Origin of the sequence: Neisseria sp. HMSC068C04 (genome assembly GCF_001810105.1) — a bacterium.
GTDB lineage: Bacteria > Pseudomonadota > Gammaproteobacteria > Burkholderiales > Neisseriaceae > Neisseria > Neisseria flavescens_B.
In genome coordinates, this window is record NZ_KV799925.1 from 1 (window position 1) to 52,003 (window position 52,003).

The window sequence follows — 52,003 nt, forward strand, 5'->3', positions numbered from 1 at the left end:
GGGATTTTGGGGAATTTTGCAAAGGTCTCAGGCCATCTGAAAACCCTTTTTCAGACGGCCTTTCTTCATTCAAGCAAAAGGAATTAAACCAAGTTCTCCAGCATCCATTTAACGTAACGGCTGACGCCTTGTTTTACATCCAAGAATTCTTCTTTATACCCGGCTTTGCGCAGCTTGGTAATATCCGCTTGAGTAAAGCTCTGATATTTGCCTTTGAGTGCATCTGGGAATGGGATATAACGGATAAGCTCTTCTTCAACCAGCTCTTTCAAACTCATTTCAGGCTTGCCTGCGGCTGCACGGCAGGCGTTGACGGTTGCGGCGGCAAGTTCGTTAAATTGTTGGCTACGGCCCGTACCAAGATTGAAGATGCCTGAAAGCTCGGGATGGTCGAAGAAGTAAAGGTTAACTTTAGCAACGTCTTCTACACTGACAAAATCGCGTGTTTGCTCGCCGTTGCCGTAGCCGTCATTGGCGCCAAACAAGTTGACATAACCATGTTCGCGGTATTGGTGGAAATGATGGAAGGCGACGGATGCCATACGACCTTTGTGCTGTTCCTGTTGTCCGTAAACATTGAAGTAGCGGAAGCCGACAACTTGGGCTGTCAGACCTTCTTTCATACGACGACGCAATACTTGGTCAAACAAGAATTTAGAGTAGCCATATACATTGAGCGGTTTTTCCAATTCGCGCTCTTCGCGGAAGATTTCGCCCTTGCCGTACACTGCGGCGCTGGAAGCATAAAGGAACGGAATGCGTTCATCCTGACACCAGTCCAAGAGATCGAGCGTGTATTGGTAGTTGTTGTCCATCATGTAAAGGCCGTCATGATTCATGGTATCGGAACATGCACCTTGATGGAAAACGGCTTCAATATCGTCGTAAGGCAAAAGATGACCGCGCACTTGGCGGATAAATTCGTGTTTATCGAGATAATGGGCAATTTCACACTCGGCAAGGTTTTTAAATTTTTCGCCTTTGCTCAAATTATCGACGGCAACAATGTCGGTAATACCGCGTTGGTTCAGTGCTTTGACGATGTTGCTGCCGATAAAGCCGGCCGCACCTGTTACGATAATGGTCATAATGAGTTTCCTTTATTTTGATTTTTCAGACGGCCTTGAAGTAATCATGCCGTCTGAAAATAAAAACTTGTCTGTCTGGATTATTTTCCAACTCCATTTTCAGACGGCCTTTAGATTTTAAGGCCGTCTGAAACAGCAATTATTGTTCTTCCAATGCCTTGGTCAATTCGGTAAACAAGCAAACCGCCGTACCAAGTTTCGCTACGACAACCCCTGCCGCAGTATTAGCGAGATGCATCGCTTCGGGCATGGTATAACCAGCAGCCAAACCCAAGCCCACTCCGGCAATAACGGTATCGCCCGCACCGGATACATCATAGACTTCTTGGGCCCGTGTAGGCTGATAAATCGGCTCGCCCTCATTGAACAGGGTCATCCCCTCTTCGCTTCGAGTCAACAAAATCGCGGTCAAGTCGAGATGGCGGCGCAGATTTTGGGCTTTCTCGGTCAAATCGTTTTCGTTTTTCCAGCTTCCCACCACTTCTTTCAATTCTGCACGGTTAGGCGTAATCAGCGTAGCGCCGGCATATTTTTCGTAATCATCGCCTTTGGGGTCGATTAAAACGGGTTTACCAGCCTGCTTCGCCCAATCGATCATATCGGAAATATACGACAAACCGCCCTTACCGTAATCTGAAAAAATAATGGCATCATATTCGGGCAACACTTCACGATATTGATGTTTGATTTGTTCCAACACCTCACGATGAGGCGATTCTTCAAAATCAAGTCGGATAAGCTGCTGATTAAGGGCAACAACGCGCAATTTCACAGTAGTCGCAATTTGCTTGTCGCGCATCAGATAGGAAGCAACGCCGTCTTGCACCATCAATGCGTCTAGCGCATCTGCAGCTTCATCATCGCCGGTAACGGACAACAGCCCTACTTTACCGCCTAATGAGGCGATATTGCGCGCAACGTTCGCCGCTCCGCCCGCTCGTTGGTCGATACGGGCAATTTTCGCCACCGGCACGGGGGCTTCAGGAGAAATACGGGACACATCACCAAACCAATAGCGATCAAGCATTACATCGCCGACAACCAGGACTTTGGCTTGTGCGAAACGGGATTTGAGGGTTTCTTGTTGGAACTTGGTTACCATACTGGCTCCATTAAAATCTCTGTGTAAGGCTTGTTATCAGATTATTGATCTAACAGCCTAAAAATATCTTGAGGCTCATATATCTGCATATGGTTTTTCGAGTACGATGCCTGTTCATGAGATGACAACAACGCCGCTTTCAGCATGGCTTGTGCCAAATTTTCGACAGCAAGCGGACGTTGGCTTTTCATCAGCCCGATACGGTTGAATCCATGCAAAATCCGTTCGGCAATTTTCTCACCCAATCGATCGCTATTCGGACGAATCAGCAATGGTGGACGGAAAATGATGAGGCACGGAAAGTTCAAAGCAATTAATGCCTGCTCCAATTCGCCTTTCATCCTTTGATAAAACAGGCGCGAAGCGACATTGGCGCCGGACGCGGAAACCAAAACCAAGGTATGCACGCCGTTTTCTCGTGCGGCTTTGACAAATTCAAGATTCGCTTCATAATCGATAGCCCATTGCGCTTCTTTACTGCCAGCCGCTTTCAGAGTTGTTCCCAAGCAGGCAAACAATACATCGCCCTGCACTTCTTCGCGCCAATCATCAGGATGAGAAAAATCAATCTGACGGCTATTTAGCTTTTGGTGGGTAAAATCAGGATGTCTGAGACCAAAACAGTCAATAGGCTCAACCTCTGAACTGGCTGCAAGCAGAGGCAACAAGGCTTTTCCTGTTGCGCCTGTCGCGCCAATTACAATCGCCTTCATACTTCAGACGGCCTTAAGTGTTGGCTATTCGATTAACTTCACGCAATACGGCTACCGGATCTGCAGCTTTGGTTACCGGACGGCCCATGACCAAATAGGTTGAACCAGCAGCCAATGCTTCAGCCGGGGTCATAATACGGCGTTGGTCGTCATTATTGCCGGCAACGTCCAAACGGATGCCGGGCGTTACCAAGACAAAATCCTGTCCCAATTCACGGCGCAGCGGCGTGGCTTCTTGAGCGGAACATACCACGCCATCCAAGCCTGCACTTTGTGTCAGTTTTGCCAAGCGGATAACTTGCTCTTCGGGAGCAATATTCAAACCGATTTCTGCCAAGTCGCTTTGTTCCATGCTGGTCAACACGGTTACGCCGATTAGGAGAGGCTTGGTTTGATATCCGGCAACGGCTTCGGCGGCGGCTTCCATCATACGACGACCACCGGAGGCGTGCATATCGACCATCCAAACGCCCATATCGGCGGCAACTTTACAGGCCTGAGCAACTGTGTGGGGAATATCATGGTATTTCAAATCGAGGAAAAGTTTGAAACCTTGATTGATTAAGCTTTCCGCTAAATTACGGCCGGTTGCGGTAAACAGCTCTTTGCCGATTTTGATTTGACACAGTGTCGGGTCAAGATTGCGGACAAATCCGAGCGTATCTTTTTCGTTGGCAAAATCGAGGGCGACGATAACGGGGGTGCGTTGTTGCTGAGTTTGGAAGTCGGAGATCAAGGGATTCATAAGATGCCTGCGGATAAACGGTTATAGCTTCGATTTTAACAGCTTTTGTACACAAAAGGCCGTCTGAAAATATTTTTTCAGACGGCCTCATCACAACACACCTTAATTATTCTTATATAAATCTAAAATTTTTACAGAAAATTCATCATCACTGAAAAAAAAGGCTGGTGGAACTTCCAATACTTCAGCAATTTTCTGCAAAGTATTCAAATCAGGCTGATGATTTCCTTTCTCATAGCGATTAATACGCGTACTTGCCACAAACTCATCTAACCCTATCGCCAGTCCCAGTTTCTCCTGCGTCAAATTTTTTGCTTTTCTTGCTTCCTTAAATCGCCTTGTAAAAATTTCTTGTAAATTCATAACTTCTATCCTAAGAACCAAAGTTACGAATTTCGTATATTTTTCTTGATTATTTACTACGAATAACGTAGTATTGCGCCGTTTTATATCTTATCTGTTACGAGAAAACTATGACACCAGCTCAAGAATCAAAATGCCATAAAATTATTCATTCTCATGCAATTGCTGCTGCCGCAGGCAACGCCATACCCGTACCAGGACTTGGTATCGCTACAGATATGGTTACAATGACTACTATGTGCACAAGCCTTTGTGCTGTTTTTGGTGGTAATATGACCGAAGCAGCTGCCAAGGCAATGGCTATAGCTGCAATTAAAAATACCATGTTAAAACAACCCATAAAAACAATAGCAAAAGAATTGTCAAAATTAATTCCAGGCTTAGGCAGCGTTGTTGCACCAACTATTTCTGTTGCATTACTTGAAGCAGCAGGATGGACTCTAGCAAAAGAACTAGAACAAAAATTCAGTTGACCCACATACAATAATATGAAAAGGCCGTCTGAAAATATTTTTTCAGACGGCCTTATGATTTTACTTTGGCAAAACTTATTTGCCCAAACCTTTCAATACTTCGGCTTTCACGGCTTCTACTGCTTGGGTGCCGTCAACTTTGATGTATTTAGGCGCGTGTTCTCCTTCCAGTTTGCTGTAGAAATCAACCAAAACTTCGGTTTGCTCGTGGTAAACGGCAAGGCGTTTTTTCACGGTTTCTTCTTTATCGTCGTCGCGTTGAATCAAATCTTCGCCGGTTACGTCGTCTTTGCCTTCGACTTTAGGCGGATTGTAGGTAACGTGGTAAGTACGGCCGGAAGCCAAATGCACACGGCGGCCGCTCATGCGGTCGACAATCACGCTGTCAGGTACATCGATTTCAACCACGGCATCCAAATCCACACCAGCTTCAACCATGGCTTCGGCTTGTGCCAATGTACGTGGGAAACCGTCAAACAGGAAACCGTTTTTGCAGTCGTCTTGGGCAATGCGCTCTTTGACCATGCCGATAATGATGTCATCGCGTACCAAACCGCCTTCATCAATGATTTTTTTTGCTTCCAAACCCAGCGGAGTGCCTGCTTTGATAGCTGCGCGGAGCATGTCGCCGGTAGAGATTTGAGGAATGCCGAATGCAGCAGTGATGAATTGAGCCTGTGTGCCTTTGCCGGCGCCTGGCGCGCCCAACAATAATACTTTCATGATGAGTCCTTTTGGTTGACGGATTTAATGTTCAGATAATTTTACACGGCTTGTGTTTATCGTTCAAAACTTCAGACGGCCTCTTTCGGGCCGAAATGCTTCCATGCATCGTCGCGCATTTCGATAAACCAGGAGTCTTCAGGGAATCGCTCTATCGCGTCTTTCAAAGTGGAAAGCAAGTTTTGCGATAAGGCTTTCGCCAAATATTCTTCCTCATTGGCTTCGGCCGCTTTGTCAGGCTGCTGCGCCAAACCGATTGCACGGGTTTGATGACCATGAGCCAAATAGTTGAGCGCAATGATTTTTTGTGCCCAAAGCTGTGGAACATCCGGATTGTCTTGCAGCAATACGGACAAAATCGATACGGCAACGGTCAAGCGTCCGCCGTTCATACGCAAGTCCAACGACTGGTTAGGCGGCAAAGTGCTGAGCATTTCTGCCATACGGAACCAAAACTCGCCGCTGGCCTGCTCCGGCGCTTCTATTTTCAGCATGTCATAGTTGAATTCTTGTTCGTCATCTCTTACCAGCTTCTCCACGTCGGCAAGCAATTTTTGTTCTTCACGGCTTAAATGGCGGAAATCATTCATGTCTTTTCCTTTCAGACGGCCTTAAGCTTTAAACGCAACACGTACTCTGTCCAAATCTTCCTGCGTATCCACACCGGCAGCAGGCGCTTCTTGGGTGATTTCAACAGCAATCGGATAACCGTGCCACAGGACGCGCAACTGTTCCAGCGATTCGATGGTTTCCAAAGGAGAAACATCCATTTCCGAATAGCGTTGCAGGAAGCCTGCACGATAGGCATAAATACCAATGTGGCGTAAAACGGCTGTTTCGGAAGGCAATTCGCGTTTTTCGGCACGCATCACATCACGCGGATAAGGAATCGGGGCGCGGCTGAAATAGATGGCGTTGCGGTTTTTATCGAGGATGACTTTGACGACGTTAGGATTCATAAACTCGTCAAAATCGTGCAATTCGTGGGCGGCAGTTGCCATTTGTACATTGTTTTCAACCAAAACTTCGGCTGTACGGTTGATAAGTTCGGGATCGATTAAAGGCTCGTCGCCTTGTACGTTCACAACAATCATATGCTGCGGCAGTTTCAGCGTATTGGCCGCTTCGGCAAGGCGCGTTGTACCGCTTTCATGTTGATTTGAAGTCATGACCACTTCGACACCGTGCGCCTGACAGGCCGTCTGAATATCGGGATGGTCGGTGGCAACGACAACACGCGCGGCCTTGCTTTTCGCTGCCTGCTCGGCAACGCGTACAACCATCGGTTTACCGTGAATATCGGCCAAAGCCTTTCCCGGCAGACGTGAAGAATCCAACCGCGCCGGAATCAATACGACAAATTCGGTCATGCTTTCAGTTCCTCTTCGCTCAACGCTCGTGCTTCGTTTTCCAACATATAAGGGATGCCGTCACGAATCGGATAAGCCAGCTTCGCCTGACGGCTCCACAATTCCTGTTTGTCTTGATGGTATTCGAGTTTGCCTTTGGTAACAGGACAAACAAGGATGTCTAAGAATTTTTTTTCCATGGGGTTACTTTCGTTTGATAAATTGGAGGTCGTCTGAAATATTTTCAGACGACTATAATTTATTTCTTATGCTTTTTCCCAACCTATTTGGCTTGTTTACAGCTTGTATCAGGTTTTTTGCCGCCGCACATGATACCTTGCATCTCTTTCGCAAATTCAGGCATATGACGCTGTGCAACTTTCTCTGTTAATGCCAATCCAAAAGTCATTAGTTCGTTCATAGCTTGATTGAGCATAAGAGGAGTCTTAACAACAACAGCCTGCCCGACAGGTGAACTATTAAAGGCAATCATGCCGTCAACTTCTTCTTGAGTGTATGTTAATTTGGCATTCTTTAATAAATTATTGCGGATAGTCTGTTTCACTTCGGGCGTGATCAAATCTCTCAAAACATTTTCGCGATAACGATCAATAGCTTTTGCCATTTGCTCTTTTTTCGCTTCTGGTACTTTGGCAAGGGCTTTATCTGCATACGGTTTAAATCCAACATTGAAACCGTCAATCATATTTTTTTCTAATTCCCGGTCAAAAAACTGCGTATCCAACCAACGCTCCAGTGACTCATCGCTAGGTGTGGCGGCAAACGCATTGGCACACAATACCAGTACGGCGAAGGGCAATAATAAGGTTTTCAGCTTCATCTTTTTCTACCTTTCAACAAAAAATAAATATTTTCAGATAGTCGGAAAATTATTTGGCACACTTCGGCAAATGTTGGTTGCCTTTGCATAAAATACCATGTGTTTGCTCCTCAAAAGCAGGCGTATATTTATTGCTTGCATTGAGGTAGTTTTGACTCATGTTTTTTTGGATAATCTCATCACTTAGCTTATCGAAATGCTTGACTTTTTCGAGCGCAGACTTACCGGCACCATGCCCAAATGCTTCAGCCATCTTTTCTATATCCGATTGGCTCAATACATCCTCAAGATTTCCACCATGCTGTTGTAAACTTCTTATCTTTTTCAAAATATTTTTTCCCTGAGCCGAAGAGAAAAAACGGTTGGTTACATCGACTTCTTCTTGTGTAAATACTTTCTGTACGGCACGCTTTTCTTCATCCAACCATTGTTTTTTCAACTCAGGGCGGCTCAAATCGTCTTGCATGTTTTTCATATAACGACTGATGACCGCCTTCATCTGCGCTTTTTGAGCTTTGGGCGTCATCGTTAACAAGCGCTCATTGTCCTCTTTATTCACCATCTCCAAAGAACGTTGTACTTTCTCGCTATAATTATTGCTTATCCCTTGAATCTCCAACCATTTCATTGCAGATTCATCACTTGGTTTGGCAGCTAAGCTTTGAGTGGATACAAATAAAGCTGCGCAAGCGACCAACAAATATTTTAACTTCATGATTTACTCCTATCGCGTAGTTTGAAGATCATCTTAAAACATCTGTGAAACATCTATAAGCATTTAGATTGAAACATTCGCGGATACAAACGCCGCCAAATCCGGCTCAATTATCGCATAAACAGGCAAGACCCACACTTGATTCAGGCCATGGCCGTCTGAAAATTTGACCGCATCCTTTTCCGTGATAATCACCACATCTGCGTCCGGCAAATCCGCTGCCGTAATATCTGCATGATCAGGCAAGGCAACGGTTTGTTTCAAAGCGATATTCAGGCTTTGCAACGTATTGAAAAAACGCTCCGGCTTGGCGATACCGGCGACGGCAGCGACGGTTTGATTTCCCAAACCCGCCAAATCCAATTTTTCAGACGGCCTGTTCAAACGGTAAATCTGCCCTGTTTCAATATGGCTGGCAAACATATTTTCAGACGGCCTGAATGCCGTATCTGCTTTTCCGCCACTGACGACGACCGCATCAACGGAAGCCAACCGAGACAAAGGTTCGCGCAAGCTGCCGTTGGGCAGTAAATCTAAATTGGTGCGTCCAGTATCTGCCGCCGGGAATACGGCAATTTCCATATCGCGTTGCAAGGCATAATGTTGCAAGCCGTCGTCGGCCACAATCAATTCAAGCTCCGGATGTGCCGCAAGCAATGCCCTGCCTGCTTCTGCACGGCTGCTGCCTACCGCCGTTGGCGTACCGGTTTGGCGAAACAGCAATAAAGGTTCGTCGCCTGCATCTGCCGCGCTGCTGGCTGTATTCAATACATGAACCGCCTTGCTCTTGCGCCCGTAACCTCGGCTGATGATGCCGACCTTAACGCCCTTTTCCTGCAAACCCGACACCAGCGCGGCGACTATCGGCGTTTTCCCTGTTCCGCCGGCATGAATATTGCCGACCACCACCACAGGCACTGGCAATTTTTCGCTTTTCAGACGGCCTGAAACAAAATCATCGCGCCGTTTCACCGCAATTTTGGCAAACAGCTTGGACAATGGTTTCAGCAGCAAAGACAGAAACGGATTGGGGGATTGCCAATGGCGTTCGATAATTTGGTGGAGTTTGGGCATACGCATGGCTTTTGAAGCGGAAATCAAACGATAATATAACACAAGCCCACCCAGACAAGGCCGTCTGAACATGCGGCTTTGATAATATTAAAACAAAGGGCGCAAGTTTCATGAAAACGAATACAACGAATCGCTCTAAAACCCTTATAATTCAGCTTTCCCAAATTTTTTCCGTTTCGTAATGTCCGAACTTTTCGCGCCCTCCTCCATTTCCGTATCCGAGCTCAACGCCCTTGCCAAAGCCTTGCTGGAAGACCATCTCGCAGGCTTATGGATTGCCGGTGAAGTGTCCAATCTGACCCGTGCCGCCAGCGGACATTATTATTTCTCGCTCAAAGACAGCCGCGCGCAGGTACGTTGCGCGATGTTTAAGGGCGCGGCTATGCGTTTGGCGAAGCCTTTGAAAGAAGGCGACCATATCGAAGTATCAGGAAAAATCAGCATTTATGAAGCGCGGGGCGAATTTCAGATTACCGTAAACGAAGTACGGCTCAAAGGTTTGGGGCAGCTTTACGAAGCCTATGAACGATTGAAGGCGCAGTTGCAGGCGGAAGGCGCGTTTTCAGCGGAACGCAAAAAACCGTTACCTACCCATCCGCAATGTATCGGCATTGTCACCAGTCTGGCGGCGGCGGCTTTGCGCGATGTCGTGACCACCCTGAAACGCCGTGCGCCCGAAATTCCCGTTATCGTTTATCCGACACCCGTTCAAGGCACAGGCAGCGAGTTGCAAATTGCCCAAGCGATTAAAACCGCTTCGCAACGCGCCGAATGTGACGTACTGATTGTCTGTCGCGGCGGCGGCAGCATCGAAGACTTGTGGGCGTTTAATGAAGAGCCGGTCGTACGCGCCATCGAAGCCTGCTCGATTCCCGTCGTCAGCGGCGTAGGACACGAAACCGATTTCACGCTTGCCGATTTCGTCGCCGACGTACGCGCACCGACACCGACCGGTGCGGCAGAGCTGGTCAGCCCCAACCGCCAAGAATCGTTACACCGCCTCGCCCAAGCGCAAGGCCGTCTGAAAACCGTTTTGGAACAACGCTATTTCGATGCCAGCCAAAAACTCGACTGGCTGGCGCGGCAAATCCGTCATCCGCGCCAAAAACTTGACGAGCAGCGTGCCTCAATCAGCAAGCTGGCGCAAATGCTGTCTTATTCCATGACGCAAAACTTCCGCGCCCATACCGCCCGTTTTGAACGCCAAACCCAAACCCTGAAACATTGCCGTCCTGATGTTTCCGTTTACAAAAACAATATCGACCGCTTTCAGACGGCCTTGTCGCACTCCTTCCGCCAGCTGCTTGCCCACCGCCGTCAAAGCCTGACTGCCCAAGCTGCATTGCTCGAGGCCGTATCGCCGCAGCATATTCTGGAGCGCGGCTTTTCGGTCGTCAAAAATACACGCGGACAAGTCATTCGCAATGCCGAACTGTTGAAACAAGGGCAGAAACTGCACATCACTTTTGCCGACGGCGAAACCGACGTACGCGTGACCAAAGAGCAGGCACAGGGCGAGTTGTTTGACTGACGCAATAAAGGCCGTCTGAAACTTTATGCGATTGAAGTGAAACTATGTCTGCCTTTTAAAAATCCTTAACCAACCAATGCGGTATAATGCCTCATCTGCACACGCAGCATATACGGAAACATTATGGACAACGCACAAAATACAGAAAATCCGATTCCTCCACGCAACTCCATCCGCAAAAACAGCATTTACCTGCTGCCCAATTCCTTTACCATCGCCGCACTGTTTTGCGCGTTCTTTGCCATTACCCAGTCCATGCACGGACGTTATGAAACGGCGGCGATTGCAGTTTTCCTTTCCATGCTGCTCGACGGCATGGACGGACGCGTTGCCCGTTTGACCAACAGCCAGAGCGCATTCGGCGAACAGCTCGACAGCCTTGCCGATATGGTCAGCTTCGGCGTGGCGCCTGCCCTGATTGCCTATAAATGGCAACTTTGGCAGTTTGGAAAAATCGGTTATTCCGTCGCCTTTATCTACTGCGCTTGCGCCGCCCTGCGTTTGGCACTGTTCAACACGCTCATCGGCAAGGTCGATAAACGCTGGTTTATCGGCGTTCCAAGCCCGACCGCCGCTGCATTGATTGTCGGCCTGATTTGGGTCAATCACAGCTTTGAACGCTTCCCCGGCGTGCATTGGTGGGCATTGGGTATCACCCTGTTTGCCGGTATTTCCATGATTGTGCAGATTCCGTTTTGGAGCTTCAAAGAAATCAACATCCGCCGCCAAGTGCCGTTTATGGGCATGGTATTGGCCGTGTTGGTATTGCTGCTCATCAACTGGAAGCCTTCGCTCGTCCTCTTCTTGTTCTTCCTCGGTTACAGCCTGTCCGGTTATGTGATGGCAGTCATCCGTTGGTTTAAAAAACGCCATAAAGCACACAAACACGACAAGGCCGTCTGAAATGTGGTCTTGGGACATTATCCTTGCCCTGCTCACCGTCGGTAGCGCGGCAGGCTTTATTGCCGGACTGTTCGGCGTAGGCGGCGGCACGTTGATTGTTCCTGTTGTCTTATGGGCGTTGCAGCTGCAAGGCATAGGCGGCCACCCCTATGCCCAGCATCTTGCCATCGGCACTTCCTTTGCCGTCATGGTGTTTACCACCTTCTCCAGCATGTACGCCCAACATAAAAAGCATGCCATCGATTGGGCGACCGTCCGCCGGATGACGCCGGGCATGATACTCGGCGTACTCCTCGGCGCGGTGTCGGCAAAATATATGCCGACGCTGGCTTTGCAGGTTTTCTTTATTGCATTTCTTGCCTTTATCGCACTCAAAACCCTACGCGATTCCAAACCCAAACCTTCACGCACCCTGCCTGAACTCCCCGGCCTGACAGCCGTCGGCACGCTTTTTGGGGCGGCTTCAAGTTGGGTCGGTATCGGCGGCGGTTCGCTATCCGTTCCATTTCTGCTGTATTGCAACTTTCCGGCACACCGCGCCATCGGCACATCTTCAGGTTTGGCATGGCCGATTTCGATTGCCGGCACCATCGGCTATTTTGCCAACGGTTTGCATATTGCCAACCTGCCTGAAGGCGCGGCAGGCTTTATCTATCTTCCGGCCATGGCCATATTGAGCGTTGCCACCATCCTCTTTGCTCCGCTCGGCGTAAAAACGGCGCACAAGCTGCCCGCCCGAAAACTCAAAATCGCCTTCGGCATTATGTTGCTGCTGATTGCCGCCAAAATGGCTTGGAATTTGATACATTAAATCTTTCTTGTGAAAAGGCCGTCTGAAAATCTTTCAAACGGCCTTTTTGATGGCAATAAAAACAGACTAAATAAATCCCCTTTACCTTACCCGATTTGCCCCATTGCAAATACAGCCAAACGCCATATTGCCCATCCTGCCACCAACAATCCGGCGCACAAACGAACCATACGTTTCTGCAGAAAGGTTTTCAACTGCGCGGCAAATATGCCCATCGCGAGCAGGTTCGGCAAGGTTCCCAAGGCAAACGCCAGCATATACAGCCCGCCGTGCAAGGCATTGCCGCTGCCCAAGGCATACAAAGACGCGCTGTACACCAAACCGCAAGGCAGCCAGCCCCAAAGCACGCCCACGCCGAAACAGGCAGGCACCGATTTAATCGGCAGCAATTTGTTCAGCAAAGGATTCAGGCGTTTCCATATCGGTTTGCCGATGCCTTCGATTTTGGTTGCGGCGGTCGAAATACCGGCAAGATACAGACCGAGCAAAAGCAGCAAAACATTGGCGGCAATATACAAACCGTTTTGAACCGCACGCGTATCGTCTAAGGAAATGCCGACCTGCCCGACCAAACCGACCAACAGGCCAATGACGACATAGCTGCTGATGCGCCCCAAGTTCAACAATACAATCAGCCCGATTCGGTTTAAATGTGGCGGCAGCTGCAAAGCGAATGCGCTGCTCAATCCGCCGCACATGCCGACACAATGCGTTCCTCCAAAAAAGCCGAGCAGAAAAAGAGTAAGAAATGTGATTTCTTGATTCATGGTTTTTAATGATTCAAACGAATGGATGAGGCCGTCTGAAACTTTTCAGACGGCCCTGAGAATGCAGGATAAGCCTTTCCGCCCATCCTCTTCACGCTTTAGAAAAGCAATTAACTGCGTGCGCGTACGTCAAATGCCTGACGCAAACCTTCGCCGATCATCACCAGCAAAAGCAGCATCACCGTCAACGTAGCAACGGCAGACAGGCCGATCCACCACGCGTCCAAGTTGTCTTTGCCTTGCGCCAGCAACTCGCCCAAACTCGCCTGTGAGGCAGGTACGCCCAAGCCCAAGAAGTCCAAACTGGTCAGGGCGAGTACCGCACCTGAAATACGGAAAGGCAGGAAGGCCAATACCGGCGTCAAACTGTTGGGCAGGATATGGCGCCACATGATTTCACGGTTGCTCACGCCCATCGCACGCGCCGCCAAAACATAATCGGTCTGGCGGTTTTTCAAAAACTCGGCACGGACATAGTCGGACAAGCCCATCCAGCCGAAAAGCGACAGCAACACCAGCAAAATCAACAGCCCCGGATTAAAGAAAGAAGACAGGATAATCAAGAGGTACAGCTCCGGCATACCGCCCCAAACCTCGATAAAACGCTGCATCAGAAGGTCGGTTTTGCCGCCGAAATAACCCTGCACCGCACCTGCAACCACGCCGATTACGGTAGTTACCACGGTCAACACCAAGGCAAACAACAGCGAATCGCGGAAACCGTAAACCAAGCGCGCCAACAGGTCGCGGCCGCGGTCATCCGTTCCCAAGATATGCCGTTCGGACGGTTTGGCCGGATCGGGTGCCGTATCAAAATCGTTCAAGGTATCGGCATCGTAAGGATTGGGCAGGTAAAGGGCAAAATTGCCGTCTGAAGTAATGTTGTGGCGGATAAGCGGATCCAGATAATCCGCAGGCGTATCGAAATCGCCGCCAAATGCGGTTTCGTTGTATTCGTTTACCAAGGGGAAGAAATACTCGCCCTGATAGCGTATCCACAAAGGTTTGTCGTTGCTCCACAAAGGCGCAAGCAAAGTGACGACAAACAAAACGGCCAAAATCCGCAAAGCCAACCAACCGCGCTTATGCTGCTTAAAGGCTTGCCAAGTAGGGTTTGAAGTAGATTTTTTCTTTTTCATGGTTCGAAACATTCTTTAATAATGGATTGAAGATATTTTCAGACGGCCTTATTTCTGTCCGCCAAAGTGAATACGCGGATCGACCCATGAATAAGAAATATCCGACACCAATTTAGCCAACAACCCCATCAGCGTGAACACATACAGCGTACCCATTACGACAGGATAATCGCGTTTCATTACTGCCTCATAAGACAGCAAACCCAACCCATCCAGCGAGAACAGCGTTTCAATCAACAGGCTGCCGGTAAAGAATGCGCCGATAAATGCGGCCGGGAAACCGGTAATCAGAGGAATCATGGCGTTGCGGAAAATATGCTTCCACAAAATCTGTTTCTCAGGCAAGCCCTTGGCTCGCGCGGTATAAACATATTGACGGCGGATTTCTTCAAGGAACACATTTTTCGTCAATACGGTCATCACCGCCAAGTTGCCTGCCACCGAAGCGGTAATCGGCAAGGCCATATGCCATAAATAATCTTTGACTTTACCTGCCCAAGAGAGCGTATCGAAATCATCGCCGACCAAGCCGCCCTGCGGAAACCAGGCAAAAAAGCTGCCGCCGCCAAACAACACCAGCAACACCAAACCCAATACAAACGGCGGTACGGTATAGCCGACCAAAATGATCATACCCGTAATCGTATCGAAACGGCTGCCATCCCTGACCGCCTTGGCAATACCCAACGGAATACATATCAAATAAGTCAGGAAAAACGTCCACAAACCCAAACTCATCGATACCGGCATTTTCTCTTTTACCAACTCAAATACGGTTTGGTGGTGGAAAAAGCTCTCGCCCAAATCGAAACGGGCGAATTTCCATACCATATCGACAAAACGCGTCACTGGCGGCTTGTCGAAACCGTATAAAGCATTCAACGCGGCCAAATCTTCCGCACTGATGCGGTTGCCGTTTTTGGCCAAAGTTCCAGGCATGCTGTGTCCTGCTGTTTCACCGCCAACCGCGCCCTGCGTCAGCTGCTGAACCATCTGCTCCACCGGACCTCCGGGGACAAACTGAATCACGGCGAAAGTAATCGCCAAAATCCCCAACAACGTGGGAATCAAAAGGAGCATACGATGAAAGATATAACGCCACATGGTTAAGTGTTCCTCTATTTTTTTTGATTTAAAGGCTGTCTGAAACCGCTGACTTCAGACGGCATATAGTAACGGATTAATAAGCGTTTGGCCGATGATTTACTTCTCCAACGCCTCCTGCAATTGCTTCTCAATCAAATCCGCATCAAACGATTTGGCAATCAATTCAAAGCGGGAATCACGGCGCCATGAAACTTGGTTTGCGCCCCATTGACCGTCCACCCAGTTGAGCCACACCCATGTACCGAGTACTTGAAACACGCCTTTGGCGCGCACGAGGCCGTCTGTAAATTTAGGCAGGTCGTTGAAGAAATCGGTCAGCTTTTCGCCGTCGAAATCACGCCCGGCAGGGAAAGTGAAGCCTTGAGACTGGAAGCCCATGGTGTTGTCCGGCAAGGCTTTGAGGCGGTAGCGCGATTTTTCGACAACGGGAATATCAAGCCATTGGATGTCGAGTTGCGCATTTTGAACTTCAACCACTTTGGCTTTAGGCGGAAACAGCTTAGCCGCTTTATCGTGAAACTCGGCCAGCTGCTCGGGCGTACACAAGTCTGTTTTGCTGGCGACCAATACGTCGCAAATACCGATTTGGTCTTTGTACAATGCTTGTTGCGCATAATCGGGATTAATGAATTGGCGCGGATCGACGACGGTAAAAACGGCACCGATTTCCAACATGCTGTCGAGCGGTTTGGCTTTCAGTTCGTCGATCACGCTGGCGGCGTGCGCCAGGCCGCTGGCTTCAATCATCAAGCGGTCGGGTTGGGCATCGCGCAGCATTTTTTGTACGGTCGTACCCATTTGCGCGCCGGCAGTACAGCACAAACAGCCGCCGGCAATTTCTGCCACGGGAATACCGTTGTCGCTCAAGACGGCGCCGTCAATGCCGATTTCGCCAAATTCGTTGACGATAATGACCCATTTTTCATTCGGGTCTTTTTGCGCCATCAGACTTTTGAGGGCGGTGGTTTTGCCTGTTCCGAGAAAGCCTGAAATCAAATGGACTTTGGTCTTTTTTACTTCTGACATTTTTTACAAATTCCTGTTAAAACAACATGTTCTTCTTTTAATGAGAAACCGGTTTCGGCCACGCCTGCACGCAAGGCCGCCCATTCTTGGCTTAAGGTCTGCTCATCCGCCGTACCGCATTCGGTGCAAACCAAAATAAACGCGCTGTGGTGCGCCTCTGTTTCTTCGTGGTCGTGGCAATGGTCGTTGCACTCGTGCTGCGCGTGGCTGCACAAAATATAGCCGTTGACCGCTGCCACTTTGTGCAAAACGCCCTGTTCCGCCCAAAAATCAAGGGCGCGGTAGGCCGTCGGCGGCGCAACCACGCCCTCGCTTTGCTGCTGCATCTGCGACAGAACGTTGTAGGCTTTAATCACGCCGCTTTGTTTCAAAACAATATCAAGCACTTGCTCGCGCAATGCAGTTACCTGCACGCCATCGCGCTGCGCTTGTTCTAAGATTTTTTGTTTGATTGCGTTCATAACTGAAACAGCCTTTCAGACGGCCTTGTTAATAAAAAATTACATTATAGCGTGTTTACTCAATTTCAGATAACAAAGAGGCCGTCTGAAATGTTCAGACGGCCTGATGCCGATTATTTAAACCAAGATTTAATTTTTCCAAACAAAGACATACTTTGTTTTTCAAACGTTTCTTGTTTCACCGGAGCAGGCGCGTCACGGTAAACTTTCATGCCTGCAAAGGTCTGGGCAACCGGCATGATTTCGATAGAATTGACGTTCATCCGCGCCGGACGCTGATAGAGCCATAAAGCGGTATCGGCAATATCTTGCGGCTGGATAAACTCGACATTCTCATAAACCTCGGCCGCACGCTGGTCGTCGCCTTTGAAACGGACATTGGAAAACTCGGTATCGCCGCACAAACCCGGTTCGATATTGGTAATGCGGATATTTTTATCTGCCAATTCGGCGCGCAGGTTCATACTGAATTGGCGCACAAAAGCCTTAGTTGCACCATAGACATTACTGCCGGAATAAGCATAACTGCCGGCAATCGAACCCAAATTGATAATGTAGCCTTGTTTGCGCGCAACCATTTGCGGCAAAATCTGGCGGGTCAGAAAAGTCAGGCCGATGATATTGGTTTGAATCATGGTTTCCCAATCGCCAAAATCGGCTTTATCGGCTGTATCCAGACCTAAAGCCAAACCGGCGTTGTTGATCAGGCAATCGATTTCGGACAAATGCTCGGGCAGGCTGTTCAAAGCGTTTTGAATTGACTCCGTACGCGAAACATCCATTTCCAACGGGTAAAACTGCTCGCCCAATTCCTCTGCCAACTGCTGCAATTTGTCTTCGCGCCTTGCCGCGCCGATGACATGATAGCCTGCCGCAACAAAGGTGCGACACATTGCCGCGCCGAATCCTGCCGATGCCCCGGTAATCAAAATTGCCATATCGTTTCCTTTCTATACTCGTTTCAGACTTGGGTTTAAGGTATGATAACGCCTTATCAGACGGCCTGAGTGTTTGGCCGGCTGATTTTAAATTTAACGATAATCATATCATCACAATAGGACACACTCCATATGAAAACCCGTTTTCTCCCTGTTGCTTTGGCAGCAGTGGCGCTTACCCTTTCCGCCTGCGGCGGCAGCGGCGCGCCTTCCCAGCCTAAAGGCCCGATTTCCGAAGACCGTACGGCCGCGTTCAAATCCATGATGCCTGAGTTTACCCGCATGGGCAAAATGGTCAAAGACGAAGAGCCTTACGACGTTGAAAAATTCAAACAAGCTGCAGCCACTTTTGCCGAAAACAGCAAAAAACCGTTTACCCTGTTTGAATCCGACCCTCAAGGCAACGGCCGCGCCCTGCCTGCCATCTGGACAGACACAGCAAAATTCAAAGCCGAAGAAGAAAAATTCGTCGCTGCGGTTGAGAAACTCAACGCCGCCGCCCAAACCGGCAAACTGGAAGAAATCAAAGCCGCTTACGGCGAAACCGGTGCAACCTGTAAATCCTGCCACGACACATTCCGCGGTCCGGAATAAGGCTTAAAACAATAAAGGCCGTCTGAAATATCATTTTCAGACGGCCTTTTCTTCAACTGACTTCAAATCTTTCTATATTAACTTTATATTTTGCATTTCATGTTTTTTTACCGGTTTCATTTGAAACCGACGGCTCAATTCACATATCGCAATCAAATTTTCTTCTTCCAGTTGTTTAAATTCAATTAAATCTCCCTTCTTCTCGATCAACCAAATTCAAATTCAGACCTGCTTTATCTTTTCAGCTAGATGAATCATATGCGGGGGGATTATCTCCTGAAACAAGTATCTGCTTTATTTTTTAATAAATAGAAACCATTATCAAAATATTTGTAAAGTTTAATAATATGTTATAAAGTAGCGACTTCGTTTCTGAGGTAACTATCATGAATCCGAATTTCAAATTAAATCTACTAACATTATCTTTACTGGCTATAACAAGTATCGCACACGCAGAAGACGAGGTTTCAACTCAAGAGCTTGATGAAATTCAAGTCAAAGGCAAACACATTGCCAAAGAGAAAAAAGTTTTTACCGAAGGCCAAGCCAAAAGTTCGCGTGAACGCATTTATCAATCCAGCGAAAACATCGATACCATCGTTCGGAGCATGCCCGGCGTTTTTACCCAACAAGACAAGGGATCGGGAGTATTGGCGGTCAATATCCGTGGCGATAGCGGTTTGGGACGTGTCAATACGATGGTTGACGGCGTAACCCAAACCTTCTATTCCACTTCCGCCGATGCCGGGCGCAGCGGCAGCTCTTCGCAATTCGGTACGGCACTGGATCCCAATTTTATTGCCGGTGTGGATGTAACCAAAGGCAGTTTCTCGGGTGCCAACGGCATCAATACCTTATCCGGTACAGCCAATTTCCGTACTTTACGGGTAGATGATGTGGTACACGGAAACAATACCTTCGGCCTCTTGACCAAAGGATTGACCGGCACAAACAGCACCAAAAGCAACTTTATGGCAACCGGAGCGGTACAAAAATGGTTTGACAGCGGCGCGCGCCTTGGAGCGTTATATGGTTACAGCCACCGTAATGTCGAGCAAAACTATAAAGTGGGCGGCGGCGGTCAGCGTATCGGCAATTTTGGCGAAGAATATTTGGACCGTAAAAAACAAGAATATTTTGAAAGCAACTTATTGAAATTCGACCACGAACAAAATCTCTGGGTTCGTGACTTTTCCAAGCGCAATGCAGTCGGTAAAAGCTATTGGGATTACCCTTTCGCCAAAAAATATAACGATCCTGAAGTTTTACAAAGAGATTATGTTGATGACTTGGAAAGAAGCTGGAAAGAGAATTTGGCACCGCAATGGGACCTGACTCCAATCGACCCGACCAGCCTGCAACAACGCTCAAACAGCCATTTGGTCAAAGTGGAATACGAAAACGACAACAACAAGCTGGATCTTCAGCTTCGTACCATGAACAACCGTATCGGCAGCCGCAAAGTAGAAAACCGCAACTACCAAGCTAATTACAATTTAAACATTGGCGATTATGTCGATTTAAACGTGTTGGCCGCCCATAATCTGGGCAAACAAAAATATCCGAAAAACTCACGTTTTTCAGGATGGGGGCTGTTGGATTATTTGGAAACCAAAAACACAGCCAATCTTTTGGATATCAACAACCGCTTCTCTTTCAAACTTCCCAACAAAACAGATTTAAAAGCCACCGTCGGTTTCAATTTCTTTAAAAACCAATACAGTAAAAACCGCTTTCCGGAAGAGCTGAGCCTGTTTTACGACGGCCCCGATCAAGATGCCGGCCTGTACAGCTTTTTAGGCCGCTTCAAAGGCGACAAAGGAATATTTCCCCAAAAATCAACGATATTGCAACCTTCAGGCCAGCAAAAATTCAATACCTTCTATTTTGATACTTCCTTGAAAAAAGGCATTTATCAATTGAATTACAGCGCCAATATGGTCAACTACCGCTACAAAGGCGAATATACCGACTACTTCAATACCCAAGAAGACTTTAAAAAAGCATTTGGAGAAGATTCTGAAATTTATAAACAGCATTGCACGCCAAGCTGCGACCTTTACGAACCGGTGTATACCAAATCCGGTAAAAAGCATGCGGTAAACCATTCGGTAGCATTAAACATCAATGTCAACGACTACTTTATGCCGTTTATCAGCTATTCGCGTACGCATAGAATGCCGAATATTCAAGAAATGTATTTTTCACAAATCGGCGACTCAGGCGTCAATACCGCCCTTAAGCCGGAACAGGCCAATACTTACCAAATAGGCTTCAATACCTTCAAAAAAGGGATTTTCAAGCCGGACGATGTATTGGGTTTCAAACTGGTAGCCTATCGCAGCAGGATAAACAACTACATCCACAATGTTTATGGCAAATGGTGGGATTTGGATAAAGCACCCAGCTGGGTAACCAGTACTGGCCTGCAATACTCTATCCAGCATCGAAACTACGCCAAACCTGTTCATAAAAATGGTTTGGAAGTGGAAATGAACTATGATTTCGGCCGCTTTTTTACCACCCTGTCTTACGCATATCAAAAAACCAACCAGCCGACCAATTATAGCGATGCCAGCGAATCGCCCCGTAATTCTTCTAAAGAAGACCAAATCAAACAAGGTTACGGCTTAAGCAAAATTTCCCGCCTGCCCCGAGATTACGGGCGGTTTGAATTAGGGTCCCGATGGTTGGGCAACAAATTGACCATCGGCGGCATTATGCGCTATTACGGCAAAAGTACACGGGCGACGACTGAGGAGGAATTTGTTGACGGTACAACCGGTGCCAATACCTACTCTTCACATCAAATGGGCAGAAGGGTGATCAAAAAAACAGAAAGCATCAACAGACAACCGATGATTTTTGATTTCTATGCCAATTATGAACCGAAGAAAAACCTTATCCTTCGTTTCGACATTCAAAATGCGTTCAATAAACGCTATGTCGATCCTTTGGATGCCGCAAATGATGCCGCAACCCAGCGTTATTTCAGCGTATTTGAAAGAAAAGGCGGTTTAGATGATGAGGAAGTCGAATGCGATGCCAACGGTTTATGCAATGGCAAATATGGCGGTACGACACGCTCTGTCTTGAACAACTACGCACGAGGCAGGACTTTGCTGTTTACCATCAGTTATAAGTTCTAAACCTATCTATCAGCATTCTTAATATTGAACTGATTAAAAAGCCGGTAAACGCAATGTTTGCCGGCTTTTTTCAATATATTCTCAAAATTCTCTTTATCTATACACAACAAAAAACCTGCCCTTGCGGGCAGATTTTTAATAATGACGGATTACAGGCCGCTCAGACGGGCGGTATCGTGTGCAATCATCAATTCTTCGTTGGTAGGAATCACAACGGCAACAGCTTTGCTGTCGGCAGTGGTAATTACACCGGCATTGCCGAAGCGGGCTTTCAGGTTGGCTTCTTGGTCGATGTGAAGACCGAGGAAGCCCAAGTAGCCGAGTACGCGCTCGCGGATGATATCGGAGTTTTCGCCGATACCACCGGTGAATACCAATGCGTCCAAACCGCCGGCTGCTACTGCCATGCTGCCGATGTATTTAGCCAAGCGGTAGATGAAGATTTCCAGAGCCAGTTTGGCACCTGCGTGGCCGTTGGCAGCTTCTTCTTCAATGGTACGGCAGTCATTAGACAAACCTGAAATACCGAGCAGACCTGATTTTTTGTTCAGCATGTCGGTGATTTGGGAAATGGTCATGTTGGCATTTTCAGCCAAGAAGCTGAACACTGCAGGATCGATGTCGCCGCTGCGGGTACCCATTACCAAACCTTCCAGCGGGGTTAGGCCCATGCTGGTATCGCGTGATTCGCCATTGGCGACGGCGGTAATAGATGCGCCGTTACCCAAGTGGGCAATCACCATGCGCAGGTCTTTTTTGTCTTTGCCGAGGAAGCGTGCAGTTTCGTCAGAAACGAAGCGGTAGCTGGTACCGTGCGCACCGTAGCGGCGCAAGCCGTATTTTTCATACAATTCATGTGGAACAGCATATTTGTAAGCGTGTTCAGGCATGGTTTGATGGAATGCGGTATCGAATACGACAACGTTCGGCAGGCCTTTGAAGATGCTTTGTGCAGCGCGCAGGCCCAAAAGGTGGGCCGGGTTGTGTAAAGGAGCAAGTGGAATACATTTTTCGATACCAGCGATAACATCGTCGGTAACCAAAATGGATTCACTGTACAATTCGCCGCCGCTTACCACGCGGTGGCCGATCGCACCGATGCGGCTGTCGAGGCCGTGGGCTTTGAGTTCTTCCATCAGGGCTTCAACTGCGCCGGTGTGGTCGGGCTTGGCAGACAGGTCGACTTTGTGTTTTTCGCCGTTGAATTTGAAGGTGATGTAGGCATCGGGCAGGTTGAGTTTTTCGGCAAGGCAGCTCAGCAATACTTCGCCGCTGTCGTTATCCAATACGGCACCTTTGAGAGAAGAGCTGCCGCAGTTCAAAACCAAGATTAATTTTTGTGTCATTTTATGCTCCTTGAGGTTTCAGACGGCATTTTTGTCGGAACCTTACTGCTGCTCCGGCTATGTTGCACCCCTTGTGGGACGTAGTGGGTAGCGGTCTGAACAGATTAACAAAGTAAACGCCGTATTCTAACAAAAAATGTAATCGGCTGCTTGACTTAATATTTGATGTAAAATGGACGGAATTTTATTTTAGGCCGTCTGAAAAAATGACGGCGGTTTTGAAGATTTCCCGATATGCATTATTTCAGTATCCACACTCAAGACGGCGAACACGCCGGATTTTTTATTATGTTGGCAGACGATGAATCGCAAAATCCGCCGCAAAGCGGACGCTTCGCAATCAAGCTGCAAAGCGAAGACGTAGCCGAAGCGGCGGTATTGTCTCCTTTTGAGCAAACCGATATCCCGCAATACTGGCGCGTGGTTAAAGACCGTATCGAATTGTTTTTTGACGATAAAAATATCGGTGCGTTGCGCAACGAGTATCTGACCATCAGCGGTAAAACCTTTATCCTGACCGATTTGACCGGAGCGATGTAATGGAAAGTATGTTTATCCTTGTCCCCATCAGCATTATTTTGGCCTTTATCATCGGCTGGTTTTTCTGGTGGTCGGGTAAAAACGGACAGTTTGACGACCTTGAAGGCCCTGCGCACCGCATTTTGATGGACGACGACTCCACTGAAAAACTGATCGAAAAAGACGAAGATAAAGAATCCAAACAATGAGCCTTAAAAAAGATAATCTGAATTTCCACACGACCCGCCGTTTTGCGCCGCTCTTTGGGACGCAGTTTTTGGGCGCGTTTAACGATAATATGTTCAAAACCGCATTATTCGTGATGATCAGTTTTTACGGTTTGGGCAAAAACGACTTGCTGCCGCCCAGCCAAATGCTGAACTTGGGCGCAATGCTGTTTATCCTGCCCTACTTCCTGTTTTCCGCGCTCTCTGGGCAGCTGAGCAACAAATTCGATAAAGCTGTTTTGGCACGTTGGATCAAGCTGTTGGAAATCATCATCATGGCAGTGGCGGCGTATGGCTTCTACATCCAATCCGCACCTTTGCTTTTAATCTGCCTGTTTTGCATGGGCACGCAATCGACCTTGTTCGGCCCGCTGAAATACGCGATTTTGCCCGATTATCTTAACGACAAAGAGCTGATTATGGGCAACAGCCTGATTGAATCGGGTACGTTTATCGCCATCTTGCTCGGTCAAATTTTAGGTACGGCAGTCGCAGGCATTCCGCCGTATATTGTTGGCGGTTTGGTGTTATTGGTAGCCGTCGGCGGCACGATGACCAGCCTGTTTATGCCGTCTGTACCCGCTAAAATGCCGGACACAAAAATCGAATGGAACATCATCAAAGGCACGAATTCACTAATTCGTGAAGCGACGGCCGATCGTCCCGTATTCACTTCTATCATCGGTATTTCATGGTTTTGGTTTATCGGCTCGGTTTATACCACCCAACTGCCGACGTTCACGCAAATCCATTTGGGCGGCAACGATAATGTGTTCAACCTGATGTTGGCGCTGTTCTCCATAGGTATCGCCATCGGCTCGGTGTTATGCGCCAAACTCAGCCACGAGCGCCTGATTTTGGGCTTGGTTACCATCGGCACATTGGGTCTGACTGTCTGTGGATTATTGCTGGTGTGGCTGACCCAAGGCCAACGCTTTACTGAATTAAACGGCATCATCTGGTTTTTATCGCAAGCCCAAGCGTATCCGATTATGCTCGTGATGTCGGCCATCGGCTTTTTCGGCGGCTTCTTCTCTGTACCGCTCTACACTTGGCTGCAAACCGCCAGCAGCGAAACCTTCCGCGCCCACGCCGTCGCAGCCAACAACATCATCAACGGCGTGTTTATGGTGTCGGCCGCCATTTTGAGCGCGGTTTTGCTGATCTTGTTCGACAGCATTACGCTGCTGTATTTGATTGTTGCCGTGGGTAATCTTCCGTTGATTGTTTACCTCATCAAACGGGAACCGAAATTTATCGGGGATTTGACCGCTTTGTTGAAAATCAGCAAATAAGGCCGTCTGAAATGTATCCCCACCATGCACATTTTCACTGTTCAATCGCGTGGACAGCTTGTGCATAAATCAGATTACTGTCTGATTTAAAATTAAAAAACACATCTGCCTAAATTTTAAGCACAACTTTACCGCCAAACAAAATGCACATTTTCCCCAAACAAGCGTGTGCAAAGTCTGTGAATAAGTAAGCTTAATGATTGATATTTCAAAGCAAAAATATATTTGATTAATTTTTAGGCAGTTTATTAAAGGCCGTCTGAAACCTTTTCAGACGGCCTGAGAGTATAATAACCACCTACCTTATAGTTCCCAAACGATATGATTTATCCATGGCATGAAACCCAATGGCAACAGCTCGCCGCCCATTGGCAAAACCGTCCCAACGCCTGGCTGTTTACCGGCAAAGAAAACACCGGCAAAACCGAGTTTGCCCGCTTTGTCGCGCAGGCATTGCTGTGCGAATCGCCCAAGTCCGGCCATGAACCCTGCGGCGAGTGTGCTTCGTGCCATTTGTTCAGCCAAAACACGCATCCCGACTTTTACGAACTCACGCCGGAAATTCCCGAAGGCGAGGCAACAGGACGCAAACTCCTGCAAATCAAAATCGATGCTGTGCGCGATATTGTGGAAAACATTTACCTGACCGCTGTCCGCGGCGGCCTGCGCGTAGTATTGGTGCATCCGGCTGAAAGCATGAATACACAGGCGGCAAACGGTTTGTTGAAAGCTCTGGAAGAGCCGCCGCAACACGTCGTTTTCCTGCTCGTTACCCATGCGCGCGACAAACTCCTACCTACCATCAAAAGCCGTTGCCGCCAGATGGTGCTGCCCTCGCCTACCCATGAGCAGGCTGCGGCATACCTGCGCCAACAGGGCGTAGAAAATGCCGAAGCCTTATTAGCATTCCACAGCGGCGCGCCTTTATTCACGCCGACTCCCGAATTGGACGCATTACGCGAAGAGTTGCTGACGCTGCTGGCTGCCCCGCGCCTGTTGGCCATACTCGACTACGCCGCCGCGTTCGACAAACAAAAACAACCACTGGCCATTTTCATCGACTGGCTGCAAAAGTGGCTGATGGATGTCGGCTTGGCACAACAAAGCATGGCGCCTCTTTATTATCCGCACCATGCCCAAGCCCTGCTTCAGACGGCCTCTAAAACCGATTCACGCAAGCTGTTTGCCCTATTGGGCCGTCTGAACGCGCTCAACCCTTACGGATACCATACCTTGAGTGTTAAAATGCAACTTGAGTATCTGCTTATCGAATATTTAGATTTTTGGCAAAACAAACCCTAACAGGTAATAAATGATGAATAAAAAAGACATTCCGGCGAAGATGTTGGCTTTGCAACTCAAAGACCCCAATTTGTTGTACAACTGCTATATGCCGTTTTTAGAACACGGCGGCCTGTTCGTACCGACCGATGACGTATTCTCCCTAGGCGAAGACATCCTCTTGGCCGTAGAAATCGCCGACTATCCCAAACGCTTCCTGCCAACCAAAGTCGTTTGGATCAATCCGGCGCGCACTTCAGCCCACCGCCCCAAAGGCGTGGGCCTTGCATTCTCCGAACACGAAAGCTGCCTGCAGGCAAAGAACCTGATCGAAGCCGAGCTTGGCCCGCGCCTGCGCAGCGACCGCACTACTTTTACCCTGTAATACCATGTATTTAATCGATTCACATTGCCATCTCAACTTTGACGGCTTAAAAGACCGCCTGCCCGAAGTCTTTGCCAATATGGAAGCGCAAAGCGTAAAGCAGGCGCTTGCCATCAGCGTCAGTAAACAAAGTTTTGCCGAAGTCTTCGACATTGCTCAGGCAAACGACCACATCTACTGCACCATCGGCATACATCCCGACAGCCAAGAAGCGGAAGAATTTACCATTGCCGAAATGGTAGAGGCGGCCAAACATCCGAAAATCGTCGGTATCGGCGAAACCGGTTTGGACTATTACTGGTGCAAAGGCGATTTGTCATGGCAACATCAACGCTTTGCCGACCATATCCAAGCTGCCAACGAAAGCGGCCTGCCCGTTATCGTCCACACGCGCGATGCGGCCGAAGATACCTTGCGGATTTTGAAAGAGTGCCACACCAACTCCGGCGTGATTCACTGCTTCTCTGAAGACATTGCCTTTGCCAAAGCCGCTTTGGATTTGGGCATGTATATCTCCTTCTCCGGCATTGTAACGTTTAAAAACGCGCCGCTGATACAGGAAGCCGCCAAATACGTCCCAGCCGATAGAATCTTGGTAGAAACCGATGCACCTTTCCTCGCACCGGTTCCCAAACGCGGCAAACAAAACGAGCCTTCCTACGTCCGCTATACAGCCGAGTTCTTAGCCAATCTGCGCGGCGAGAGCTTGGAAACATTGGCACAAAACACCAGCGACAATTTCTATCGCCTGTTTAACAAAGTACCCGATGGCCGTCTGAACAATGGCTAGGTCTCAAAGTCTCTAAACATTGGCTCTGCCAATCCGTCATCAGGATTCTGCCTCAAACTCAACGGTAAACTCAAAATGGCTTGAGACAGAAACGCAATCGGCTTGCGCTATCCTCCGAACGGCCAGACTTTTGAAGAATGGGAATTTTCTCATCAACACAATAAATAAGTTTAAATTCAAAATATTGCTTTCCTAAGCCCAGCAAAGCTCAAGGCCGTCTGAAAGTATTTTCAGACGGCCTCTTGCTTATTTTACCGATAGGATGTAAAACCTATCCTTCGAAATAAACGGTTCATCGAAACCGTACATCAATCGACACAATATGGACACAAACTCCGAAATGCACACCCACCCTAATTTTTACGCTATGCTGACTGCAGCCTGCCAAAAAAACGGTAAAGGCACAGTCATTTTCAACGACAAAGAAAAAATCAGCTATTCCTCCCTCAAACGCGAAGTAGAAACCGTCGCCGCCTATCTGCAACACCAAGGCGTACAATATGGCGACAGGGTCGCCCTTGTCGTTTCCAACTCTCCCGAATTTATTGCCGCCTATTTCGCCATTACTTCCATCGGTGCGGTAGCCGTCCCACTCAATGTCTTTTTGAAAAGCGAAGAATTTTCCTACATCCTTAATGACTGCGGCGCACGCTTTATGTTCGCCTCTGCGCCGTTGGCCAAAGAACTCAAAAACATCAAAGCCAAAACCAAAGTCAATAAAATCATCTGGATTGGCGAAACCAAAGCCGCCAGTGGCGATGACAGCTATTTCGATGCCGCGCGTACATTCCCCGGCAAGCCGAATCTAAGCCGTCAGCCGTCTGCCAACGATTTGGCGCACATTATCTACACCTCTGGCACAACCGGCCATCCCAAAGGCGCATTAATCAGTTATAGCAATCTATTTTCCAACCTTTCGGGCATCGAACAAATTTTCCAAATTTCGCAAAAAGACCGCTTCGTCGTCTTCTTGCCCATGTTCCACAGCTTTACGCTGACTGCCATGGTTTTGCTGCCGATATATCAAGCCTGCTCGATTATTTTGGTCAAATCCGTCTTCCCGTTCTCCAACGTGTTGAAACAGGTTTTGCTCAAACGCGCTACCATTTTCCTCGGCGTACCGGCTATTTACACCGCCATGAGCAAAGCCAAAATCCCTTGGTATTTCAGATGGTTCAACCGCGTTCGTCTGTTTATCAGCGGCGGCGCACCTTTGGCCGAACAAACCATTGACGACTTCAAAGCCAAATTCCCACGCGCCAAGCTGCTGGAAGGCTACGGCTTGAGCGAATGCTCGCCCGTTGTGGCCGTCAATACGCCTGAGCGCCAAAAAACCGCCAGCGTCGGCGTCGCCCTGCCAGGCTTAACCGTGAAAGCCGTCGATGACGAATTGATCGAAGTGCCGCGCGGCGAAGTAGGCGAACTCATCATCAAAGGCGGCTCAGTAATGCAAGGCTACCTCAATATGCCTGACGCCACAGATGAAACCATTGTCAACGGTTGGCTGAAAACCGGCGACTTCGTCACCATAGACGAAGACGGCTTTATCTTCATCGTCGACCGTAAAAAAGACCTAATTATCTCCAAAGGCCAAAACGTCTATCCGCGCGAAATCGAAGAAGCCATTTACAAACTCGATGCCGTGGAAGCCGCCGCCGTAATCGGCGTGAAAGACCAATACGCCGATGAAGAAATCATTGCCTTTATCCAACTCAAAGAAGGCATGAAACTGGAAGAAGCCGAAGTCCGCAACCACCTGCGCAGCCTGTTGGCAAACTTTAAAATCCCTAAACAAGTCATCTTCCAAGACGAGCTGCCACGCAATGCCACCGGCAAAGTGTTAAAACGCAAACTCAAAGAACAGTTTCAAGACTAAACCGCTGTTTCAGACGGCCCCTTGATTCATGCAGGCCGTCTGAAAACCTGTCATAAACAAACTTTTCAGACGGCCACGACCATGACGACACCTATACTAGAAATCGAAAACCTAAACGGCTCCTTTCCGAGCAAGCAAGTCCTGCACGATATCAACCTGACCTTGCAACCCGGCCGCAAACTGGCATTGGTCGGCGAGAGTGGCAGCGGCAAAACCGTATTGTCGCAAGGCATTATGCGCCTCAATCCGATGGTTACCTTTGAAGGCAGTCTGAAATATTGCGGAACCGATCTGCTGATCCAGCCCGAACGCGCCCTGCAAAAACTGCGCGGCCGCGAAATCGGCATGGTGTTTCAAGAACCCATGACCGCCCTCAACCCCGTCATGCGTGTCGGCGAACAAATCGCCGAAGTCCTGTCCCTGCATTTGGGTTTGGATAAAAAACAGGCATGGGCGCGCGCTATCGAACTCCTGGACGAAACCGGCATCCACCAGCCTGAGCAAAAAGCCCAGGCCTATCCTTTCCAACTTTCCGGCGGTCAACGCCAACGCGCCATGATTGCCATGGCCGTATCAGCCCAGCCCAAGCTCCTGATTGCCGACGAGCCGACCACCGCTTTGGACGTTGCCGTTCAAGCCCAAATTCTCGACCTGCTCTCACGCCTGCAGGAAGAACACGGCATGACCATGCTCTACATTACGCACGACTTAAACCTTGTGCGCCGTTTTGCCGACGATGTCGCCGTTATGCGCAACGGCCGTATTCTCGAAACCGGCAAAGCAACCGAAGTCTTCGCCAATCCGCAGCATGAATACACCAAAATGCTGCTCAACGCCGGCACAACGCGACGCGTCGCCCCCTTGCCTGAAAATCCTGCCACCGTCCTTAAGGCCGAACAAATCGCCTTCTCCGTCAAAGAATCAGACGGTTGGTTTAAGAAACGCGACAAAACCATTCTCAACCCCATTTCTTTCGATCTCAAATCCGGCGAAACCTTAGGCATCATCGGCGAAAGTGGTTGCGGCAAAACCACGCTGGCGAAAGCCGTTATGCACCTTATCGATTCCGAAGGCAGTCTGATTGTCAACGGCGAGCCATGGAAACGCGAATTGAGACGCGAAATCCAAATGGTGTTCCAAGACCCGTTCGGCGCATTCAATCCGCGCATGAACGTCTTTGATACCGTTTCCGAAGCCTTGCGCGTTCACGAGCCAAGTATGCCGCGTGAAGAAATGTGCCGCCGCGTTCAAGAAGTCCTCAAACAAGTCGGCCTGCCCGAAGACGCCCTCGAACGCTATCCGCACGCATTCTCCGGCGGCCAGCGCCAACGCCTCGCCATCGCCCGCGCCATCATTGTCCGCCCAAAAATCCTCGTATTGGATGAACCAACCAGCGCGCTTGATGTCCAATGGCAACAACAAATCCTTGAATTGCTCAGCAGCCTGCAAAAAGAATACGGCCTCGCCTTCATCATCATCAGCCACGACCTTGCCGTCATCCGCGCCATTTCTCACCGCGTGATGGTGTTGAAAGACGGCAAAGTCGTTGAGGAAGGCGAATGCGAAAACGTGTTTGCCAATCCAAGCAGCGACTATACGCGCCATTTGATTGCACACTCCGGCCACATGGTTCAAGAGGCCGTCTGAATCTTTAAGGATTACGATAGGCACATTTCAAAAAAACTATTACCGGGTGGCGGCACTTGAAATTTTCCCTGTCTGCCACTATCCTGAACAACATATTTATTAATCCCGATTTAAAAGGAAACAAACATGAGCAGCGAATTGATTATCCACGCCAGCGATGCCAGCTTCGAACAAGACGTTTTGAAATCCGACGTACCTGTATTGCTGGACTTTTGGGCACCATGGTGCGGCCCTTGCAAAATGATTGCCCCAATCTTGGACGACATCGCATCCGAATTCCAAGGCCGTCTGAAAGTCGTTAAAATCAACATCGACGAAAATGAAGTCACTCCTGCCAAATTCGGCGTTCGCGGCATCCCTACCCTGATGGTGTTCAAAAACGGCAAAAACGTTGCAACCAAAGTCGGCGCATTGGCTAAAGGCCAACTGACTGCATTCGTTGAAGCTTCTATCGCTTAAGGCTTTAAGCATATAAAAAGGCCGTCTGAAACTTGTTTTCAGACGGCCTTTTTTGTATTCATTAAGCAGCCAAGGGTTTCAGAGTCAGGCTGATATTGTCAGCCTTTACTTTAAACAGCAAATCAATATTCGGATGCTTGCCCGGATTGGCTTCGGCATCGGCAACATGTTCGGCAAACCATGCCAGGCCGCGTTCTGCTGCCGCTGCGTCCAGCTTGCCGTCAAACTCTTGCGCCAAAGCATGATAAAGCTTGAGCGAGCCTTGTTTGCCGGGCGCATTGGGAATGTGATGAACCACATTGCCCTCTTTATCGAGAATATCCAAGCCGCTCAAATGGTCGATGGCAGGCATGGTGGCCAGATTATCTTGGAAGCTCATGATTGTCCTTTCTGATGTGGATTTTAAAGCAAACCATATAACAAAGCCGTCTGAAAGTTGATGTTTGACACTTTTCAGACGGCCTTAAACATTTCAATTAACGTGTACCGAAAATCTTATCGCCGGCATCGCCCAAGCCTGGGATGATGTAGCCGTGTTCGTTCAAGTGGCTGTCGAGCGCGGCAGTGTAGATGGTTACATCAGGATGCGCGTCATTGACAGCTTTCACACCTTCCGGAGCGGCAACCAATACCAATGCTTTAATGTTACGGCAACCTTTAGCTTTCAAAAGGTCGATGGTCGCAACCATAGAGCCGCCGGTCGCCAACATCGGGTCGATAATCAGGGCGGGACGCTCGGCCATACTGTCAACGAATTTCTCAAAGTAAGAAACCGGTTTCAGCGTTTCTTCATCGCGCTGCAAGCCGACAACGCTGATTTTAGCGGTAGGAATCAGGTCGAGTACGCCGTCGAGCATACCCAAACCGGCACGCAAAATAGGGACAACGGTCAAGGTTTTGCCTTTGATGCGGTCGCCTTCGATGGAGCCACACCAACCGTCAATGATGTATTTTTCGGTTTCAAAGTCGCGGCTGGCTTCATATGCCATCAGGCGTGCCAGCTCGGTAGTGAGCGTGCGGAATTTGTAGGTGCTGCATTCTGCCTCGCGCATCAAAGTCAGTTTGTGGCGGACGAGGGGATGATTGATGACGGTAACGTTCATTTTCTGTATTTCCGAGTTTCGTTGACGGAGTGAATTATACTTTTTTTCACGAATGGCGGAAAGGGTATGTTTCGTGCGAAAGGCCGTCTGAATCAGGGTTTCAGACGGCCTTTGTCAACAATTTTACATTACGGAATATTGTAGATGATTAAGCTTTCAGCAATTCTTGCAGTTCGCCGGCTTCGTACATTTCCATCAAAATGTCAGAACCGCCGACAAATTCGCCGTTGACGTACAATTGAGGAATAGTCGGCCAGTCGCTGTATTCTTTAATGCCTTGACGTACGGCATCGTTTTCCAATACGTTGACAGTCACATAGTCGGTGCAACCTGCCGCATTCAGGATTTGTACGGCACGGGAAGAGAAACCGCATTGTGGGAACTGCTTCGTACCTTTCATGAACAATACGACGCGGTGGGTGGTTACAACTTCTTTGATTTGATCGTGGATAGAGGACATGTGTGTTCCTTTTACTAAATCGGTTGTTCGGGGAAAATCAAATTTCCGCCATTATACGCAAATTGATGGAGTTGAGGGGGCGTTTCTCAACGTCGGATCTGACCGTTGCCGTTGATATAGAATTTGCTCGAAGTCAGCGCTTCCAAACCCATCGGGCCGCGGGCGTGCATTTTTTGGGTGGAAATACCAATTTCTGCACCCAATCCGAAAACAAAGCCGTCGGTAAACCGAGTGGACGCATTGACATAAACCGCCGCCGCATCAATGCTTTCTTGGAAAAATTCGGCATGGGCAATGCTTTGGGTCACAATCGCTTCCGAGTGATGCGTCGTGTGGCCGTTAATCCAATCGACGGCTTCTTCCACTGTTTTCACTATTTTGACCGACATAATATAGTCAAGAAACTCGGTACTGTAATCTTCCTCGGTTGCCAAAACAGCATTTTTAAACATACGCAATGCTTCCTGATCGGCTCTAAATTCGACCGGATGCACTTTGGCAACGGCTTCTTCCAGTTTGGGCAAAAACGCTTCCGCTATCTTTTCGTGGACAACCAAAGACTCCGCGGCATTGCACACGCTCGGACGCTGCGTTTTGGCGTTCACGACGATATCGACCGCCATCTCCAAATCGGCACTGTCGTCCACATAAATATGGCAATTACCGACTCCGGTTTCAATGACGGGAACTTTCGATTTCTCTTTCACCGTCTGAATCAAGCGCGCGCCGCCGCGCGGAATCAGTACATCAATATAATCGACTGCCTGCATCAATTCCTCGGCGGCGGCATGACTGGTATCTTCGACCAGCTGCACCACATCGGCATCCATTCCCGCTTGTACCAAAGTCTGCCTGATGACGGCAATCAATGCGGTATTGGAATGGATGGCATCGCGACCGCCGCGCAAAATAATGGCATTGCCGGTTTTAAAGGCCAGAGAAAACGCATCGACTGAAACATTCGGGCGGCTTTCAAAAATCATGGCGACCACACCCAAAGGCACGCGTTTTTGAACAATCTTCAAACCGTCCAAATTGGTATAACCGCGGACAACTTGCCCAATCGGGTCCTGTAAATCGGCAACCTGTTCAACGCCTTCCGCAATGCCTTTGATGCGTTCATGATTCAAGCGCAGCCTGTCGAGCATAATGTCCGAAATGCCGTTTTCTTTTGCAGCGGCCAAATCGCGGGCATTTTCCGACAAAATCATCTCAGCCTGTTCAACCAAAGCCGCCGCAACCTGACGCAGCAGATTGTTTTTTTCCACGCTTCCCAAGCTGATTAACGTTTTACTGGCTTTTTGAGCATTCTTGCCCAACTGTTCGATATAGCTCATAAAACCTCCCTATTTCTCTTGTGCAAACCACGTTCCGATAGGCGCGCCATCTAAAACCTGAAGAATATCGCGCGGATTGGCGCTGTTCATCAATACCATCTGGCCGTGATGTTCAAACATCATCTGCGCGCTCTTAATTTTACTGAGCATGCCGCCCGTACCAAACTTACTGCCCGATCCGCCGGCAGAAGCAATAATTTCCTCTGTAATATCGGCCACATGGCTGCGCAGCTTGGCATCGGCATGAACGGCCGGATTTTTATCAAACAAACCGTCGATATCGGACAACATAATCAGCAAATCGGCTTTAACAATTTTCGCCACAACTGCCGACAAACGGTCGTTATCGCCAAATTTGGTCGCATGATCCATCTCGTCCACGCTGACCGCATCGTTCTCATTGACAATGGGGATAACGCTGATGGAAAGCAGGGATTCAAAAGCATTGGTGACGTTTGCCAAACTTTCCGGATATTCGACCACATCACGCGTCAGCAGGATTTGCGATACCGTCATTCGATAATGGGAAAAAATCTGCGAGTAAAGGCTCATCATGGCCACTTGGCCGACGCTGGAAACAGCCTGCTGCTGCGCCATTTCCACCGGACGTTTTTCCATGTTGAGGACATTCAGCCCGAAGCCCATCGCGCCGGAAGACACCAACACAATTTCTTTACCCTTACTGACCAAGCTGGAAATGACAAAGGCCAATTGGTCGATTTTTGCCAAATTGATTTTGCCGTTTGGCAACACCAAAGAGCTGGTTCCAATCTTAATGACAATGCGTTTTACTGCTTCAAAATCTCGTTTCATTATTCTCCTCTGCTTTCTATTTTTATGATTGCATGCGGCATTATTTCAGCCAAACGTATCTACATCATAACTGCGTAGCAATAGAAAATACAGACAAAATTAAAAATGCTTCCTTTAAAAGCTATATTTTTTTAGCTTTTATCCAAATCCGTTAACAACAAAACAAAAGGCCGTCTGAAACCCTATTTCAGGTTTCAGACGGCCTTTTACCGATTATTGAGAACATGGCCTGCCATGATAAATACAGACCGTTCCTTACAAACTCTTATTGATGGTCAGAAATAATTTTCAGCATTTGTGCCAATACTTTAGGATTGGCTGCAACGATGTCGCCGCTTTCCAACCAGCCTTCATCACCGGACATATCGGTAACGATTCCGCCTGCTTCTTGGACAATCAATGCACCGGCGGCAATATCCCAAGGTTTGAGGTTGAACTCGAAGAAACCGTCCAAACGGCCGGCCGCAACGGCACACAAATCCAAAGAAGCCGCGCCTTCACGACGGCCGCCGGCGGTTTTGGCCAAGAAATCTTTCAAAATCGCCAGATACTTGTCCATCATGCTTTGATCGACAACAGGGAAGCCGGTACCGATCAGGCAGCGGTTCAATTCGATGCGGTTGGAAACGCGGATACGGCGGTCGTTGAGCAACGCGCCTTTGCCACGGGAAGCCATGTATACGTCGTTGCGCTCAGGTGCGTACACCAAAGCTTCTTGCAACACGCCTTTGTGCAGGAGTGCCATAGAGATAGCGTATTGGGGATGGCCGTGGAGGAAATTGGTTGTGCCGTCGAGCGGATCAATAATCCATTCGTACTCGGCAGTGGCTTTACCGTGGGAGCCGCCTTCTTCACAAGTGATTTTGTGATGCGGATAGGCTTCTTTAAGCGCTTCCACCAAAATCATTTCGGAGCTGCGGTCAACATCGGAAACGAAGTCGTTGAATGCTTTGCTGTCTACTTTGACGGCATCCAGATTGCCGGCGGCGCGAATCATCATTTGCCCTGCTTTACGGGCGGCTTTGAAAGCGGTATTTAAAAACGGATTCATGGTTTTCTTCCTAATTCAGGTAAAATACGCCCTAATGCGCCGAACAAGGCACACAAGAGACTGTTAATCGTTTCCGATGCTGTTAAAGAACATTTCAGACGGCATGGAAAAAGGCCGTCTGAAAACAAAAAGATGGCGCATTATACCTGATTCCCGTACAAACAGAAAACAAAACATGACTTCCGAAAAACCCGCCCTGCCCGCTTATCTGAACAACATCCGCATCATCCTCACGCGCACCAGCCATCCCGCCAATATCGGCTCCGCCGCGCGCGCCATGAAAACAATGGGCCTGCACAAATTAACCATCGTCGCCCCCAATCTGATGGCAACGCCGATGACGGAAAATCCGCCCGTGTTCGATCCGGAGCATCCGCAATCGTTTAAATTACCGGAAGAAAGCTTCATCCTCGCTTCCGGCGCGGTAGACGTTTTGGAAAATGCCACCATTGCCGCTTCTTTGGACGAAGCCCTTGCCGACACCACCATCGCCTGCGCCCTGACCAGCCGCCGCCGCGAAATCACCGCGCCGCTGCAAACCCCACGCGATTTGGTGCCCGAATTACTGCAAGCTGCCAACCGCGGCGAGAAAGTGGCGCTGGTTTTCGGCAACGAAACTTTCGGCTTGAGCATCGAAGAAGTCCAAGCCTGCAACCGACTGATGACCATCAACGGCAATCCCGACTATTTCTCGCTCAACCTCGCCCAAGCCGTACAGGTCGTGTGCTACGAAATCTTCAGCCAAACCGATTCGCCCATGACCCACCTTCAACAGGAAGACCACGCCGCAACCCACGAGCAAATCAAAGGCATGGTCGCCCACATGGAAAGCGTGATGAACGACATCGGCTTTTTCAACCGCCGCAACGGCGAGCGCCTGATGCGCCGTATGCAGAGCCTGTTCGGACGCGCCAACACGCAAACCGAAGACATCGATATCCTGCGCGGTTTTTTCAATACCGTCAGCCACCGTATCCATAAAAAAGACTGATTAAGGCCGTCTGAAACACATTTCCAGCTTTTCAGACGGCATGACTGATATTCGGATAAGCATGAATTACTCCCTAGACGCATTATGGTGGAAACTCACCAGCCAACCCGTCCGCGACCTCGCCTCGCTGCTGACTGCGCCGCCTTTGTGGCAAAGCGGTTGCGAATTGAGCGTGCGCGAACTATTGGGGGAACACGGTTTCCGCTACCTTTTGGCATTGGACGCCGATCCCGCTCCACTGAAGGAACACCTTGTCCAACGCGCCCCATTCGGCCACCGTCTCGGCATTTATGCCGAAGAGCTGCTGGCTTTTTGGTTTGCCAACGCACCGCACGCCGAACTGCACGCATACAATCTGCCCGTTTTTTCAGACGGCCAAACTTTAGGGGCTGCGGATTTTGTCGTTTCGCTTAATCAAAAGCCCTACCACATCGAGCTGGCGTGTAAATACTACGGCGGAGACCAAGTGCAAAACCTGCGCGGCCTTAATCCTAAAGACACGCTGACGGACAAAGCCGCCAAACTGGTGCAGCAATCCAAACTGCTGCATACGCCGCAAGGCAAATCGACCTTAACCGCACAAGCCCTGCCGGAGAATCCGCTTCCTGCTTCCATCGTGCGCGGCATCGGATTTTTTCCACAAGGTTTCCATGCTTTTGAGCCGCTGCTTAATCCATACGGCTGGCGCGGCGTCTATATTCAAGATTGGGCGGAGTACGGGTTTGAACGCCAAGAAGCTCGCTACCATCTGCTCGACCGTATGACCTACCTCGCGCCTGCACGTGTCGCTGAAACCGAAACATTGAACGAAACCGAAATCCGCCGTATCGACCAAGGCTTGATTGCCGTTTTGGAATTACGGCCGGACGGCTTTTGGCACGAAATCGAACGCATCATGAAGGCCGTCTGAAACCATTTACCAACTTTAAGAGAACCCATTACATTATGAACGCCGCACAACTCGACCATACCGCCAAAGTTTTGGCTGAAATGCTGACTTTCAAACAGCCTTCCGATGCCGTCCTCTCCGCCTATTTCCGCGAACACAAAAAGCTCGGCCGCCAAGACCGCCACGAAATCGCCGAAACTGCCTTTGCCGCGCTGCGCCACTATCAAAAAATCAGTACTGCCCTGCGCCGTCCGCACGCGCAGCCGCGCAAAGCCGCACTCGCCGCACTGGTTCTCGGCAGAAGCACCAACATCAGCCAAATCAAAGACCTGCTTGATGAAGAAGAAACAGAGTTCCTCGGCAATTTGAAAGCCCGTAAAACCGAGTTTTCAGACGGCCTGAATACCGCCGCAGAATTGCCGCAATGGCTGGTGAAACAGCTGCAACAGCATTGGAGCGAAGAAGAAATTCTCGCCTTCGGCCGCAGCATCAACCAACCTGCCCCGCTCGACATCCGCGTCAACACCTTGAAAGGCAAACGCGATAAAGTGCTGCCATTGTTGCAAACCGAAAGTGCCGATGCAGAAGCCACGCCTTATTCGCCTTGGGGCATCCGCCTGAAAAACAAAATCGCGCTTAACAAACACGAACTGTTTTTGGACGGTACGCTGGAAGTCCAAGACGAAGGCAGCCAGCTGCTTGCCTTATTGGTGGGCGCGAAACGAGGCGAAATCATTGTCGATTTCTGTGCCGGCGCCGGCGGTAAAACCTTGGCTGTCGGCGCGCAAATGGCCAACAAAGGCAGAATCTACGCCTTCGACATCGCCGAAAAACGCCTTGCCAACCTCAAACCGCGCATGACCCGCGCCGGACTGACCAACATCCACCCCGAACGCATCAGCAGCGAACACGACACCCGTATTGCCCGACTGGCAGGCAAAGCCGACCGTGTGTTGGTGGACGCACCCTGCTCCGGTTTGGGTACTTTACGCCGCAATCCAGACCTCAAATACCGCCAATCAGCCGAGACCGTGGCCAACCTTTTAGAACAACAACACAACATCCTCGATGCCGCCTCCAAACTGGTGAAACCGCAAGGCCGCTTGGTTTACGCCACCTGCAGCGTGTTGCCGGAAGAAAACGAGTTGCAAGTCGAACGTTTCCTGTCCGAACATCCCGAATTTGAACTCGTCAACTGCGCCGAACTGCTGCAAAGCCTGAAGATTGATTTGGATACCGGAAAATACCTGCGCCTCAACTCCGGAGAACACCAAACCGACGGCTTCTTTGCCGCTGTATTGCAACGTAAGGATTAAGGTTGAAAAAGGCCGTCTGAAATCCTTTCAGACGGCCTTTTTGATAAATTTTTTACATTAAAATCATTAGATACGATAGTCGCGCTCTGCAATAATATACTTTAAGGCATGTATCTCGACCTTTTATCAGAATATTGTGAAAAGCTGGCAAAAATGCTTTATGCTTTGTAAATGTATGTGTTCTCGTTCAAAATTCGCCCCGTCATGCCTCAGGCGATACCCGATACGGACAACGATAATATATAAATTATTTGGTTAGAAATCATGTCGCATATTTATTCTTCCCCCACAAAGCCCCGTTTATTGTCATCGGCCGTTGCCGTCGCCTGCTGTCTGTTGCCCTTTCAGACGGCCTCTGCATACAGCCTGCAAGACATCCTCAGGGACGCTTTAATCAGCGACCCGATTGTGCGTGAAGCCAAAGCCACTCAAGAAGCAGCGCAAAGCACGACCAAAGCCACGCGTGCGCGCCATTATCCTGTCGTGACCCTGACCGGCACGAAAGTGCTGGCGCAACACAATAAATATTCCAGCAACGACATGGAAGACGGTGTTGGCGTGCGCGGCAGCGTGAACATCTACTCATGGGGTGCGATTGAGGCCGCCGTCCGCCGCGACCGCAGCCGCGAAGAATACTATCAACACAAATACACCGAAAGCCAAGAGCAGCTGGGCAGCGATATTGGTCGCCTTTATCTGAGCGCATTGCGTGCAAAAGAAACCCTGATCCTCAACGAACAGACTTTGGCGCGCCACAACAACCTCTTAAAAGACTTAGACACCATCGTCAAATATGATGCCGGCCGCCGTTCCGAGCTGATTGAAGCGCGCGCGCGCCAACTGCAAGTGGCAAACATTATTGCCCAACAACGCCGCACCATGGATTTGGCCCTGAGCCGCCTGTCCCGCTATACCTCTCGCCAGCTGACTGCCAACGATTTGGAAGATCCGTTTAAAAACGACACGGCGAAATCCATCAGCGAACGCTTCAACAACCCCAACCGCAACAACAATCCATCCTATCAGGCGCAATTGGCCGAACGCGACAGCGTCCGTGCCGATTTGGACGCTTCCAAAGCCGAACGCCTGCCTGCCCTCAATTTGGAAGGCAGTGCGACGCGTAACACCAGACAGCTTTATTTAAACGTTGCATGGAATGTGTTGGATATTGCCGCACGACACAATGTGGAACGCAATGCCAAATCATTGATTGCCGCAGAAGCCAAGTCCGAACAAATCCTGCGCGACATGAACGAACGCGTTCAAACATCCGCCATCGATATGCAGGAAAGCGAACAGCGTACCGCGCTGACGGCGCAACACATCGCCGCCCAAAAAGAAGTCATCAAGGTGTACGAATTGCAGTTTAAAATCGCCCGACGTACGCTGACCGACGTTTTGAGCGCATACAGCGAATTATCCTCCATCGAGCAGGATTATGTTGCCGCCCGCAACGATTTCCGCGATGCAGCGCTCGACTATTTAAATACCCAGGCCAAGATCTCCGCTTGGGTCGGTTTGGCACAAAAATAAAGCCATATCCGCCGGTTAAACCAAAAACATTACGCGAAAAAATATGAAAGCCATCATTGAACACATCGTTTTAGTGACCCGCCTTTTGGGTGCGCCCGTATCCGAAGCCGCCTTGTCCGCCGAAGTCGTGCGCGACAAAAAGCTCAAGGTCAACTATCACTCGCTGGTCGAAGTCCTGCGCAGCCACGGCTTTGAAAACACCTTATCCAAACGCAATCTGGAAGACATCCCCTCACTCGCCGTGCCGGTCATGATTATCCTGCACAACGAAGAGGCAGCGGTCATCACCCAAATCGAAGGCTCCGGCCAAGAGCGTAAATACCATATCCGCCAGGTGGACGGTTTGGAACAAGAACTCAGCCACGAACAGCTCTCCGGCCTGTATTTGGGTTACTGCTGGTTTATCAAACCCAAAATGGCGACTGATATGCGCTCGGAGCTGCCTGAATACCATTTGCCCAAAGCATGGTTTTGGAAAGTCATTTGGCGTTTCCGCAGCTACTACTACCAAGTCATCTTGGCCACCATCATCATCAACTTCCTTGCACTCGTCAGCTCCCTGTATGTGATGAACGTGTACGACCGCGTGATTCCCAACCAAGCCTATGAAACCTTGTGGGTTTTGAGCATCGGCGTGGTCTTGGCGATTTTGTTTGAGTTTGCCGCCAAGATGATTCGCGGTCATTTGACCGATATTGCCGGTAAAAAAGCCGACCTGATCATCAGCTCCGCCCTGTTCCGCCGCGTGATGGCATTGCGTCTGGCAGACCGTCCAGCTTCTTCCGGTTCATACGCCAGCAATTTACGCGAATTTGAAGCCGTGCGAGAGTTCATGACCAGTGCCAGCTTGTTGACTATTGTCGACTTGCCTTTCCTGTTGCTGTTTATCTTCGTGATTTCCATGGTCGGCGGCAAACTGGCACTCGTTCCCCTAACCATCATTCCGATTGTCGTGATTGTCGGTTTTGTCGTACAACGCCCGCTCTCTCGCCACATCAACGAATCGATGAAAGAAGGTTCGCAACGCTCCGGCCTTGCCGTTGAAGCCATCGAAGGCATCGAAACCCTGAAAACCAACAACGCCACATCTTGGGCGCAACAACGTTGGGACGAATACACCGCCAAAACTTCCGCTTCCTCCATCAAAGTCAAAGACACCAGCAACTTCATGGTCAACTTCGCCGTTGCCATGCAGCAGCTCAATACCGTCTTTTTGGTCGTCGTCGGCACCTATCTGATTCATGCCGACAACCATGCGGAACGCATCACCATGGGTGCATTGATTGCCTCCGTGATTCTGTCCGGCCGCGCCTTGGCGCCGTTGGCACAAATCGCCGGTCTGGCGACCCGCTTCCAACAGGCCAAACTTGCCCTCAAAGGCGTAAACGATATCGTTACCCGCCCTATCGAGCGTAATCCGGAACGCAAATACATTACTTTGGACAACGTACAAGGCAATATTACCTTTGAAAACGTATCGTTCAAATATCAAGCCGACAACAACAGCGCTGTCGAAGACTTGCGCCTGACCATCAAACCGGGCGAAAAAGTCGGTATTTTGGGCCGTATCGGCAGTGGTAAAAGCACCATGCTCAAACTGGCCAGCGGTCTGTACGACACTGAAAAAGGCAACGTTACCCTTGACGGCGTCGATATGCGCCAGCTTGACCCCAACTTCCTGCGCGATCAAGTCCTGCTGTTGAGCCAATCGCCACGCCTGTTCCTCGGCACATTGCGTGAAAATATGGACTTGGCGCGTACCGGCAGCTATTCTACCGACCAAGACTTACTGACTGCGCTCAACCGCTTCGGCCTCGACAAAATCATCCGCAACCATCCACGCGGTTTGGATATGCCTCTGGGTGAAGACGGTTTGGGCTTGTCCGGCGGTCAAAAACAAATCATCGCCTTGGCGCGCATGACCTTGCGCAACCCGAAAGTCGTCTTGCTGGACGAGCCGACCACCAGCCTGGACCAAGCCACTGAGCGTATGGCGCTCAATGCCATTGCACAATGGGGCCGCAACCGCACCATGCTTTTGGTGACCCACCGTCCGCAAGTGCTGCAAATCGTCAACCGCATCATTGTGATGGACAATGGTAAAGTCGTGATGGACGGCCCGCGTGACCTGGTATTGCAAAAACTCATGCAAAACGAACAGGCCAAAGCAGCCAACGTTAAACAACAACAGCAACAAGCTGCTGCAGTCAAACAGCAGCAACAACAAGCTGCCGCAGCCCCTCAATCGGCAGCACAATAAAGCAAAAGGCCGTCTGAAACCTACTTACTCTTTCAGACGGCCTGCCCTAATGGTTAAAATCCACCAAACACAATAAAGATACACGATTATGAGCCGCGAAAACAACGTCAAATCCAAAGACCTACACCTCATCAACGACCTCAACGCCGCCCTTCAAAAAGAAAAACACAGTGGCCAGTTTATTGTCATCATCCTGTTTTTTATTCTGATGATTGTCTTCGTTATTTGGGCTTACAACAGCCCTGTCGAAGAAGTGACCCGTGGCAACGGCAATATCATTCCCAGCAGCCGTGAGCAAGTAATCCAAAGCCTGGATCCCGGCATCGTAACCGAAATCATGGTTAAAGAAGGCGATATGGTCGAGAAAGATCAGATTCTAATGAAACTCGACGACACACGCAGCTCCGCCGTTTTGCGCGAAAGCGAAGCCAAAGTCGAAAACCTCGAAGCCACTGTTGCCCGCCTTAAAGCCGAAGCCTACGGCACCAAGCTTTCCTTCCCTGACAGCGTGGGTCCTGAGCTTCGCCGTCGCGAAATCGCCGCCTACAAAGCACGCCGTCAAGCCATGACCGACGCCGTCAGCGGCCTTTCCCAAAGCAAGGCCGCACTTGACCGCGAAATCGCCATTACCGCACCTATGGTTGCCGAAGGCGTGGTTTCCGAAGTCGAACTTTTAAGAATGCGCCGCGATTCCGCAGACTTGGCCACCCAAATCTCCGAACGCCGCAACCGCTACAAAGCCGATGCCAACAACGAACTCTTGCAAGCCGAATCCGAGCTGGCGCAATCCAAAGAAAATGTTGCCATGCGTGCCGACCCGGTTGAACGCTCGCAAATCCGCGCGCCTATGCGCGGCATCGTCAAAGGCATAAAAGTCACCACCATCGGCGGCGTTGTAAATGCAGGCGAAGACATCATGCAAATCGTCCCGGTTGACGACAAACTGCTGGTCGAAGCCTATATCCGTCCGCAAGACATCGCCTTTATCCGTGCAGGCCAACCTGCATTGGTTAAAGTCAGCGCATACGACTACTCCATCTACGGCGGTTTGGAAGGCAAAGTTACCCTCGTCGGCGCCGATACCGTCAGCAACTCCATGCAAAACCGTGCCAACGACCTGAAACTCGACCCGAACCAAGTCTATTACCGTGTTCTCGTCCAAACCGAAAACAACTCCCTGAAAGACAAAAACGGCAAACCTATGCCGATTATTCCGGGCATGGTCGCAACGGTAGACATCAAAACCGGTGAAAAAACCATCTTCCAATATCTGATCAAACCAATTACACGTATGAAACAAGCGTTAAGCGAACGCTAATCGATAAAACGATAAAAGGCCGTCTGAACATTTTCAGACGGCCTTTGGTTTATGTTTTCACTATGCCTGTTTATCCGACAGGCAAATTACTTCTCCTTAAAAATAGCTCCGACAAACGTCCTTTTCGGATTGCCGCGCTCAACTTGATAGAGTTGCGCGTGCTGGTCCTGCGCAAAACTTCCAGCTTGTCCGGCATGATGCTCCGCCAGCTTTTGCGCCAATAACATTACCGCCAATTTTTTATTGGCGTGCTGGCTGCGTTCGCTCTCGACCCGCACGGAAATGCCGCTTTCTTTATGGGTAGCGCGGACGGCGCTTTCGGTTTTATTGACGTGTTGCCCACCCTTGCCGCCCGAACGACAGGTTTGAAACTCGATTCCGTTTTCAGACGGCATTTCATACATCTGCGGCATATCGGGCAAACGGAAAACGCCTATATACCAATTTTTGCGCGGATGTTTCGGGCGGACAGGGCTGGGGCATATCCATTGGAGCGTTCCCTGCCAAGTTTGCGCCAAACTTTCGGCTTTCTGCCCTTCCAATTTGAGCGTTGCCGACAAAATGCCGTGCTTATCGGCGATTTCAGTAACAAGTTCGGCATCAATACCTTTTGCTTGAGCTTCGGCAAGTAATTTACCTAAGACGAAACGGGCAAATATACGGCACTCTGCCGGCCCTTGCGCGGTGGAAATTTGCAGATAAATCAATGGTGTATTCTGTTTCATCTTTACACTCCACACTCGCCACCGGTTTTATAAGTCAAAACAGGCTTGAACCGCGCGACCAATTCAATCAAACCTGCGTTTTTCATGGCGGCAATAACGCTGTCGATGCTTTTATAAGCCTGTGGCGCTTCTTCAAAAATCAAGGCCTTATCCTGACAAACGACTACGCTGCCAAATTCGGTCTGGCGCAGGCTGTCGGCAGTGTATTTGTGCGACAGCCTGCCTTTGCATTCGCCGCGCTGCCATTTCCGACCTGCGCCGTGAGCCAAGGTATTCAACGAAATTTGGCAGTCTTCTGCAGGTTGGACCAGATAGCTGTAATCGCCGCGCGAGCCGGGTATCATGACCAAGCCTTTATCGGTGGGCGTTGCGCCTTTTCGGTGCAGCCAACCGGTTGTGCCGTCAATCTCGGTTTGTTCCAAAAAATTATGATGGACGTCGAGCAGGCATGTTCCTTCTGAGCACCAACGGTCAAGCATTCTGGCCGCAATCAAACGGCGGTTAAGGCTGGCAAATTCAAGGGCTGCTTGGTGTTCGGCAAGATAGGCTGCCGCCGCTTCGCCCTCTTCCGCCAAACCTTGATGCCCAAAGGCGGTAATATGGCGTTGCAAAATCTGCTGGCCCAATCCGCGCGAACCGCTATGCACCAACAGTTGCAGATGGTTTTCATCAAAATCGGGCGGAAGCAGATCGGCGCGATAAACGGTATCAACGGTTTGCAACTCGGCAAAATGGTTGCCACCGCCAATCGTACCTACGGCAAGGCCGTCTGAAAATTGGCGCATATCGACAGCATCGCCTAATAAATCAACCTGTTCGTCTTTGTCCAACGGTGTATCGATATTGCCCAGCTGTTTGGCGAGTTTGGCCGGTTTGAGTTTGGCTGCGCGTAAATCGGTCTGCCAAAACGCCATGCCGCAACCGATGTCGTTCCCAATCAGGGCAGGATAAAAATGACGGTCGCTGAAAAATGCCGCGCCAACCGGATAACCGCGCCCTGCGTGTAAATCCGGCATTCCGGCAACGCGCAACATATGCGGTAATTGAGCGGTGGTTTCGAGCTGTGCAACAGCGTTGCCTTCAATCCATGTATTTGAATCGGCAATAATTTGAATATGATGGGGATAATTGCCCATGTGTTTATGCTTTCTTTAAAACGGATAGAAACCGTCAACAGATGACAATAGGTATCCACCGTCTGCGAAATGTTAAGACGGCCTGGCTTCTAGCCGATAATCGTAGGGAAAGCAGCCCGAAGCGGGTGACATGGAATGCGAAAAGCGTTATCCGAAAGTCAGACCGACGCTTGGGCTGCAAAGAATGTGATTGAGCGGATTGAAGTATTGCGTGTCATGGCTTGCTCCTTTCTTTGCATGAAAATATTAAAAACGTTCGGATTATAGAGTGTTCATTTCCAATCATGCAAACTTACTGACATTAATCTGCCAATGATGTTGCATAAATGGCAACTATCGAGAATATGATTTAGGCCGTCTGAAAACTTTTCAGACGGCCTTTGATGCCCAATAATCCTTACAAAACAACGGTCGGATAAGAGCCGACAACTTTCACGAAGGAAGCTCGTTCGCCCAAAAGCTGCAAGGCTTTTTGGACATTTTCATCGCTTTGATGGCCTTCGATATCGATGAAAAACAGGTATTCCCACAAAACCGATTTACTTGGGCGGCTTTCAAATTTGGTCATAGAAATACCCAACTCGGTGAAGGGTTGCAACAAAGAAGTAACGGCACCGGCACGGTTGGGTGCGGAGACGACCAAAGAGGTTTTGTCGTTGCCGCTGCGGCCGGTTTCTTGATGGCCCATCACCAAGAAGCGCGTGGTATTGTTTGGCTCGTCTTCGATACACTCGGCGGCAAAGCTCAACTGATAAATTTCCGCGGCAATACGTCCGGCAATGGCGGCCACATTCGGGCTGTCAGATTCGGCAACCAAACGCGCTGCTTCGGCATTGCTGGCTACGGCGATACGTTCGGCATTGGGCAGGTTGCGGCCAAGCCAGTCATTGCATTGCGCCAAGGCTTGGGCATGGGCGAAAACTTTGGTAATGCCGCCGATTTCGTGGCTGTCTTTACGCAACAGGTTGTGATGAATGCGGACAACCACTTCGCCGCAGGCTTTCAACGCAGTTACGGCCAACAAGTCCAAAGTTCGCCCCACCGAGCCCTCGGTCGAATTTTCTACCGGTGCCACCAAATAATCGGCTTGACGCGTTTCAACTTGTTTGAAGCAGTTGTCGATGGTGGTACACGCCATGGTGTGTGCGGCGTGGCCGAAATGTTTGATGGCGGCTTGCTGGGTGAATGTTCCCTTCGGGCCCAAATAGGCAATCGTCAGCGGACGCTCTACCGCCAAACATTCGCTCATAATCTCGCGAAACAGCCGAGTGACCGATTCATCAGGCAAAGGGCCGCGGTTCAAATCCTGAATCCGGCGCAAAACGGCCACTTCCCGTTCAGGACGGTACACCGCGCCTGTCCCTTTCAATTCGCCGATAGCATGCGCATGCCCGGCGCGCTCGTTGAGCAAACGGAGGATTTCCGCATCGATGCTGTCGATGGCATTGCGGTGCGGCAATAATTGTTCGTCTATGGATAAAGGCATAAGTTGTCTCGCAATATTGTGAGGGATATTTTCATTCTAACATTAAAGGCCGTCTGAATTCCGTTTTCAGACGGCCTCAACACTATCTTTATCTAACTTTATCGTCTATCAGGTTTGCAAACGCCGCCAATTCCATCATAATTAAGCCTTTTGAACGACAAGGCCTATTCCATGCACTCAAACGGACTGTACACCCGTTTTCTGCCCGATGAAGAAGCAACCCTGAAACTGGGTGAAGAATGGAGCAAGCAGCTTTCCGCTCCGCTGACCATCTATCTTGAAGGCGGGCTGGGTGCAGGCAAAACCACGCTGACACGCGGGATTTTGCGCGGACTTGGACATACGGGCGCAGTCAAAAGCCCGACTTACACCATTGTCGAATCTTATCCGCTGGATACATTCACCCTCCACCATTTCGACCTCTACCGCTTTACCATGCCCGAGGAATGGGAAGATGCCGGTTTGGACGAATTGTTTGCGCCCGACAGCATCTGCCTCATCGAATGGCCGCAGCAAGGTGGGGAATTCACGCCTCCGGCAGACATTACCATTACATTGACGTACACCGATAAGGGCAGAACCTGCACCTTTTCCGCCCACACAAACCAAGGCCGAAAAAGTTTAGAATCATGGTCAAATTAACTAGAAGACACATTCTCCGTCAAGGCACAGGACTATTTCTCACCCTCACGCCCGTTGGTGCCGCATTGGCCAAACCGGCCTCTCCTGCGCAATTCCTTGCCGTCCGCATTTGGCCGGCGAACGCCTACACACGCGTTACCCTTGAGAGCAACCACTCGATGAAATACCAACATTTTATGTTGGACAACCCCAGCCGGTTGGTTGTAGATATTCAAGGAGCGGAAATCAACAGCGTCCTGCAAGGCATTTCCAGCAAAGTGCTGTCTAACGACCCTTTTATCCGCAGCATTCGCGCCGGTCAAAATACGCCCAATACCGTGCGTATCGTCATCGACCTCAAACAAAGCACCCATCCGCAAGTCTTTGCGCTCGCACCCGTCGGTAACTTCAGAAACCGCCTGGTTATCGACCTCTATCCGCACGGCGCAGATGCCAACGACCCGATGATGGCCTTACTCAACGGCAATGTCCCCAAACAACGTCCGAATACCAATATCGCATACGACACCCCTGCCCCTAAAAGCAATCGCGGCAGCGGCGGCAACCGCCGTCCCGTGATTATGATCGACCCCGGTCATGGCGGCGAAGACCCCGGCGCAATCGGCCCGAGCGGCCTCAAAGAAAAAAACGTCGTACTCTCCATCGCACGCGAAACCAAAAAACGCCTCGAAGCCTTGGGTTACAACGTATTTATGACGCGCAACGAAGACATCTTTATCCCATTGGGCGTACGCGTTGCCAAAGGCCGTGCACGCAATGCCGACGTATTCGTATCCATCCACGCCGATGCCTTTACCAGCCCGTCCGCTCGCGGTACCGGCGTATATATGCTCAATACCAAAGGCGCGACCAGCTCGGCGGCAAAATTCCTTGCCCAAACCCAAAACAACGCCGACGCCATCGGCGGCGTACAAACCAGCGGCAACCCCAATGTCGACAACGCCATTTTGGATATGACCCAAACCGCAACCCTGCGCGACAGCCGCAAGCTTGGCCATTCCGTCCTGACTGAATTGGGCAAACTCAACCAACTGCATAAAGGCCGTGTTGACGAAGCCAACTTCGCCGTCCTCCGTGCGCCGGATGTTCCGTCCATTTTGGTGGAAACCGCCTTCCTCTCCAACCCTACCGAAGAGCGGCTGCTTGGCAGCGAATCCTTCCGCCAGCAATGCGCCCAAGCCATTGCCACCGGTATTCAAAAATACATCAATACCGCCGTTTTACAACGCGGTTAATGGCTTGATGAAACAAAGGCCGTCTGAAAATTTTTCAGACGGCCTTATCTTTTCAAGCAATCTATTTAACCGCACTTCCCTACCGCAGCCGGATACACCGACACCTTCGTCTGCGTCAATGCAAACAGGTTTTCCAACTGCGTTTGCGCCTGACGGTTGGCATGTTCCAAAATCTCAGCCTTACACGCGCTTTGCAATACCTGCCGTCTCGCCTCTTCCTGCACCGTCTTAAATACAGACTTATCCATAGGCAGCAAATTAAACGAGCCGGTCTGAATATCGTACACTTCGATATTTTCCAAATCCACGCTCAAGATTTCCACCGCCGGCAGGCTAATCAATACCTTGTCGTCCACAATATTGACATTGTCCGCGCCTAACTTGTCCAAATCCAAACCGGCCAACACCTTGCCGCGCACAATAAAAATACCGCTTTGCGAGTCCTGCCACAGCCTGCGCCAATCCCCTTTTTTCTCCGTACGGATAATCGTATCGATATAAAATGCCGTACTTTCCAAGCGGTTCATCTGCTTAATCTGCATCAAAACCCCCTCACGGGACAAAACCTGATGTTCTTCGTTCTGACCATGCAGGGCATAAAACCAGCCGCCCGCAGCCGTCAGCGCACACAACACCAGCACGACCAATCCGCGCCCAAGCATTTTCATTTCAAACATCCCCCGTTAAAATAATCATCAAAACATTCCCCATATTCTCCCAAAACCGTCAATTTCAAGCCATACCCAGGCCGTCTGAAACATTAAAACTTATTACCAAAAAGTAATAAAAAAATCTCAACGAATAAAGTTTGCCTTTTGGTAAAGACAAGACTACAATCCATTACACACAATTCAATTTCATCTCATCATGAATACCACCGACCTGCGCCGCCACAACCTGCGGCAATGGATAACACAACACCACAACGGCCAGCAGACCAAGTTTGCCCAAGCCATCGCCATCAACCAAGGCGAGCTGTCCGCCCTACTGAAAAACAAATCTTTCGGCGAGAAAAAAGCCCGAAAAATCGAGCAGGCAGCCAATATGCCCGACATGTGGCTGGATCAAGACCACCAAGACCGCCACACCCCCACCATCAGCCAAGAAAGAAATACCATGTCCCACATCTCCACCATCCCCGAAATCCTAGCAGACATCAAAGCCGGCAAAATGGTCATCATCACCGATGCCGAAGACCGCGAAAACGAAGGCGACTTGCTGATGGCCGCCCAATTCGTTACCCCCGAAGCCATCAACTTCATGATCAAAAACGCGCGCGGCCTGGTCTGCCTGCCGATGGACGGCGAAATGGTCGAAAAACTCGGCCTGCCTATGATGACCCAGAAAAACGGCGCGCAATACGGCACCAACTTTACCGTCTCTATCGAAGCCGCCCACGGCATTACCACCGGCATTTCCGCCGCCGACCGCGCCCTGACCATTCAAACCGCCGTTTCCCCATCCGCCAAACCAGAAGACATCGTCCAACCCGGCCACATCTTCCCACTGCGCGCCCAAAAAGGCGGCGTACTCGTCCGCGCCGGACACACCGAAGCCGGCGTTGACCTGGCACAAATGAACGGCCTGATTCCCGCCGCCGTCATCTGCGAAATCATCAACGACGACGGTACCATGGCGCGTATGCCCGAACTGATGAAGTTCGCCGAAGAACACAACCTCAAAATCGGCACCATTACCGACCTCATCGAATACCGCAGCCGTACCGAAAGCCTGCTCGAAGACATGGGCAACGCACCCGTACAAACCCCGTGGGGCGAGTTCCAACAACACGTTTACGTCGACAAACTTTCCGGCGAAACCCACCTCGCCCTCGTCAAAGGCACACCAACCACCGACGAAGAAACCCTCGTCCGCGTCCACGAGCCCTTCAGCGTCATGGACTTCATCCAAGCCAATCCACGCCATTCATGGTCATTGCCTAAAGCCCTTGAGCGCATCCAACAAGCCGAAAGCGGCGTAGTCATCCTCCTGCACCGTACCGAAGACGGCGCCACCCTGCTCGACCGCACCCTGCCCAAAGGCGCAAACCAAGCCTACAAATGGGACAGCAAAAGCTACGGCATAGGCGCACAAATCCTCGCCGGCCTCAACGTCAAAAAACTGCGCGTCCTCGGCCAGCCTTCATCCTTCACCGGCCTTACCGGCTTCGGCTTAGAAGTCGTCGGCTTTGAAGAAGCTGAAAAATAATCTTGCTTGATTGATTCTCAAAGCAAATGAAATAAAAGGCCGAGACCTTTGCAAAATTCCCCA

53 protein-coding genes are annotated in these 52,003 nt (G+C 49.8%); 24 read left to right on the forward strand and 29 right to left on the reverse strand.

Translation table 11 applies throughout. The features are described from left to right. Positions 1–83: 83 nt before the first annotated feature. The 5 genes from rfaD to HMPREF2700_RS03735 form a co-directional block, all read right to left on the reverse strand. Complete coding sequence (rfaD, locus tag HMPREF2700_RS03715) at positions 84–1,088, reverse strand: ADP-glyceromanno-heptose 6-epimerase (RefSeq protein WP_070590238.1); 1,005 nt, start codon at positions 1,086–1,088, stop codon at positions 84–86. Positions 1,089–1,227: 139 nt separating this feature from the next. Next, positions 1,228–2,190, reverse strand: a complete 963-nt coding sequence (gene rfaE1 / locus HMPREF2700_RS03720; protein WP_070590241.1) for a D-glycero-beta-D-manno-heptose-7-phosphate kinase — start codon at positions 2,188–2,190, stop codon at positions 1,228–1,230. Between the two features lie 41 nt (positions 2,191–2,231). Then, entirely contained in the window at positions 2,232–2,903 is a 672-nt protein-coding gene (locus HMPREF2700_RS03725; RefSeq protein WP_070590243.1) for an NAD(P)H-binding protein, read from the reverse strand. A 13-nt stretch (positions 2,904–2,916) separates the two neighbouring features. Next, positions 2,917–3,648 (reverse strand): orotidine-5'-phosphate decarboxylase, encoded by a 732-nt coding sequence (pyrF, locus tag HMPREF2700_RS03730; protein WP_070590245.1) that lies wholly within the window; start codon positions 3,646–3,648, stop codon positions 2,917–2,919. Between the two features lie 102 nt (positions 3,649–3,750). Continuing rightward, positions 3,751–4,011, reverse strand: a complete 261-nt coding sequence (locus HMPREF2700_RS03735) for a helix-turn-helix domain-containing protein (protein WP_003746109.1) — start codon at positions 4,009–4,011, stop codon at positions 3,751–3,753. A 110-nt stretch (positions 4,012–4,121) separates the two neighbouring features. Here HMPREF2700_RS03735 and HMPREF2700_RS03740 point away from each other — a divergent pair, with 110 nt between their 5' ends. Beyond that, on the forward strand, positions 4,122–4,484 hold the full coding sequence (locus HMPREF2700_RS03740; protein ID WP_070590248.1) for a hypothetical protein: 363 nt from the start codon (positions 4,122–4,124) through the stop codon (positions 4,482–4,484). Positions 4,485–4,559: 75 nt separating this feature from the next. Here HMPREF2700_RS03740 and adk read toward each other — a convergent pair whose 3' ends face one another. From adk to lpxK, 7 genes are all read right to left on the reverse strand, one after another. Then, a complete protein-coding gene (gene adk, locus HMPREF2700_RS03745; RefSeq protein ID WP_003746105.1) occupies positions 4,560–5,207 on the reverse strand; it encodes an adenylate kinase in 648 nt (215 codons plus the stop codon). 71 nt (positions 5,208–5,278) lie between these two features. Further along, a complete protein-coding gene (locus tag HMPREF2700_RS03750; protein ID WP_070590249.1) occupies positions 5,279–5,797 on the reverse strand; it encodes a 3-deoxy-manno-octulosonate cytidylyltransferase in 519 nt (172 codons plus the stop codon). A gap of 21 nt (positions 5,798–5,818) precedes the next feature. Next, positions 5,819–6,577 carry a 3-deoxy-manno-octulosonate cytidylyltransferase gene (kdsB, locus tag HMPREF2700_RS03755; RefSeq protein ID WP_070590252.1) on the reverse strand — a complete coding sequence of 253 codons (759 nt, stop codon included), beginning with the start codon at positions 6,575–6,577 and terminating at the stop codon, positions 5,819–5,821. Beyond that, positions 6,574–6,756, reverse strand: coding sequence for a Trm112 family protein (locus HMPREF2700_RS03760; protein WP_003679524.1), 183 nt, complete (start codon positions 6,754–6,756; stop codon positions 6,574–6,576). Before HMPREF2700_RS03760 ends, kdsB begins: the two co-directional genes overlap by 4 nt. A gap of 83 nt (positions 6,757–6,839) precedes the next feature. Continuing rightward, positions 6,840–7,397, reverse strand: a complete 558-nt coding sequence (locus HMPREF2700_RS03765) for a DUF2059 domain-containing protein (RefSeq protein ID WP_070590254.1) — start codon at positions 7,395–7,397, stop codon at positions 6,840–6,842. A 49-nt stretch (positions 7,398–7,446) separates the two neighbouring features. Then, positions 7,447–8,112 (reverse strand): DUF2059 domain-containing protein, encoded by a 666-nt coding sequence (locus HMPREF2700_RS03770; protein WP_070590255.1) that lies wholly within the window; start codon positions 8,110–8,112, stop codon positions 7,447–7,449. A 63-nt stretch (positions 8,113–8,175) separates the two neighbouring features. Continuing rightward, a complete protein-coding gene (lpxK, locus tag HMPREF2700_RS03775) occupies positions 8,176–9,186 on the reverse strand; it encodes a tetraacyldisaccharide 4'-kinase (protein ID WP_070590258.1) in 1,011 nt (336 codons plus the stop codon). Between the two features lie 181 nt (positions 9,187–9,367). Here lpxK and xseA point away from each other — a divergent pair, with 181 nt between their 5' ends. The 3 genes from xseA to HMPREF2700_RS03790 all read left to right on the forward strand — a co-directional run bounded on the left by xseA (position 9,368) and on the right by HMPREF2700_RS03790 (position 12,431). Next, positions 9,368–10,717 (forward strand): exodeoxyribonuclease VII large subunit, encoded by a 1,350-nt coding sequence (gene xseA, locus HMPREF2700_RS03780; protein WP_070590262.1) that lies wholly within the window; start codon positions 9,368–9,370, stop codon positions 10,715–10,717. Between the two features lie 123 nt (positions 10,718–10,840). Next, positions 10,841–11,620, forward strand: a complete 780-nt coding sequence (pssA, locus tag HMPREF2700_RS03785) for a CDP-diacylglycerol--serine O-phosphatidyltransferase (RefSeq protein ID WP_070590265.1) — start codon at positions 10,841–10,843, stop codon at positions 11,618–11,620. 1 nt (position 11,621) lies between these two features. Further along, positions 11,622–12,431 (forward strand): sulfite exporter TauE/SafE family protein, encoded by an 810-nt coding sequence (locus tag HMPREF2700_RS03790; RefSeq protein ID WP_070590269.1) that lies wholly within the window; start codon positions 11,622–11,624, stop codon positions 12,429–12,431. An 86-nt stretch (positions 12,432–12,517) separates the two neighbouring features. Here the strand turns inward: HMPREF2700_RS03790 and HMPREF2700_RS03795 are convergent, their stop codons facing one another. The 6 genes from HMPREF2700_RS03795 to HMPREF2700_RS03820 form a co-directional block, all read right to left on the reverse strand. Further along, positions 12,518–13,198 carry a sulfite exporter TauE/SafE family protein gene (locus tag HMPREF2700_RS03795; RefSeq protein WP_003680951.1) on the reverse strand — a complete coding sequence of 227 codons (681 nt, stop codon included), beginning with the start codon at positions 13,196–13,198 and terminating at the stop codon, positions 12,518–12,520. Positions 13,199–13,308: 110 nt separating this feature from the next. Then, positions 13,309–14,349, reverse strand: coding sequence for an ABC transporter permease (locus tag HMPREF2700_RS03800; RefSeq protein WP_063076440.1), 1,041 nt, complete (start codon positions 14,347–14,349; stop codon positions 13,309–13,311). A 36-nt stretch (positions 14,350–14,385) separates the two neighbouring features. After that, positions 14,386–15,441, reverse strand: coding sequence for an ABC transporter permease subunit (locus tag HMPREF2700_RS03805; RefSeq protein ID WP_070590271.1), 1,056 nt, complete (start codon positions 15,439–15,441; stop codon positions 14,386–14,388). A 99-nt stretch (positions 15,442–15,540) separates the two neighbouring features. After that, complete coding sequence (locus HMPREF2700_RS03810; protein WP_070590274.1) at positions 15,541–16,470, reverse strand: CobW family GTP-binding protein; 930 nt, start codon at positions 16,468–16,470, stop codon at positions 15,541–15,543. Further along, positions 16,458–16,931 (reverse strand): Fur family transcriptional regulator, encoded by a 474-nt coding sequence (locus HMPREF2700_RS03815; RefSeq protein ID WP_003746077.1) that lies wholly within the window; start codon positions 16,929–16,931, stop codon positions 16,458–16,460. The genes HMPREF2700_RS03810 and HMPREF2700_RS03815 overlap by 13 nt, the downstream gene beginning before the upstream one ends. A 113-nt stretch (positions 16,932–17,044) precedes the next feature. After that, a complete protein-coding gene (locus tag HMPREF2700_RS03820) occupies positions 17,045–17,869 on the reverse strand; it encodes an SDR family oxidoreductase (protein WP_070590277.1) in 825 nt (274 codons plus the stop codon). A gap of 132 nt (positions 17,870–18,001) precedes the next feature. Here HMPREF2700_RS03820 and HMPREF2700_RS03825 point away from each other — a divergent pair, with 132 nt between their 5' ends. Together HMPREF2700_RS03825 and HMPREF2700_RS03830 are read left to right on the forward strand one after the other, a co-directional pair. Then, positions 18,002–18,463, forward strand: coding sequence for a c-type cytochrome (locus HMPREF2700_RS03825; RefSeq protein ID WP_070590279.1), 462 nt, complete (start codon positions 18,002–18,004; stop codon positions 18,461–18,463). A 386-nt stretch (positions 18,464–18,849) separates the two neighbouring features. Continuing rightward, positions 18,850–21,612, forward strand: coding sequence for a TonB-dependent receptor domain-containing protein (locus HMPREF2700_RS03830; protein ID WP_070590282.1), 2,763 nt, complete (start codon positions 18,850–18,852; stop codon positions 21,610–21,612). Positions 21,613–21,761: 149 nt separating this feature from the next. Here HMPREF2700_RS03830 and HMPREF2700_RS03835 read toward each other — a convergent pair whose 3' ends face one another. Continuing rightward, the gene (locus tag HMPREF2700_RS03835; protein WP_070590284.1) at positions 21,762–22,958 is read right to left on the reverse strand and encodes an acetate kinase; all 1,197 of its coding nucleotides are present in this window, start codon (positions 22,956–22,958) and stop codon (positions 21,762–21,764) included. Between the two features lie 234 nt (positions 22,959–23,192). On the opposite strand from HMPREF2700_RS03835, the gene HMPREF2700_RS03840 reads away from it, so the two are divergent. The 9 genes from HMPREF2700_RS03840 to trxA all read left to right on the forward strand — a co-directional run bounded on the left by HMPREF2700_RS03840 (position 23,193) and on the right by trxA (position 31,437). Further along, positions 23,193–23,498 carry an HLGFF motif protein gene (locus tag HMPREF2700_RS03840; protein WP_070590287.1) on the forward strand — a complete coding sequence of 102 codons (306 nt, stop codon included), beginning with the start codon at positions 23,193–23,195 and terminating at the stop codon, positions 23,496–23,498. Beyond that, positions 23,498–23,686, forward strand: coding sequence for a cbb3-type cytochrome oxidase assembly protein CcoS (gene ccoS / locus HMPREF2700_RS03845; RefSeq protein ID WP_003681462.1), 189 nt, complete (start codon positions 23,498–23,500; stop codon positions 23,684–23,686). The genes HMPREF2700_RS03840 and ccoS overlap by 1 nt, the downstream gene beginning before the upstream one ends. Continuing rightward, complete coding sequence (locus tag HMPREF2700_RS03850; RefSeq protein WP_070590290.1) at positions 23,683–24,999, forward strand: MFS transporter; 1,317 nt, start codon at positions 23,683–23,685, stop codon at positions 24,997–24,999. The genes ccoS and HMPREF2700_RS03850 overlap by 4 nt, the downstream gene beginning before the upstream one ends. A gap of 321 nt (positions 25,000–25,320) precedes the next feature. Continuing rightward, on the forward strand, positions 25,321–26,301 hold the full coding sequence (locus tag HMPREF2700_RS03855; RefSeq protein ID WP_070590293.1) for a DNA polymerase III subunit delta': 981 nt from the start codon (positions 25,321–25,323) through the stop codon (positions 26,299–26,301). 10 nt (positions 26,302–26,311) lie between these two features. Further along, on the forward strand, positions 26,312–26,665 hold the full coding sequence (locus tag HMPREF2700_RS03860; protein WP_003682949.1) for a PilZ domain-containing protein: 354 nt from the start codon (positions 26,312–26,314) through the stop codon (positions 26,663–26,665). A gap of 4 nt (positions 26,666–26,669) precedes the next feature. Further along, a complete protein-coding gene (locus tag HMPREF2700_RS03865; protein WP_070590296.1) occupies positions 26,670–27,455 on the forward strand; it encodes a TatD family hydrolase in 786 nt (261 codons plus the stop codon). 322 nt (positions 27,456–27,777) lie between these two features. Next, positions 27,778–29,331 carry a fatty acid--CoA ligase gene (locus tag HMPREF2700_RS03870; protein WP_070590299.1) on the forward strand — a complete coding sequence of 518 codons (1,554 nt, stop codon included), beginning with the start codon at positions 27,778–27,780 and terminating at the stop codon, positions 29,329–29,331. Positions 29,332–29,412: 81 nt separating this feature from the next. Next, positions 29,413–30,978, forward strand: a complete 1,566-nt coding sequence (locus HMPREF2700_RS03875) for an ABC transporter ATP-binding protein (RefSeq protein WP_070590303.1) — start codon at positions 29,413–29,415, stop codon at positions 30,976–30,978. A gap of 126 nt (positions 30,979–31,104) precedes the next feature. Then, positions 31,105–31,437: a thioredoxin TrxA gene (gene trxA, locus HMPREF2700_RS03880; protein WP_003682963.1), complete on the forward strand. Its 333-nt coding sequence runs from the start codon at positions 31,105–31,107 to the stop codon at positions 31,435–31,437. A gap of 61 nt (positions 31,438–31,498) precedes the next feature. Here trxA and HMPREF2700_RS03885 read toward each other — a convergent pair whose 3' ends face one another. From HMPREF2700_RS03885 to HMPREF2700_RS03910, 6 genes are all read right to left on the reverse strand, one after another. Then, positions 31,499–31,816, reverse strand: coding sequence for a DUF2322 family protein (locus HMPREF2700_RS03885; protein ID WP_070590306.1), 318 nt, complete (start codon positions 31,814–31,816; stop codon positions 31,499–31,501). Between the two features lie 97 nt (positions 31,817–31,913). Further along, the gene (gene upp / locus HMPREF2700_RS03890) at positions 31,914–32,540 is read right to left on the reverse strand and encodes a uracil phosphoribosyltransferase (protein WP_070590308.1); all 627 of its coding nucleotides are present in this window, start codon (positions 32,538–32,540) and stop codon (positions 31,914–31,916) included. A gap of 148 nt (positions 32,541–32,688) precedes the next feature. Beyond that, on the reverse strand, positions 32,689–33,000 hold the full coding sequence (grxD, locus tag HMPREF2700_RS03895) for a Grx4 family monothiol glutaredoxin (RefSeq protein WP_003681608.1): 312 nt from the start codon (positions 32,998–33,000) through the stop codon (positions 32,689–32,691). Between the two features lie 86 nt (positions 33,001–33,086). Beyond that, a complete protein-coding gene (locus HMPREF2700_RS03900; RefSeq protein WP_070590310.1) occupies positions 33,087–34,337 on the reverse strand; it encodes a glutamate-5-semialdehyde dehydrogenase in 1,251 nt (416 codons plus the stop codon). Between the two features lie 9 nt (positions 34,338–34,346). Next, a complete protein-coding gene (proB, locus tag HMPREF2700_RS03905; RefSeq protein WP_070590313.1) occupies positions 34,347–35,150 on the reverse strand; it encodes a glutamate 5-kinase in 804 nt (267 codons plus the stop codon). Positions 35,151–35,415: 265 nt separating this feature from the next. Next, complete coding sequence (locus tag HMPREF2700_RS03910) at positions 35,416–36,201, reverse strand: inositol monophosphatase family protein (RefSeq protein ID WP_036490235.1); 786 nt, start codon at positions 36,199–36,201, stop codon at positions 35,416–35,418. A 175-nt stretch (positions 36,202–36,376) separates the two neighbouring features. Here HMPREF2700_RS03910 and HMPREF2700_RS03915 point away from each other — a divergent pair, with 175 nt between their 5' ends. The 6 genes from HMPREF2700_RS03915 (at position 36,377) to HMPREF2700_RS03940 (ending at position 44,508) form a co-directional block, all read left to right on the forward strand. Continuing rightward, on the forward strand, positions 36,377–37,192 hold the full coding sequence (locus tag HMPREF2700_RS03915) for an RNA methyltransferase (protein ID WP_070590332.1): 816 nt from the start codon (positions 36,377–36,379) through the stop codon (positions 37,190–37,192). 40 nt (positions 37,193–37,232) lie between these two features. Further along, positions 37,233–38,102: a DUF1853 family protein gene (locus HMPREF2700_RS03920; RefSeq protein WP_070590315.1), complete on the forward strand. Its 870-nt coding sequence runs from the start codon at positions 37,233–37,235 to the stop codon at positions 38,100–38,102. 35 nt (positions 38,103–38,137) lie between these two features. After that, entirely contained in the window at positions 38,138–39,397 is a 1,260-nt protein-coding gene (locus tag HMPREF2700_RS03925) for an RsmB/NOP family class I SAM-dependent RNA methyltransferase (RefSeq protein ID WP_070590318.1), read from the forward strand. A gap of 303 nt (positions 39,398–39,700) precedes the next feature. Then, complete coding sequence (locus HMPREF2700_RS03930; RefSeq protein ID WP_070590335.1) at positions 39,701–40,930, forward strand: TolC family protein; 1,230 nt, start codon at positions 39,701–39,703, stop codon at positions 40,928–40,930. Between the two features lie 43 nt (positions 40,931–40,973). Continuing rightward, entirely contained in the window at positions 40,974–43,190 is a 2,217-nt protein-coding gene (locus HMPREF2700_RS03935; protein WP_049335557.1) for a type I secretion system permease/ATPase, read from the forward strand. Between the two features lie 88 nt (positions 43,191–43,278). Next, positions 43,279–44,508, forward strand: coding sequence for an HlyD family type I secretion periplasmic adaptor subunit (locus HMPREF2700_RS03940; RefSeq protein ID WP_070590320.1), 1,230 nt, complete (start codon positions 43,279–43,281; stop codon positions 44,506–44,508). Positions 44,509–44,594: 86 nt separating this feature from the next. Here the strand turns inward: HMPREF2700_RS03940 and prfH are convergent, their stop codons facing one another. The 3 genes from prfH to pheA all read right to left on the reverse strand — a co-directional run bounded on the left by prfH (position 44,595) and on the right by pheA (position 47,855). Next, positions 44,595–45,233 (reverse strand): peptide chain release factor H, encoded by a 639-nt coding sequence (gene prfH, locus HMPREF2700_RS03945; RefSeq protein WP_083303945.1) that lies wholly within the window; start codon positions 45,231–45,233, stop codon positions 44,595–44,597. A gap of 2 nt (positions 45,234–45,235) precedes the next feature. Further along, complete coding sequence (locus HMPREF2700_RS03950; RefSeq protein ID WP_070590324.1) at positions 45,236–46,369, reverse strand: RNA ligase RtcB family protein; 1,134 nt, start codon at positions 46,367–46,369, stop codon at positions 45,236–45,238. A 397-nt stretch (positions 46,370–46,766) separates the two neighbouring features. Continuing rightward, positions 46,767–47,855, reverse strand: coding sequence for a prephenate dehydratase (gene pheA, locus HMPREF2700_RS03955; RefSeq protein ID WP_049323519.1), 1,089 nt, complete (start codon positions 47,853–47,855; stop codon positions 46,767–46,769). Between the two features lie 171 nt (positions 47,856–48,026). Between pheA and tsaE the strand changes: the two genes are divergently transcribed. Together tsaE and HMPREF2700_RS03965 are read left to right on the forward strand one after the other, a co-directional pair. Continuing rightward, positions 48,027–48,497 (forward strand): tRNA (adenosine(37)-N6)-threonylcarbamoyltransferase complex ATPase subunit type 1 TsaE, encoded by a 471-nt coding sequence (gene tsaE, locus HMPREF2700_RS03960; protein ID WP_063076419.1) that lies wholly within the window; start codon positions 48,027–48,029, stop codon positions 48,495–48,497. Beyond that, a complete protein-coding gene (locus tag HMPREF2700_RS03965) occupies positions 48,485–49,732 on the forward strand; it encodes an N-acetylmuramoyl-L-alanine amidase (RefSeq protein WP_070590326.1) in 1,248 nt (415 codons plus the stop codon). The genes tsaE and HMPREF2700_RS03965 overlap by 13 nt, the downstream gene beginning before the upstream one ends. Positions 49,733–49,797: 65 nt before the next feature. Here the strand turns inward: HMPREF2700_RS03965 and HMPREF2700_RS03970 are convergent, their stop codons facing one another. Next, the gene (locus tag HMPREF2700_RS03970) at positions 49,798–50,400 is read right to left on the reverse strand and encodes a DUF4230 domain-containing protein (protein WP_049351216.1); all 603 of its coding nucleotides are present in this window, start codon (positions 50,398–50,400) and stop codon (positions 49,798–49,800) included. A 196-nt stretch (positions 50,401–50,596) separates the two neighbouring features. Between HMPREF2700_RS03970 and ribBA the strand changes: the two genes are divergently transcribed. Further along, entirely contained in the window at positions 50,597–51,940 is a 1,344-nt protein-coding gene (ribBA, locus tag HMPREF2700_RS03975; protein WP_210389852.1) for a bifunctional 3,4-dihydroxy-2-butanone-4-phosphate synthase/GTP cyclohydrolase II, read from the forward strand. Positions 51,941–52,003 lie beyond the last annotated feature (63 nt).

Bases quoted from the DNA above. Each gene is read 5' to 3' on its own strand.
- rfaD (WP_070590238.1), bottom strand. From the start codon at position 1,088: ATGACCATTATCGTAACAGGTGCGGCCGGCTTTATCGGCAGCAACATC.
- rfaE1 (WP_070590241.1), bottom strand. From the start codon at position 2,190: ATGGTAACCAAGTTCCAACAAGAAACCCTCAAATCCCGTTTCGCACAA.
- HMPREF2700_RS03725 (WP_070590243.1), bottom strand. From the start codon at position 2,903: ATGAAGGCGATTGTAATTGGCGCGACAGGCGCAACAGGAAAAGCCTTG.
- pyrF (WP_070590245.1), bottom strand. From the start codon at position 3,648: ATGAATCCCTTGATCTCCGACTTCCAAACTCAGCAACAACGCACCCCC.
- HMPREF2700_RS03735 (WP_003746109.1), bottom strand. From the start codon at position 4,011: ATGAATTTACAAGAAATTTTTACAAGGCGATTTAAGGAAGCAAGAAAA.
- HMPREF2700_RS03740 (WP_070590248.1), top strand. From the start codon at position 4,122: ATGACACCAGCTCAAGAATCAAAATGCCATAAAATTATTCATTCTCAT.
- adk (WP_003746105.1), bottom strand. From the start codon at position 5,207: ATGAAAGTATTATTGTTGGGCGCGCCAGGCGCCGGCAAAGGCACACAG.
- HMPREF2700_RS03750 (WP_070590249.1), bottom strand. From the start codon at position 5,797: ATGAATGATTTCCGCCATTTAAGCCGTGAAGAACAAAAATTGCTTGCC.
- kdsB (WP_070590252.1), bottom strand. From the start codon at position 6,577: ATGACCGAATTTGTCGTATTGATTCCGGCGCGGTTGGATTCTTCACGT.
- HMPREF2700_RS03760 (WP_003679524.1), bottom strand. From the start codon at position 6,756: ATGGAAAAAAAATTCTTAGACATCCTTGTTTGTCCTGTTACCAAAGGC.
- HMPREF2700_RS03765 (WP_070590254.1), bottom strand. From the start codon at position 7,397: ATGAAGCTGAAAACCTTATTATTGCCCTTCGCCGTACTGGTATTGTGT.
- HMPREF2700_RS03770 (WP_070590255.1), bottom strand. From the start codon at position 8,112: ATGAAGTTAAAATATTTGTTGGTCGCTTGCGCAGCTTTATTTGTATCC.
- lpxK (WP_070590258.1), bottom strand. From the start codon at position 9,186: ATGCCCAAACTCCACCAAATTATCGAACGCCATTGGCAATCCCCCAAT.
- xseA (WP_070590262.1), top strand. From the start codon at position 9,368: ATGTCCGAACTTTTCGCGCCCTCCTCCATTTCCGTATCCGAGCTCAAC.
- pssA (WP_070590265.1), top strand. From the start codon at position 10,841: ATGGACAACGCACAAAATACAGAAAATCCGATTCCTCCACGCAACTCC.
- HMPREF2700_RS03790 (WP_070590269.1), top strand. From the start codon at position 11,622: ATGTGGTCTTGGGACATTATCCTTGCCCTGCTCACCGTCGGTAGCGCG.
- HMPREF2700_RS03795 (WP_003680951.1), bottom strand. From the start codon at position 13,198: ATGAATCAAGAAATCACATTTCTTACTCTTTTTCTGCTCGGCTTTTTT.
- HMPREF2700_RS03800 (WP_063076440.1), bottom strand. From the start codon at position 14,349: ATGTTTCGAACCATGAAAAAGAAAAAATCTACTTCAAACCCTACTTGG.
- HMPREF2700_RS03805 (WP_070590271.1), bottom strand. From the start codon at position 15,441: ATGTGGCGTTATATCTTTCATCGTATGCTCCTTTTGATTCCCACGTTG.
- HMPREF2700_RS03810 (WP_070590274.1), bottom strand. From the start codon at position 16,470: ATGTCAGAAGTAAAAAAGACCAAAGTCCATTTGATTTCAGGCTTTCTC.
- HMPREF2700_RS03815 (WP_003746077.1), bottom strand. From the start codon at position 16,931: ATGAACGCAATCAAACAAAAAATCTTAGAACAAGCGCAGCGCGATGGC.
- HMPREF2700_RS03820 (WP_070590277.1), bottom strand. From the start codon at position 17,869: ATGGCAATTTTGATTACCGGGGCATCGGCAGGATTCGGCGCGGCAATG.
- HMPREF2700_RS03825 (WP_070590279.1), top strand. From the start codon at position 18,002: ATGAAAACCCGTTTTCTCCCTGTTGCTTTGGCAGCAGTGGCGCTTACC.
- HMPREF2700_RS03830 (WP_070590282.1), top strand. From the start codon at position 18,850: ATGAATCCGAATTTCAAATTAAATCTACTAACATTATCTTTACTGGCT.
- HMPREF2700_RS03835 (WP_070590284.1), bottom strand. From the start codon at position 22,958: ATGACACAAAAATTAATCTTGGTTTTGAACTGCGGCAGCTCTTCTCTC.
- HMPREF2700_RS03840 (WP_070590287.1), top strand. From the start codon at position 23,193: ATGCATTATTTCAGTATCCACACTCAAGACGGCGAACACGCCGGATTT.
- ccoS (WP_003681462.1), top strand. From the start codon at position 23,498: ATGGAAAGTATGTTTATCCTTGTCCCCATCAGCATTATTTTGGCCTTT.
- HMPREF2700_RS03850 (WP_070590290.1), top strand. From the start codon at position 23,683: ATGAGCCTTAAAAAAGATAATCTGAATTTCCACACGACCCGCCGTTTT.
- HMPREF2700_RS03855 (WP_070590293.1), top strand. From the start codon at position 25,321: ATGATTTATCCATGGCATGAAACCCAATGGCAACAGCTCGCCGCCCAT.
- HMPREF2700_RS03860 (WP_003682949.1), top strand. From the start codon at position 26,312: ATGATGAATAAAAAAGACATTCCGGCGAAGATGTTGGCTTTGCAACTC.
- HMPREF2700_RS03865 (WP_070590296.1), top strand. From the start codon at position 26,670: ATGTATTTAATCGATTCACATTGCCATCTCAACTTTGACGGCTTAAAA.
- HMPREF2700_RS03870 (WP_070590299.1), top strand. From the start codon at position 27,778: ATGGACACAAACTCCGAAATGCACACCCACCCTAATTTTTACGCTATG.
- HMPREF2700_RS03875 (WP_070590303.1), top strand. From the start codon at position 29,413: ATGACGACACCTATACTAGAAATCGAAAACCTAAACGGCTCCTTTCCG.
- trxA (WP_003682963.1), top strand. From the start codon at position 31,105: ATGAGCAGCGAATTGATTATCCACGCCAGCGATGCCAGCTTCGAACAA.
- HMPREF2700_RS03885 (WP_070590306.1), bottom strand. From the start codon at position 31,816: ATGAGCTTCCAAGATAATCTGGCCACCATGCCTGCCATCGACCATTTG.
- upp (WP_070590308.1), bottom strand. From the start codon at position 32,540: ATGAACGTTACCGTCATCAATCATCCCCTCGTCCGCCACAAACTGACT.
- grxD (WP_003681608.1), bottom strand. From the start codon at position 33,000: ATGTCCTCTATCCACGATCAAATCAAAGAAGTTGTAACCACCCACCGC.
- HMPREF2700_RS03900 (WP_070590310.1), bottom strand. From the start codon at position 34,337: ATGAGCTATATCGAACAGTTGGGCAAGAATGCTCAAAAAGCCAGTAAA.
- proB (WP_070590313.1), bottom strand. From the start codon at position 35,150: ATGAAACGAGATTTTGAAGCAGTAAAACGCATTGTCATTAAGATTGGA.
- HMPREF2700_RS03910 (WP_036490235.1), bottom strand. From the start codon at position 36,201: ATGAATCCGTTTTTAAATACCGCTTTCAAAGCCGCCCGTAAAGCAGGG.
- HMPREF2700_RS03915 (WP_070590332.1), top strand. From the start codon at position 36,377: ATGACTTCCGAAAAACCCGCCCTGCCCGCTTATCTGAACAACATCCGC.
- HMPREF2700_RS03920 (WP_070590315.1), top strand. From the start codon at position 37,233: ATGACTGATATTCGGATAAGCATGAATTACTCCCTAGACGCATTATGG.
- HMPREF2700_RS03925 (WP_070590318.1), top strand. From the start codon at position 38,138: ATGAACGCCGCACAACTCGACCATACCGCCAAAGTTTTGGCTGAAATG.
- HMPREF2700_RS03935 (WP_049335557.1), top strand. From the start codon at position 40,974: ATGAAAGCCATCATTGAACACATCGTTTTAGTGACCCGCCTTTTGGGT.
- HMPREF2700_RS03940 (WP_070590320.1), top strand. From the start codon at position 43,279: ATGAGCCGCGAAAACAACGTCAAATCCAAAGACCTACACCTCATCAAC.
- prfH (WP_083303945.1), bottom strand. From the start codon at position 45,233: ATGAAACAGAATACACCATTGATTTATCTGCAAATTTCCACCGCGCAA.
- HMPREF2700_RS03950 (WP_070590324.1), bottom strand. From the start codon at position 46,369: ATGGGCAATTATCCCCATCATATTCAAATTATTGCCGATTCAAATACA.
- pheA (WP_049323519.1), bottom strand. From the start codon at position 47,855: ATGCCTTTATCCATAGACGAACAATTATTGCCGCACCGCAATGCCATC.
- tsaE (WP_063076419.1), top strand. From the start codon at position 48,027: ATGCACTCAAACGGACTGTACACCCGTTTTCTGCCCGATGAAGAAGCA.
- HMPREF2700_RS03965 (WP_070590326.1), top strand. From the start codon at position 48,485: ATGGTCAAATTAACTAGAAGACACATTCTCCGTCAAGGCACAGGACTA.
- HMPREF2700_RS03970 (WP_049351216.1), bottom strand. From the start codon at position 50,400: ATGAAAATGCTTGGGCGCGGATTGGTCGTGCTGGTGTTGTGTGCGCTG.